The sequence below is a fragment of the Marinomonas pollencensis genome, from assembly GCF_003387375.1.
GTDB classification, from domain to species: Bacteria; Pseudomonadota; Gammaproteobacteria; order Pseudomonadales; family Marinomonadaceae; genus Marinomonas; species Marinomonas pollencensis.
The window spans coordinates 115,344-171,242 of sequence record NZ_QUNG01000007.1; the positions used below are offsets into that span (position 1 = coordinate 115,344).

The window sequence follows — 55,899 nt, forward strand, 5'->3', positions numbered from 1 at the left end:
TGATGCAGAGGGAGATGTAAAATGGTTAAGTCACGGTTTTAGTGAGCTTTGGCAGCAGAATGCGAGTTTACTTGAGCCGCTTTTCGAGATCGATCCAGGCCTTGATGGGCCGTTAGGTGAGCGTTTGCCTGAGACTATTTTAAATGATGAACATGATATCAAGTTAAGTTTGCACGATGGGCGCTACTCATTAGTCGTAGAAAGGTTAATGGTGGATGCGGACAGTGACGCGTATCTCGTATTATTGCCCCCACTTTCCCAGCTTGCTGAAATCGAAGTGTTGCGAAAGAGCTTAGAGCTGATGGTTCAAGGGGCTTGGCAATACCCTATTCGCCTCTTGAGGGATGATTCTCCATTTCAAGACTTTGCCGTGTTATTGGAGAAAATTCGTCATTCTGTGGTTGATCTTTTTGACGCCGTTTCGAGCTCAGATTGTGACAAAATGGTTGATTTTGAAATTACTAAACTACAACAAATAAAAACGCTATTAACGGAAAAAATAAACGACAATTGTGAGCATAGTAAGTCAATGATTCCGGTAGATAATTCACTTCCAGAGTCGCTTGTCAGTGAGTTAGATGAAGTGTCTTATTTGACCGCTCAGTTTGATGACGTTGTGTTGGTGGGATATGAACTGCTCTTACAGCGTTTAATGCTGGTAGAGAAAGATGTGGCTGGGCAGGCTCAATTACTGAGTGATGTAGATCGTTGCCTGAATGAAGTTCGGGCTGGTGTGTTGGCTAGCTTGTCTGCCTCTGAAGGCGATTCAGATCAAATTCGTCGGCGTTTTTCGATTGATTTGGATCACGATATTAGTAGTGTTCAGAAACAAATATACAGTATGCAAGATGCGGTCGCTTTAACGCTTTCGCTGTTGGAGTCTGATCATAGTGTTGGTTCCGCCCGTTTAAAAAGGGCGCAACAATCAGCCAATGAAATGAAAGTTAGAATAGACAATTTGTTAGTGGAAATGACTCGATTGAATGATGGCGGACATAAAGAAATAGTCGCTTTGACAGAAAATACAGATGGGTTGGAGGGGGCTTAACTAAACTCTCCTTCTTGTATTTGGAGGGGATTGTGATAGAGAACCGTTATGATGAAAATTCAGCACACCTAATGATCAAGGTGAACGGCCGTTTTGATTTTAATTGCCATGGGCTTTTTCGAAAGGCCTTTGTTGCTAAGCCTCAAGCTAAAACCTACACAGTAGATTTGTCCGGTGTCAGTTATTTGGACAGTTCCGCCTTGGGTATGTTGTTACTGCTAAGAAATTACGCGGATGTGAGAGGGGCTAAAGTGTTTTTGAGCCATTGTTCTATGGTTGTCAGTCAGATTCTAAAAATGGCTAATTTTAATCGCCTTTTCACCATATCCGAGTAGTTTATGACAGCAAATATTACCATTCTTATTGCCGATGAAATGACGGCAGACCGTTTGCGTTTGAAAACCATTTTTGAACAGCTTGGTCATACCGTTATTGAGGCGAAGAGTGGCCCAGAAGCGATTAAACTATTTGATCCTAAAGCAATTCAATTGGTGTGTTTAGGGTTAGCAGAGGCGTCTCAGAATAGCCGTTCAGTTGCTCTTCAGCTTCAGAGATTAGCCCCTGATATGTATATCCCTATTGTTTTTCTTACTCGCGAGTTGGACTCTGATGCATTATCGCAGTGTTTAGAAATTAAGGGAGCGGACTATATTTCTAAGCCATACAATAGTGCGTTAATTAGTGCAAAATTAGCCGTAATTACGCGTGTTTTGATGATGCAAAAAACACTCGCCGAGCAAAATGAAGCCCTCTCGAAATATAATGAAATGCTGCTCTATGGACAAGACGTGGCCAAAGTAGTGTATGAAAATATTACCTATTCAAATTGCTTAAACGATCCAGCGCTAAAGACTTTTCATCATAGTAGCCATACTTTCAATGGGGATGTGATACTGGCGGCATATAAGCCAAATGGCGGTATGCATTTGCTATTAGGTGATTTCACAGGGCAAGGGTTATCGGCAGCAATTGGTGCATTACCCTTGGCTGATATCTTTTTTGATTGGACTAAAAAAGGTTTCTTGATGAGGCAGATATTGCCGGAAATCAATGCTCGTCTAAAGCGGATTTTACCAGATGATATGTTTTGCAGTGCGGCTTTTATTGACATAAAGGCGAACGATAAAAGCATAGATGTTTGGAATGGTGGTTTACCTGATTTATTGTTGTTTACCCCGCAAAAAAAACAAGCCAGAAAATTAATATCAAAGAACTTACCGTTAGGGGTCTTGTCTCCTAGAGAGTTTGAGTTTGCCATTGATTCGCTCTCTTTTCAGAATGGCGATGTGTTGCTGGCCTACTCTGATGGATTGTATGAAGCGAAAACTCGACAGGGGGAAGGCTTTCTTGAGCCAAAATTGGCCGCTTTATATCACTCAGAGAACGGTTTCACAGGCGGTTTAGATTGCTTGGTGGCAGGCATGAAGCAAGAGGGGGTGTTGGAGCGCTCGCTAGATGATATCTCTTGTCTAGAGGTGTCTCTTAATTCTCACATCGGTGTCCATTCGGCGGATTCTCATGAGCCTTCCGGCACGCGTGGGGCGCCAGCAAACTTTTCGTTCGAATATAGATTAAACGCAGAATCACTGCGTTCAGTGGATCCACTGCCATACATTCTGCAAATAATCACAACCGTGCCCGGCTTAAGCCAATATGCGAGTCATGTTTTCATGATTTTATCTGAGCTCTATTCAAATGCGTTAGAGCATGGAGTTTTGCAGTTAACGTCAGCCAAAAAAGAGACGTTAGAAGGATTTTCTTCTTATTATGAAGAAAGAGAAGCTGCGCTGTTAGCATTGCAAGAAGGGTTTGTGAATATTCAAGTCAGTGTTGTGTCAAACTCAACTTCAGGCCAGTTAGTATTACGTGTGACGGACAGTGGCTCAGGTTTTGATTTTGAAAGTGTGGAATGCGATCTTAGTCGTAACGATGTGCCATACAATAGAGGTTTGGCGCTGTTGAAACAGTTGTGTGAAAAACTGGAGTTCGCTGATGGCGGGCGCTCTGTGAGTGCCTATTTTGGCTGGCAACAAGAATAATAAGTTAGGTTGGCCTTTGTCTTGCATATTGCTTTCCATTGTCGGAGGAAATTATGCAAACAGTTATGAATTCGGTGTTGTCACCTTCTCAGTCGCCATCTAAGTCTACTAAGGGTGTTGCGTCTCAAGAGTCTGAGTCTCGTCATCACCTTTTTGCAGAAAACCTTCAAAAAGCAAAGCAGGGCTTGGCGTCAGATAACAAAGCGGCGGCTAGCGACCGTTCATCAGAAAACCTTCAAAAAGCAAAGCAGGGCTTGGCGTCAGATAACAAAGCGGCGGCTAGCGACCGTTCATCAGAAAATGTTCAAACCTCAGGAAACAAGTCCCCGATAGGTGTAGATAAAGCCTCCACTGGTTTGCTTGAAAAGGCAGCGACAAGTGTGGCTGACGCGAAATCTAATCAGCAAGCGACAGATGACAAAACGTCACAGGAAAGTGTAAGGAGAGGCTCGGAAGTGACTCTTCCTGAAGCTCGCAGTGGCGATCATATTTCTTCTACTGCGAACCTCGAAGTGCACACCGATAGCGAAGGCAATAGCTCACAGAGTATGCTGCCTGACAGCGGCAATACTTTGCACCATGTGGGGCAAAATACGCCAAAAAGCGCGACTATAGAAAAAAGTAATACGGCTGCGTTAGATGATTTATCGGCGGCTACAAAGCTTACTCAAGAGAACGGCGCCCCCACACTGTCGCAAACATCGGCGGCAGCGGTAATAACACCTGCAGAGTCGACAAAAACGGCAAATCGCTCGACAGTACCTTCTGCTGTAAGCACTAATCAGCTTGGTATCCAATCAAATACACAACAGCCAGCCGTTAACTCGGATGTGCTACCCCTAACCAGTGACGCGAATAAAGAGTCGCTCACTGTAGCGCCATCGACTACCCGTGAAGTAAAGGGGCCTATTAATGGTGTGTTGACGAGTGTGAGTGGTGATGCTCAGCAGTCAGCAATAGGGGAAGGCGAGTCAGTTGAATTAGTTAATTCGGTGAACGCTACCGGGGCAGAGAATGCGCTGCAACTTGCGCCTGCGACAGGCGTATCTGCTTTAGCCTCCGACGTTGACGGGGGACATAGCTCCCTGGTGAATAATGGCGAAAACTTAGCGCAACCTACTCAACAAACGCTGCCGTTAGGGGACGAAATAAAGCCGCAAGATGGCACCTTGAAGGAGAATAAAATTCCTCCAGAGGTAAGAGCATTGCTAGCTTCTGAGGGCGGTGTGAAAGGTGTAGATGCGGGATTAGCAAGCCTTGGCTTAGCGGCGAAGGTAAGCGCTGAAAGTCGCCATAAAACGGCAGCGAACAATGCGGGGGAGTCCTTGTCCATGGCGGGAGGCACGACGACGTTAACCTCTACAGAGCCAGCGGATACAGGTGAATTATCTTGGGTGCTTTCGCAAATGGGGGGTGGGCCCTCAGCAGAGCAAGCGAGCCCACTGAAAGACCAATCTGTTGTGGCTTCCACTGGGACCACCAAGATTGCAGAACAAGTAGCACTCGCTAATGAAGCAAAAAGTGCACAATCTCTTGTTGCTGCTCCTGTAACACTCGCTGGGTTGGCGGCTAGTAAAACGGATCAGTCGAGTACAACGGATGGTCTTGATAGTGCTGTTGGAGCGGATACTCTATTGTCTAATGAGCCCCTTGAACTACGTAAAAAAGAGCAGGATGCCTTGCTTGGCAAAATGGCCAGCCAGTTCGATGGTGTAGCGAAAGAGGCGGATACTGGAGGGTTGAACAGTTCGATCTCTTCAGCGGCTAATATAACAAGTCGAACAGCGCCAGCCGCTCCGCACTTGCAAACCATGAATACAGCGCAAAATCTGGCGATGTCAGTTCCGCCAAACCACCCAGGCTGGGCTGGTGAAATGAGCCAAAAAGTGGCATTTGTTGCTCAATCTGGAGGGCATACTGCACACATCAAATTGGACCCGCCAGAGCTTGGCAGTTTAACGGTTAAAGTCTCAGTCGACAGTGACAATAATAATGCACAAGTGAGTTTTGTTGCTGCCACGCCACAGGCGAGGGACTTATTAGAAAGCCAAATAGGCAGGCTACGGGACATGTTAGCTCAGCAAGGTATGGATCTTGGTAATGTGGATGTTGGCGTCTCTCAACAAGATGCCAGCGGTGGACAATATCAGGATTCTGGAGAAGCGGCAGGTAGGTCTCACCTTGGCGGCTTTTTAGCCGACGAAGAGGTGGATGATGAGCTGCCAGCACAAAATATTTCTTATATATCCCCGTCCGGAGTTGATTACTATGCTTAAATTAAAGGAAAGGCATGGTGCTATTTTTTATTCTTTGTAGAATAGGGCGTTATTAGCGCAAAGTATAATGCTGCGCTTTCTTTTATCGAGTAATCAATAACAAAGGTTTTATCATGGCTGAAGAAGATGGTTTAGATGTTGGGGCAGAAGTTGAAAAAAAAGGCGGTAAGAAAAAGCTCATTATCATCTTAGCTATTGTCTTAGTTCTGTTAGGTGGCGGTGGTGCCGCGGCGTATTTCTTTTTGTTTAGTGGTTCAGATGACGCCGCAGCGCAAGAGGTATCCGGGAGTGATGCAGAAGACGCAGCAGCACTTGCTGGACCGTCGATTTACCTTGAGTTAGATGCTCCCTTTGTTGTGGATTTTATGGTCAATTCAAAGCAGCGTTATTTGCAGTTAGACATGACCATTAAATCTAAAGATCAGGCGCAAATTGATGCTGTTAAAGTGCATATGCCCTTGATTAGAAACAGTTTAGTATTATTGCTATCCAGTCAGTCGTTTGATGCTTTGCAAACCATGGATGGCAAAGCGGCGCTTAAACAGGCCGCCTTGGATTCCATTAATGGTATTTTGCAGCAAGAAACAGGCAAAGGTGGCATTGATGGTGTGTTATTTACTAACTTTGTGATGCAGTAGCGATTATGTCAGCGCAAGACTTATTATCTCAGGATGAAATCGATGCTCTATTACATGGAGCAGACGAGAAGCCAGAAGAGGAAGAGGTAAGAGACGCCAATGGTGTCGCCTCTTACGACATTACGAGCCAAGAGCGTATTGTTCGTGGGCGCATGCCTACCTTGGAGATGATTAACGAACGCTTTGCTCGTTATACTCGAATTAGCTTATTCAATCTATTAAGACGCACTGCCGATGTCTCCTCAGGGGGACTTCAAATCATGAAGTTTGGTGAGTACGTTCATACCTTGTATGTGCCTACCAGTTTGAACCTAGTGAAATTTCGCCCCTTAAGAAGTACCGCGCTGTTTATTTTAGACGCCAAATTAGTGTTTAAGTTGGTGGATAATTTTTTTGGTGGTGATGGCCGCCATGCGAAAATCGAAGGTCGAGAATTTACCCCGACTGAAATTCGTATTGTCCAACTGATGTTAGAACAGGTATTTGTCGATTTAACAGAAGCTTGGGCGCCAGTCTTAAAGCTTGAGTTGGAATACATAAGCTCGGAAGTAAACCCAGCCATGGCGAATATTGTTAGCCCTAGTGAAGTGGTGGTGGTGTCTACTTTTCATATTGAATTGGATGGCGGCGGAGGCGAGCTGCATATTACCCTACCCTATTCTATGATTGAGCCGGTTCGAGAGTTGCTCGATGCTGGGGTGCAAAGTGATGTGGATGAGAAGGATGATCGTTGGGGAAGGTCGCTTGAGCAGGATGTTAAAGATATTGATGTTAACCTGAAGGTGAGCGTAGCGAATCGTAAAATATCATTAGGTGAGGTGTTGAAGTTTAAAGCAGGTGATATCATCCCTATAGAAATGCCGGAGTTTGTTACGGTGCGGGCAAATAGTGTCCCGACCTTCAAAGGAAAGCTGGGCGTTAGTAATGAGCGCTATTCTGTACAAATGGTTGAAGACTTTAAAATTAACAAGGTAACAAAATAACATGGCAGAAGAACAAAACCCTGATGCAGCAGGAATGGATGACGATTTAGCCGATGAATGGGCTGCAGCCATGTCTGAAGCTGGTGATGCTGGTGGTGAAGAAAACCTGGATGATGAATGGGCGGCTGCGATGTCTGAACAAGACGTGAAGCCGGTCAAACTAGAAGAGTTAGCGACGCCTTCAAGTAGTGGCACTGACGTCGGCTCTGATCTTGATCTCATTATGGACATCCCAGTGACTTTATCGATGGAGCTTGGCAATACTGAAATTGCGATACGCAATCTTATGCAGCTCACACAAGGTTCAGTGGTAGAGTTGGATCGTTTTGCTGGTGAGCCACTTGATGTATTGGTAAATGGCACCCTGATTGCCCATGGGGAAGTGGTGGTGGTTAATGATAAATATGGTATCCGCCTAACCGATGTTGTTAGTCCTAATGAGCGTATTAGACGATTGAAGTAAGCCTAGTGAAATTCAGTATAAAGATCAGAACAATACTTATAACAGCCATGCTTAGCATGGCTGTTTCCTATGTGCAGGCTGCAGTTCCTGAACCTATATCCACCACTTATTCTATTTGGAAAGTCGTATTGTCACTGGCTTTTATTGTGGTTTTTATTCCTGCATGTTTATGGCTGGTAAAAAAAATGCAAGTGACGCAAATGCGTTTTGGTCAGTCTGATATCAAAGTGGTGAGCAGTCAGTCTTTAGGAACGAAAGAAAAAATTGTCTTGGTTGAGGTAGAAGGGGAAAAAATTCTTCTTGGCGTGACGTCTCAGTCTATCCATCATTTAAAAAGCTTTTCATCAAACAGTAAGGCGTTTGCTCAGGCAATGAGTGAAGCGGAAACAGAGACGGATAAAGTGGCAGCGACGAGCCATAGGCATGATGCTGATAAAGGAGCTGCTTCATGATGCGGCTAGTGTTATTGGTGCTGGCGTTGTTGCCAACTATGTCGTGGGCAGAAACTGGATTGCCTGCGGTTACCGTAGTCACGAATGCGGACGGCAGTCAGGATTATTCTGTGTCTTTGCAGATCCTATTTATCATGACTGCGCTGACGTTATTGCCAGCGGCATTAATGATGATGACAGCCTTCACTCGTATTATTGTGGTGCTGGCTATTTTGCGTCAAGCCATTGGCTTGCAGCAGACGCCTTCCAATCAGATTATGGTCGGTATGGCTCTTTTCCTGACGCTGTTTATTATGACGCCAACGTTAGACAAGGTGAATGAAGTTGCATTACAGCCTTATTTGAATGAGCAGATGACGTCTATTCAAGCGGTTGAGGCAGCAGCCACTCCAATGCGAGACTTTATGCTCGCCCAAACTCGAGAAGATGATATCGCCTTATTTGTGAAATTAGCGGGAAAGGAAGGGCAAATACAATCTCTAGAGACTTTACCGTTTACCATTCTAATGCCTGCGTTTGTCACCAGTGAGCTTAAAACCGCGTTTCAGATAGGTTTTATGATTTTCATCCCATTTCTGATTGTCGACATGGTGGTAGCGAGTGTGTTGATGGCAATGGGTATGATGATGTTGTCTCCTGTCATTATTTCCTTACCGTTTAAAATTATGCTTTTTGTCATGGTGGATGGTTGGTCTATGATTATGGGAACTTTAGCCGCCAGTTTTGGGATGTAGCGATGGATCCTCAAGTTGTTTTAGATCTTTATGGCCAAGGCTTCTATTTGATTGTTGTGATTGTAGCAGCCGTGATGGCGCCGAGTTTGTTGGTCGGGTTATTGGTGAGTATCTTCCAGGCGGCAACTCAGATCAACGAACAAACCTTGTCTTTTTTGCCGCGTTTAATTGTCACTATCTTGGTGATTATGCAGCTGGGACCTTGGATTCTGACCAAATTGATGGATTTCACCACCTCTTTGTTTATTAATATTCCTATGATAATTGGCTGATGCTTGAGCTTAATCCTGATCAGCTGCTGAATCTAACGATCAGCTTCTTATTGCCTTTTTTCCGTATTGGCGCCTTTTTCATGGCGTTACCCCTTTTCGGTAGCCGGTTGGTAAATGCCAAAGTAAGGGTCGCCTTTTCCTTTTTGGTGGCGATTATAGTCACTCCGGTGATTCAGGTGCCTGCCTATGACCCTATTTCTCCCGCTTTTATCGTGTTGATTGCTGAGCAGCTAGTGATAGGGTTTGCTTTAGGGTTTGTGATTACCATCTTGTTTCAGGTGTTTTCGTTAGCGGGGCAGTTGGCTGCGATGAAAGCGGGTCTGGGTTTTGCAATGTCGAATGACCCCGCTAATGGGGTTTCTGTGGCGAGTATGGGGCAGTATTATGTATCTATGGTGTCTTTAGCCTTTCTTGGCACGGATGGGCACCTTGTTATGATTGAGTATCTGGCGGAGAGCTTTACTTATTGGCCTATTGGTGGGGGCTTTGATAGCCAGCACTATTGGCAGCTTGTATTGCTTGGTGGGTGGATGTTTGAAAAAGCATTGTTGGTTGTTATGCCGTTAGCGATTGCTGTTCTGGTTATGAACTTTGCCTTTGGTGTGGTAGCGAAGGCGTCTCCTCAGTTGAATATTTTTGCTTTAGGCTTTCCCATCATAATGCTGTTTTCTTTGTTCTTTTTCTGGATAATGCTGAAAGACTTTTTGGATATTTATCGCTTGTTCTTCTATGAAATAACAAGTTGGATGAAAGACGTGTGGGGGATTCGTTTGCATGGCTGAGAACGAAGATGGCAGTGAAAAGACGGAAAATGCCAGTAGTAAGAAATTAGAAGATGCCCGAAAAAAAGGCAACCTCCCTCGTTCAAAAGACCTAAGCGCTGCTTTGCTGTTGATCGTCGCGGCGATGACTATTTATGGCACTGGCGCCTTGTTGGCCAAGGATCTTGAGGCAATTTTTAGCTTCAATTTTGTGATGGAAAGAGAAGATGTTTTCCATTATGGAAGAATGATATTTCATCTTTATAGCTCCATTGTTTCTGTGATGGACTCGATGTTTGTGATGATGGCGATCTTAGCCGCAGCTGGCATTATAGGGAGTATTGCTCTGGGCGGGCTTAATTTTGCTTGGGAGCCTGTATTGCCTAAGTTAAGTAAGTTAAACCCCATTACCGGGCTCAAGCGCATGTTCTCGGTACAATCGCTGGTGGAGTTGCTGAAGTCGATTGCCAAAGTGACATTGGTCGGTGGTGTTGCTGCGATAGTTATTAATCACTTTCTTGAAGAGGCATTGGGGCTGACGTTCCAGTCTATGCCGCTGGCGATTTCCCATGGGGTAAGCATGGTGATTTGGTCGTTTGTGTTTATTGCTTTGGCCTTGGTGTTTATTGCTGCGATTGATGTGCCGTTCCAAGTTTGGTCCCATAAGCAAAAACTTAAAATGACCAAGCAAGAAGTGAAAGATGAGTTTAAGCAACAAGAAGGTGATCCTCAAGTCAGAGGACGAATTCGTCAGTTGCAGCGCCAAGCGGCGATGAATCGAATGATGTCGGATGTGCCTCAGGCGGATGTCATCATTACTAACCCAACTCATTTCTCTGTCGCACTAAAGTACGATCAAGATAGTGGTAAAGCACCTGTGATGCTGGCGAAAGGCAGTGATTTCATTGCCTTGAAAATACGAGAAGTAGGCAATCACTATGATATCCCTGTGATACAATCACCGACTTTGACTCGAGCTGTTTTTCATCATACTGAGATAGGTGAAGAGATACCTCAAGGGCTGTTTAAGGCGGTTGCTCAGTTATTGGCTTATGTTTATCAGTTGCGTAATGCAAGGCACGGAGCGCCTCGCCCTGAAGTGATGCCGAGTTTAGAAGTGCCAGATGAATTTCAATGGGATGGCAAATAGCCATTTCAAATGCGTGTTTAATTTTAGTGGGATGTATGTGTGATTTTTGACCGTCAAAAAGTGACAGGGCAGTTTAAAGGCGCGGTCGCTGGGAACTTAGGGATCCCGATTTTACTGCTATCTCTTTTGGCAATGATGATTTTGCCAGTGCCCGCTTTTTTGTTGGACGTGCTGTTTACCTTTAATATTGCGTTAGCCATCGTGGTTTTATTGGTGGCTATCTATTCTTTACGGCCTCTCGATTTTGCCGTTTTTCCTACCGTATTGCTGGTTTCAACCCTGATGAGATTGGCGTTGAATGTGGCTTCTACCCGCGTGGTTTTACTCAACGGTCATGAAGGGCCAGATGCTGCCGGTAAAGTTATCCAAGCATTTGGTGAAGTGGTTATCGGTGGCAACTATGTTGTCGGTTTTGTGGTGTTTGCGATCTTAATGATTATCAACTTTGCAGTGGTAACCAAAGGGGCAGGGCGAATTTCTGAGGTGAGTGCGCGTTTTACCTTGGATGCTATGCCTGGTAAGCAAATGGCCATTGATGCAGATTTAAACGCAGGAATGATCGATGCCGACCAAGCCAAAATACGCCGTTCTGAAATTGCCTCTGAAGCTGAATTTTATGGTTCTATGGACGGTGCGTCTAAATTCGTTAAAGGGGATGCGGTTGCTGGTCTGTTGATATTGGGGATCAATATTATTGGCGGCTTGGCAATTGGTATGGCACAACATGACCTGTCATTTGTAGAAGCGATTCAGCGTTATTCCTTATTGACTATTGGTGATGGTTTGGTCGCGCAGCTGCCTTCTTTAATGCTTTCGACCGCCGCCGCTATTATGGTGACGAGAGTCAATGAATCGGGCGATATGGGAACACAAGTGTTCGCCCAAATGTTCGGTTCAGCAAAAGCGTTGTATGTGGCGGCAGCGGTGTTAACCATAATAGGTATTGTGCCAGGAATGCCGCACTTTTCATTTATATCTTTGGCTGTTGCGCTGGGCGGATTTGCTTATTTTCTTGAATACCGTAAAAAACAAAAAGCAGAAAAAGGGCTTAAAGGGCCAAGTAAAGCCAGTTCTGCTGATGCACCTCCTACATCAGAAACGAAAGATTTAAGTTGGGAGGATGTCGCGCCTGTCGATATGCTTGGTCTGGAAGTGGGTTATCGTCTGATTCCTTTGGTTGATAAATCACAAGGGGGAGAATTATTGGCGCGGATCAAAGGGGTGCGTCGTAAACTATCTCAAGACCTGGGTTTTCTTGTGCCTAGCGTCCATATTCGCGATAACTTAGATCTTATGCCTAACGCTTACCGGGTCACTTTAATGGGAGTGAGTTTGGCTGAGGCTGAAGTACACCCAGATAAAGACTTGGCGATTGATCCAGGCCAAGTCTTTGGTTCGATCGATGGTATTGCGGGAAAAGACCCTTCTTTTGGCTTAGATGCCGTGTGGATTGATCCGAAAAAGCGTGATCAGGCGCAGACCTATGGTTATACGGTGGTTGATGTCAGCACTGTGGTGGCGACTCACCTTAACCAGATTATGCACAAGCATGCTTATGAGTTGATTGGCCACGATGAAGTTCAGCAGTTACTGAGCTTGCTAAAACAATATAACCCTAAGTTAGCAGAAGAATTGGTTCCGAATACTATTCCGCTGAGTGTGCTGTTGAAAGTGTTGCAGAATTTGCTAATAGAAGGGGTGCCGTTGCGCGATATGAGGACCATTGCCGAGGCCATTATGGGGGTTCAGCCTAAGAGCCAGGATCCTATGGTATTAACGGCAGCAGTACGAACCGCCTTGTCTCGTATGATTATTCAAACACTTGCTGATGGTGTAGAAGAGATCCCTGTGCTGACATTAGATCCCCAGCTAGAAAAAATGCTAATGCAAACAGTTCAGCAGAGTCAGCAGTCTGGAATTAAGAACGAAGAAGCCTTGATATTAGAGCCAAAGATGGCAGAACAATTGCAAAGCTCGTTAAAAGAATCAGCCGAACAGCAAGAGGCAATGGGCAATACACCTATTTTGATCGTGTCGGCACCAATACGCCCGATGTTGGCGCGTTTCATGCGTTATGGGATGGTCAATATGTCTGTCTTGTCGTACCAAGAAGTACCTGATCATAAAAGAATCACTGTCGTTGGTGTGATAGGTCAATAGACTGTATCAAATGTGATGATTTACTATCTATATTTATCAAAACCTTTCGGGTAAGCTATGGATTTGTAAGAAAAATAAACTAGAAGGATTGTAGTATTCATGCAAATTAGGCGGTTTCGAGCACCCGACATGCGCCAAGCAATACGGAAAGTCCGTGATGCTGTGGGCCCTGACGCGGTCATTTTGTCGAATCAGCGCCTAGCAACAGGAGAAATTGAGATTGTTGCAGCATTGGATTATGACGGCTCTTTGCCTTCTAGTATGGCAGAAAAAAAGGCTCCTAAGCCTTCAGCTGCCGCTCCTGTTCAGCGTCCTGAGCCACATCAAGATCCAAGTGCTGATTATCTTGAGCGTATTGAACGGGCGAAGCAGCATTCTTCTGCGCCGCCGTTTTCACCTCAGCCTGGGTCTTTTGACTTGCCGCCATTGCAGGAAGATAAAGAAGACCCAGCGGTTGAAGAAGCATTATCTGTAAAGAATGCAGACAGCGCTCGTCAGATTCAGGAAATGGAGCTTGAACTGCAGCGTGTGCGAGAAATGCTAGAGCAACAAACGGCAGCGAACTCAAAAACGAATCCGATTGAGGCTCAGGCCAGAGAAAAGTTAAAACGCTTGGGTTTGTCTGAGACAGTAGTGTCGCGACTATTAGATGATATCGATTTAAAAGGGCGCGAAGATGACTGGAACCGCTTGTTAGCGCATTTAGCTGATTATATTCCCATTCGATCAAGTAATACTGAGTTACATGGTTGCATTGCTTTTATGGGACCAACGGGTGTAGGAAAAACGACGTCGATTGGTAAGATTGCAGCGCAACATGTACTAAAACATGGCCCTGGTAGTGTGGTTTTAGTGACCACGGATACCTATCGTATTGCCGCTCACGAGCAGCTTCGTACATTTGGTCGTATACTCAATGTGCCTGTTGAAGTCGTGAATGAGTATTCCGACCTCAATGAAGTCTTGGCAAAATACTCAGAGTATTCATTGGTACTGGTTGATACCGCGGGGATGAATCCGCGCGACTCTAATTTAGAGCGCCAATTATTGATGATGAAGCGCGCACGCGTTGGACTGAAAAAACTACTTGTACTACCTTGTACCAGTCAACGCCAAGTACTAAAAACCGTGATAGATGTCTATTCTCAAGTACAATTAGATGGTTGTGTGTTGAGTAAACTTGATGAGTCTGCCTCATTAGGTGAAGCCATTAGCGTCGTGGTAGAGGAAGGTTTGCCGGTTGTGTTCATTGCGGACGGTCAACGCATCCCCGACGATATTGAGCCAGCAAGGGCGCATAATTTAATTAGCCGAGCTGTCTATACGGCGGAACATTATGGCCAGCTCTACGGTGCACTAAAATACGGCAGTTAGAAATAGGGCACGGAATAAGATAAGTGCCATTCATAAGTATGTAGTACAGTTATTATGTGCATTAGATTCAAATAGTTAAAGGTTGCTTACGCTATAATTTATGCAAACCAAAAACGGATATAACACATACGCTAAAAAAGCGACCTTGTCAGTTGATGCTATTGTTGACCAATACGGCTACCTGGTGAAAAAAATTGCCTATCATTTATTGGCTCGCTTGCCTAATAGTGTGGATGTAAATGATTTAACGCAAGCGGGTATGATGGGGTTGATTGAAGCCTATAAACGGTTTGAATCAAACAAGGGCGCGAGTTTTGAGACTTATGCGGGTATTCGTATCCGTGGCTCTATTATGGATGAAATCCGTAAGGCTGATTGGGCACCTCGCTCAGTTAGGCGTAACGGTCGAGCGGCATCAGCGGCTATTCATGAGCTGGAAGCTAAAGTCGGTCGTGATGTGACCGATATGGAAGTGGCTGCCCATATGGGAATTAGCATTGATGAGTACCATGAGATTATTCATGCCTCCATGACTACTCAGCTATTCAGCTACGAAGAAATTATAGAAAATGAAAACGGTGTTTTGGATAGTGTGTCAGGGGATAACAACAGCACGCCCTATGCCATGACGGAAGAAAGCGGTTTTCAGGGGCAATTGGCAAAAGAAATAGATCAGCTGCCGGAAAGAGAGAAACTTGTGTTATCTCTTTATTATAATGAAGAGTTAAATTTAAAAGAAATTGGCGCAGTATTGGGTGTCAGTGAATCTAGGGTCAGTCAAATACACAGCCAAGCTGCTATGCGGCTTAAGGCTCGGTTGAGCGATTGGCAGGACTGAATTATGAGTATTAAAAGACTAACGTTAGAGTGTGGAGGATGCATTGGATAAAAACATGAAGATCCTGATTGTTGATGATTTCTCGACAATGAGACGTATCATCAAAAACTTACTGCGGGATTTGGGGTTTACCAATACAGTTGAAGCGGACGATGGAACAACAGCGTTACCGATTCTACAAGGCGGTACAATCGACTTTCTTGTAACCGATTGGAATATGCCTGGGATGACAGGAATCGAGTTGCTTCGTGCAGTTCGAGCCGATGAAAAACTAAAAAGTATTCCAGTGTTAATGGTAACAGCTGAAGCTAAGCGTGATCAGATTATTGCTGCGGCGCAAGCCGGAGTAAACGGTTATGTTGTTAAGCCATTTACTGCGGTTGCTCTCAAGGAAAAAATTGAGAAAATATTCGAACGAATCGATGCAGCTAAATAAGGACGGTTAATGTCAAAGAAATCTGGGTCTGCGCTAGGAGAGTTTGAAAACTTAGTTAAAGATGGTGCTGTAGATTTACTAAATCACTTAGAAACGGGTGATTTTAGTGGCGCCATTAAGATCATTCAAGAATTGAGTGATGCTCGACATAATAGCTTTTATAAGGAGGTTGGTACGCTAACCCGTAGCCTTCATGATGCTATTCGAGACTTTCAAATAGATTCAATGGATTTAGTCGTTAATGATGAAGACAGTGATTCTGGAACCAAAATCACTGACGCTTCTGATCGCCTAAATTATGTCATCGAGCTAACGAGTTCTGCTGCGAATAAAACCATGGATATGGTCGACAGCAGCATGCCTGTTGCTAGTGAGCTGCAGGCTCAAGCTAAAGAATTGCGAAAAGATTGGGGGCGCTTAATTCAACGAGATTTAACGCCACAAGAGTTTCGTGATCTATATAAGCGTATTGATGCATTCTTACAATACGCTGATAACAGCGCCACCGCTTTACACTCCAACCTCAACACCATTCTCTTAGAGCAAGGCTATCAAGACCTAACCGGTCAAGTTATTGCGCGGGTGAATGATTTAATTCGAGATGTAGAAGAACGCCTTGTTCATCTTGTTGCTGTTGCAGGACGCGTTGATAGTATCTCTGGGATCAAATACGAAGAGAAAGAGTCAGAACACGATGACACTCGTGGGCATGGCCCGGCTATTAATAAACAAAACAACCCTGAAGTACTAAATAGTCAAGACGAAGTAGACGACTTGCTATCAAGTCTTGGTTTCTAAAAGGAGCTGAGGATGAGTTTCGAGGTCGATGAAGAAATTCTGCAGGATTTTTTGGTAGAAGCTGGTGAATTACTTGAACAGCTTTCCGAACAATTAGTAGATCTAGAGCAAAACCCAGATGATAAGCAGCTTCTTAATGCTATTTTTCGCGGTTTTCACACGGTTAAAGGTGGTGCTGGTTTTCTCCAGTTAACCGCTCTAGTGGATTGCTGTCATTACGCTGAAAGTGTGTTTGATATCTTGCGTAACGGTCAGCGTACAATCGATTCAGAGTTAATGGATGTTGTGTTACAAGCTCTCGATGCAGTAAACGAGATGTTTGAAACGGTGCGTTCAGGTGGTGAACCAGAACCTGCTGCTGCGGATTTAATCAATGCATTAAAGGCGTACTCTATACCGCCAAGTGACGATGACATTGACGCTGTGGATACGAATGTTAGTGAAGTCCCTGAGGAAGCGGTGGTGGTGCCAAGTCATGCTGCAGACGAGGATGAGGCTGCGGAACATGAGGATATTTCGGATGATGAGTTTGAATCTTTACTTGATGCGCTAGGTAGCAACACGGATGCAGAAACAGTTGCAGAACCGTCTGCCGACTCTGATGAAATTACCGAAGACGAATTTGATGCCTTACTCGATCAACTTCATGGTTCAAGTGCGCCAGGTATTGCGGCAGAAACGCCGGCTACAGAGGCGCCTGTAGATGAAGCATCAGGCTCTGATGAGATCACTGAAGATGAGTTTGAAAAGCTGCTTGATCAACTGCATGGCGGTAAAGCGCCTGGACAAGCTGAAGGTGCTGAAGATAGCGTTTCTGCTGAGCCAGAAAAAGCCAACCTTGAGCAGCCAAATGAATCTCCAAGTGAGCCTGAAGGGGATTTAATCACAGAGGATGAATTTGAGTCTTTGTTAGATTCTTTGCATGGTAAAGGTCAGGCTCCTAAAGCGAAAGTCGACACCAGTAAACCGGAAGCGGCTGAGAAAAAAACGGAAAAAGTGACGGCTCCCAAAGCGCCGCCAGAGCAAAAGCAAAACCCTAAACCAAGTGCGGATAAAAAACGTGCTGAGCCGACGAAAGAGAAAGCGGCCAATGCGCCGGTAACTCAAGAGGCGACAGTGCGTGTTGATACTAAGCGCCTTGATGACATCATGAATATGGTGGGGGAACTGGTTTTAGTTCGTAACCGTTTAGTGCGTTTAGGCTTGCAAAGCGAAGACGAATCCATGGGTAAAGCCGTTGCTAACTTAGATGTAGTAACGGGCGATCTGCAAAATGCGGTTATGAAAACGCGTATGCAGCCGATCAAAAAAGTATTTGGTAAGTTCCCTAGGGTGGTTCGAGACCTTGCCAGAAACTTGAAAAAAGAAGTAAATCTTGAGCTTCGCGGTGAAGATACGGATTTGGATAAAAACCTAGTGGAAGCGCTTGCTGACCCACTAGTGCATTTGGTTCGAAACTCTGTTGATCATGGCGTTGAAATGCCGGATGTGCGTGAGGCAAATGGTAAGCCAAGAGTCGGTCATGTTGTGCTTTCTGCCGAGCAAGAAGGGGATCATATACTCTTGTCCATCGACGATGATGGCGCAGGAATGGACCCTGATGTGCTGCGTAGGAAAGCGGTCGAGAAAGGCCTGATGGATATGGATGCAGCGGAGCGTTTGTCGGATGATGAAGCGTTTAACTTGATCTTTGCACCTGGTTTCTCGACAAAAACAGAAATTACTGATGTATCAGGCCGTGGTGTAGGAATGGACGTTGTTAAAACGAAAATTTCTCAGCTAAACGGAACCTTGCATATTCAGTCTGTATTAGGCCAAGGCTCGCGTTTTATTATTAAAGTGCCTTTGACTTTGGCGATTATGCCAACCTTGATGGTGACCTTATCTGATCAGGCGTTTGCTTTCCCATTAGTGAGTGTTAATGAGATTTTCCATTTAGACTTACAGAAAACCAATGTGGTTGATGGTCAGAAAGTCGTCGTGATACGAGGCAAGACATTGCCTATATTCCACCTAAAAAGCTGGCTGATCAAAGGCGAAAGTGATCAAACTGAGCCGAAAGAAGCCCATGTAGTTGTGGTGCAAGTGGGCACCAGTGAAGTGGGGTTTGTGGTCGATCAGCTAGTCGGTCAAGAAGAAGTGGTTATCAAGCCATTAGGCAAAATGCTACAGGGAACAGTAGGCATGGCTGGGGCAACCATTACGGGTGATGGTCGTATCGCATTAATTCTCGATGTGCCGAGCATGATCAAGAGCTATGCATCAAGGTAGATAAGATATTTATTTAGGGGTAGCGTTATATGCCGGTTAAGGTTCTGGTCGTAGATGACTCAGGTTTTTTTAGACGTCGTCTTGTAGAGATTTTTGAGGCCGACCCTAGGCTGACGGTTGTGGGCACAGCAAACAATGGTCGCGAAGCGGTAGATAAAGTGCAGTCTTTATCGCCAGATGTTGTCACTATGGATTATGAAATGCCGATTTTAGATGGCATTTCAGCAGTGACGAATATCATGAAGTTAAAACCCACGCCGGTTTTGATGTTTTCGTCACTGACCCACGAAGGGGCGAAAGTGACATTAGATGCATTAGAAGCTGGTGCGGTAGATTTCATGCCGAAAAACTTCGAGGATATTTCTCGGGATTCAGCTGTGGTAAAGCGTACTTTAGTGGAGCGAGTGCTTGCGGTTGCACGCACTCGACTTACTGGAAGTCGTGCACCTCTGCAAAGTTTGGCGCCCAAAGTTGCACCCAAGCCGATTGTGACGGAGCGTGGCGTTATTATTCCACGCTCAAGAAAGCGGGTTAGTTTAGTGGCGATAGGTACCTCAACAGGGGGGCCTATGGCATTGCAAATGGTACTCAGTAAGTTGCCTAAAGGGTTTAATGCGCCCTTGGTCATAGTGCAGCATATGCCTGCGGCTTTTACCGGGGCGTTTGCCGAGCGATTGAATAACATTTGCCAAATCACAGTGAAAGAGGCGCAAGACGGTGATCGCCTATTGCCCGGTGTCGCTTTGTTAGCCCCAGGTGGCAAGCAAATGATGGTAGACCCTCGCAACGGTGGTTGCGTGCGTATACTAGAAGGAGATGAGCGTCTTAATTACAAGCCATCAGTGGATGTGACATTTGGTTCTGCCTCAAAATGTTATCCAGGCAAAGTGCTTTCTGTGATTATGACTGGAATGGGGGTGGATGGCCGTGAAGGAGCTCGAATGTTGAAAAACTCAGGTTCAACTGTGTGGGTTCAAAGTGAAGCCTCTTGTGTTATTTATGGCATGCCAATGGCGGTTGAAAAAGCCAACCTCGCCGATGATGTAATCGATCTTAATCATATTGGTGAACGCATTGCTCGTGAGGTTTCTTAGTGGATTTTGTTACCTTAGCAGGGTTGTTGCTCGCTTTTAGTTCGGTCTTTTTAGCGAACTGGCTTGGCGGAGGAGAAATCATTCTCCTCCTTAACTTGCCGTCGGCTATTATTGTTATCGTCGGAAGTGTTGGCGCCACCTTAATGCAAAGTAGCATACAGGATGCTTTACGAGCCTTTTATTTGGCGAAATGGAGTTTATTTCCACCCACTTATGATTTTTCTTTTGCTCGAACCTTTCTTATCGATTTAGCGCAAAAAGCCCGCCGAACTTCCCTGTTTTCATTAGAGTCTGATATTGCTAACTTTTCTAATCCATTTGCTGCGCGTGCTTTGCAAATGGCGATAGACGGCACAGATCCAGAGTTATTAGCGGATCGTTTGCACGATGAAGCCAACCGTATTCATGATAAACGTATGGCCAGTGTGCGTTTTTTAGAATCTATAGGTGGTTACGCTCCAACCCTAGGGATTATGGGTTCTGTGCTTGGCTTAATACAGGCTATGGCTAACCTAGACAGCCCTTCAGCCTTGGGTCATGGTATTGCCGTGGCGTTTGTATCAACCTTGTATGGCCAAGGTTTTGCAAACCTGGTGATGTTTCCGATCGCTAAAAAATTGTCTTCTTATGTTGATCAAGAGTTGCTTTACCACCAATTAATTATTGATGGCGTGCATGGCATTGCAACGGGCAAACATCCACAACGTTTAGACATAGAGTTAAACAGTTATGAGTGATGACGGCGCTCATTCCTCTCGTCGTCGCCGCGTGCGTAAAAAGCAAGCGGGGGATAGTGCGCAAGGAAAAGACCGCTGGATTCTGTCGTACGCAGATTTTATCACGCTGTTGTTTGCCTTTTTTGTGGCTTTATATTCGATTTCTTTAAAAACTCAAGGTAATGATCGGCGCTTGACCGAAACCTTGACGGGTGTGTTTGATGCTGTCCAAAAATCGGTAAAACCAATTAATGTCGGACAACCTATTATTGGTGAGCCAAAAGACCAGGATGCAGTAGACGCACAAACGATACCTTCAAATCCACCTAATATGGAAACGAAAACCCCCGATCCTATTCCTGAGAGCGGACTTCCACAGCCTACTATATATGATGTATTGGATCGTGTGATAAGCAGTGAGTTTCAATCACTGCAGCGCTCAGGTCAAATCTCCATTACCGACTCACCTCAATGGGTGAACTTAGAGTTAAAGTCGGCGTTGTTATTTGGTGAGGGTGAATACCAACTGACCAACGAGGCGGTCGCGTTATTAATCGTGATCAGTAATATTTTAAAAAGCTATCCAGCTCCGATTCTGGTTGATGGCAATACCGATGACCTAGCAGTTACTTCAGCGCGCCTCATCTCAAATTGGCATTTATCGAGTTTAAGGGCTTCCTCCGTCGTTGAAGAACTGGTTTATCGAGGGGTAGACCCGAAACTCATTGCGCCGATCGGCTTTTCCAGTGAGCACCCCAAGGTGCGCAACACTAATGCTGACGCGCGCCAGCAAAATCGACGAGTGGTGCTTAGAATTAGTAAAACGCAAGCGGCAAATCTATATGATTACTTGTTTAAGTAGTCATTTACTGTATATGATTGCAATGAAATGGTAAGCAAAATAACAGCATAGGATCTCAGGGGACTCAGAGTGCACATTTGGGCAGTGGCAAATCAAAAAGGAGGAGTGGGAAAAACAACGACGGTGGTTTCCTTAGCTGGTTTATTGGCAGATGCTGGAAATAGAGTATTAATGATTGATTTGGACCCACATGGTTCACTTACCAGTTATTTTCGCTTTGATCCAGACTCCATAGAACACAGTGCCTACGACCTTTTTCAGGTGAATGGAAAAATACCGGAGAGCCTACCAGGTCAGCTTATATTAGAAACTGGCCACCCCAATTTATCCTTGTTACCAGCATCGACAGCTCTAGCAACACTTGAGCGTCATGCACAAGCACAGGGTGGTATGGGGCTTGTTGTGTCGAAGACCTTGGCTATTTTATGGGATGACTATGATTATGTTTTAATTGATAGTCCACCGGTGCTAGGGGTATTGATGATTAATGCGCTGGCGGCTTGTCAGAAGCTGGTGATACCGGTACAAACCGAGTTCTTAGCGATTAAAGGTTTGGAGCGGATGGTGCGCACTTTAACAATGATCAATCGTGCACGTAAGCGACCAGTGCCTTATATAATAGTACCGACTTTGTTTGATCGAAGAACTCAAGCGTCGAATAAGAGCCTACGCAGTTTAAAAGACAGCTATGATGAATTAGTCTGGCACTCTGTTATTCCAGTGGACACCAAATTGAGAGACGCAAGCACGGCTGGTGTGGCACCATCGGCATTAGATGCTAATGCTCGAGGTGTTAAAGCATACGAGAGTCTAATGAGCTCTTTACTGAATCCAGCGGATTAGATCAGGGTTATGAAAGAGACTAAAACGAAAGACAGCAACATGGTTAGACCGCAAATCGCGGTACAGAGATATTTGGATGATTTGCTGCAAGAAGCAACCGTTGAAGAATCCTTGCCTGACACAAATGATCAGTCAGATGAGAAATCACCACCACTCGATGATGAAGAGGCGGTAGATGAGGATGCTTTAGGGGAGGTGGGAAGTAAGCTTGATGCGTCCTTTGCGGATTTTGATGCAGCCATAGCGAACCTATCCGACCAAGGCTTGCTTGAAGACGAGCAAAGCGGCGACTCTGTTAAAGAGCCAGAGCCAGAGCCAGAGCCAGAGCCAGAGCCAGAGCCAGAGCCAGAGCCAGAGCCAGAGCCAGAGCCAGAGCCAGAGCCAGAGCCAGAACCAGAGCGTCGACATCGAGTGGCTAAAACAGAGCCATTACCTTGGGCAACGGGACGTTTTGAGTGTTTGTTGTTTTATGTTGGTGGCCTAAAAATGGCCGTCCCTTTAATCGAGTTAGGGGGGATTTTTCAGAGCAGTGATGAAAAATTAACGTCTATTTTCGGCCAGCCTGATTGGTTTATGGGGATTGCGAATGTGGGTGAATTTAATCTACGCTGTGTAGATACCGCCCGCTGGGTGATGCCGAACCATTATAAAGGCGAACTTAAAGAACATTTTAAATTTGTTATTCAGCTGGATCGATCTGATTGGTCGTTAGGTTGTGAACAGGTTGCAGAAGCCATTTCGTTACAGCCATCACAAGTGAAATGGCGTAGCGATAGAAGTAAGAGGCCTTGGTTGGCTGGCACAGTGATTGACCACATGTGCGCGATATTGGATGTGCAGGGATTTATAGAGTTGTTGGATGACCCAGAGAACGGTTTCAAACATCATCTTAAATAACCCTGTATAAGTCGTTTGATGATCTTGAGGAATGAGTGTGACAACAGCAGGCAGAGCACTAAAAGAGTCTAAACAAGCCGAAGACCCAATGCTTCAGTGGGTAACCTTTCGTTTGGAAAACGAGACCTACGGCATCAATGTAATGCAAGTTAAAGAGGTATTGCGTTATACCGAGATTGCTCCGGTTCCAGGTGCGCCGAGTTTTGTACTCGGGATAATCCACCTGCGAGGAACTGTCGTCACCGTGATGGACACGTGCCAGCGCTTCGGTTTGCCATCTGGTGAGATTACCGATACGACTCGTATTATGATTTTAGAGGTGGACGGCCATATTATTGGGATTTTAGTGGATGCTGTATCCGAAGTGGTTTACCTACGCCAATCGGAAATAGAAGTCACCCCGAATGTCGGCAACGACGACGCCTCAAAATTTATTCAAGGTGTATGCCATAAAAATGATACCCTGCTTATCTTAGTGGACCTGGATAAACTTCTCTCTGAAGATGAATGGTCTGAAATAGGCACAATGTAAGGTCGAAGGCAGCAGTATACAATGGAATCTCAATGGTTATTTAACCTTCTACTCATTCTGCAGTTTGTGATGCTGATCGCATTGGCTGTATGGGCTATGCGCTTATCAAAACGCATAAAACAGATGAAAGCTCAGCATCAGGATGAAAGTGTGAACCAAAAAAAGCAGGTGCAAGTGTTGGCGTCTGGTTCGATTGGTATGGGACGACGTTTGGTCGCCATTGAGAAGAAATTGAATATGGCAGTAGAGCGTCAATCTGAGCTACTGTCGAAGGAAGGCAGTGTGTCTTATAACCGAGCAATGGAACTGCTAGAAATGGGGGCAACGGTAGATGATCTTGTCTCTAAGTGCGGTTTAATACGTGCTGAAGCAGAATTAATTAGCCTGCTGAAAAAAGAGTCTCGCCATAACTCTGACTATCATTAAATGTTGCGCATAACGGTGAATCATGGCTCTTGGGGCCAGTGATTTTTGATGTTATGAGCAAAAGCAATAATCTCAGCCACGGCTAAATAAAGTGCTTCTGGGATTTCTTCACCAAGTTCGAGTGTGCTCAACATCTCTACTAATTCTGGGCTTTGATGGAGCATAACATCATGCTCTTTAGCGACTTCCATAATGCGCTCAGCTAAGTAGCCAGACCCTTTGGCAGCCACCGTTGGGGCTAATGTGTAATCGTATTTTAGTGCCACGGCCTTTTTCATCAGGTTCTCACATCGATTAATGAAGTATTTGTTGGGCTTTGAGGTTTGTCTTCTTGCAGCTTACTTTGGAATGCTTCCAACCTTTGTACTTCAATGTCCTTATCGATCAATTGCTGTTTTAAAACGCCCATTTGTTGTTTGATCGCCGCGGTGGTGGCGGCGTCTTCAGCGGCAAATATAATACCGACTTTATTTTCTTGAATCCCCGCTCTGGCTTCAAAACGCCCAGTTTCTTCAAAATCAAAGTTAAGCTTTACCAACCAACGCCGTGCGTGGTCTTGGCTGCTATTATCGGCAGCGTCTTGATCTATTTGCAGCTGTACTAAACTCGTTTGCTGATTGTCTTTAATTGGCAGTTCTATGTGCAGAGGGAAATTCTGTGCGACATTTTGGCTTAAGTCAGAAAAATGACGCAATTGGTTACTGGTGACTCTTTCAATGGCGCTTGCTACCTGCTCAGTGGGAAAATTTAAGGATCGTTGGGCTGGGTTATCCTTTGTGGCGTTGTCTAATCGCGTTAGATTCAATTTGAGGTCTGCACTTGGGTCTATGGTATTTTTTAACGAGGACTCGGCAAACTGCCCACTGTTTTGAATGGCATGTTTCATCGCATCCGAAGATTGGGTCAATTTCTCCAGCGCAGGTAAGCCTTGAATCAATTGAGCAAGGGCGCGTTTGCTTTGGGGGGACAAAGAAGCCGGCATGGCGCTGTTAAGTATTTCAAGTCGTTTGATTAATTGGCTCATTTCGCTACTGGACAATTGTTGTGGCAAACTTTGCTTTAACGCTTCAACAGGTAATGTTGAGGGGGACGCTAATTTGTTTGGAATCACTTGAAGTTGGTTCTGATTATCGAGCAGTACTCTAATGGTTTCGCCTTTTTTTAATGGGCTTTGGCTGGAGATCTGGAACTGTTGCTGGCCATCTGAAACCGTCGTTTGATAATGGCCATTGGCACCATGAGATGGGGTTAAAGCTGTGAGTGGAATAATCCGTGATGCGAGCCCCAAATGGGAGGTTACGGGAGGATTGTTAGCAAAGCTAAGGCTGGCTTGATGCTGTGCCGAAACGGATAATTTTGCCGTTTGCTGCCCATCTAATGGCACACTTGGGCCTGTGTTTATTAAGGTAAACGCGTGTTGATTGCTTGTTGCGCTAATTAGTTGTGCAGGTTTGCCTTGGAAGCTAAGGCTTTCGCTGCCTTGTATTTTGATCAAGCTAAGGTCTTTTATTAGCCGTATTTCGCTTTGTAATTGGCTGATCGTACCGGCTTGTGCCGGCACTGTAGTTGGTGCCTTGCTCGTTGTGACTGCTTGATTGCTGCTTTTAATGTCTGAAATCATACAGGCATTCCACTGGTTCGTTATTTTAAAACGTTTCACATATAATGAGTGCGCTCTAGTGTTGCTTTAAGGCAATCAAACAGCGCGTCTTTATTTTATCGGCTCACATGGACATATCTTTTGTATTCAGTTGCCTCATTAACCATATCAGATTTCTTGGTGGAGCGAGGAGAAAGCGATCTGTTAAATGGGTTGTCTTTTTCTGCTCGATCAGGTGAGATAGTTCATATAAGTGGCGCAAATGGCGCCGGTAAGAGTACTTTCTTTAAAGCGCTTCTTGGTTTATTACCCTTACTTAATGGCACTATTTCATTAAATGGAGAAGTGCTTGTGCGGCCTGCTCAGAGCCTGCTAAGTAAGTCCCTATACATTGGCCATGGGGTAGGTTTAAACGCTGCGCTTACTGTTATGGAGAACCTAAGTTGGTATTTTCCAGAGTGCCATATCAGTCGTTTTCAATTGGTGTTAAAAGAACTCTCCATGTCTGCTTTCGCAGAGGCTCAGTTGCAACAACTTTCCGCAGGCCAATTACGCCGTGTGGCACTTGCCAGACTTTGGTTATCAGATAAGCCCATTTGGTTGCTAGATGAACCTTTTACCGCGCTGGATCAGACGCTCATTAGTCAATTAGAGGCGAAAATGGCAGACCATATTAGTGCGGGAGGGATCATTATCTTGGCCTCTCATTTGCCACTGAAAAGCCTTCCTTTTCAGCGGGTGGAGTTGTAATACGTGACCTATTTATCCTATTTTAAAGCAGAGTGTTTAGCGCTTTTTCGCACTAAGCAGCGGGTGGTTAATGCCTTACTTTTTTTTGTTATGGTGGTGGTTCTGTTCCCGTTAGGAATAGACCCATCGGCTGACTTTTTGTCCCCAGCAGCTGGCGGTATTATTTGGTGTGCTGTTGCATTGTCTGTGATTGTATCTCTTGAAAGTATGTTTAAAGAAAATTACGTCGACGGGGTGTTAACCCAGCTGATTTTAAGTGGGCTCTCTTTACCTTGGCTAATGTTAATCAAGGTCGGAGTCTATTGGGGGGCAATGGTGCTACCGCTGTTGATACTAACGCCAATTTTTTCTGAAATGCTTTTTTTACCATCCGACAGTCTGTGGGTTTTGATCAGCACTTTACTGCTGGGCAGTCCTGGCTTGTTTTTGATTGGCAGCATTGGGGCGGCATTAACGGTGTCGCTAAAACAAGGAGCGATGCTGATGGTGTTGCTGATTTTGCCTTTCTATTTCCCTATTATTATCTTCTCTAGCGCAGCAATTAAAGCGGTACAATTAGGGATGCCCTATGGTGGATTGTTAGCTCTAATAGCGGCCATTTCATTGTTAGCTCTGGTGGTTTCACCAGTTATGACTTCTCTGTGTATCAAAGCGAGTGTGCGTTAATGAATTGGGTTTGGTTTCATAAATTAGGGTCGCCTAAATGGTTTTTCCAGTGGGCTAGTAAATGGTCAACCCCTGTTTTTTATCTAGGGCTTTTGTGCTTGTTAGTTGGTGTGATATGGGGGCTGGTTTTTGCCCCAACTGACTATCAACAAGGGGAGACCTATCGAATTATCTATGTCCATGTGCCGGCCGCGGTATTAGCAGAATCTTGCTACCTCTCTTTGGGGGTAGCTGGCTTAGTGTATCTGGTTTGGCAAATGAAGATGGCCCCAATTTTCATTAAGTCCATGGCGCCAGTGGGCGCAGCTATGGCTGCTATTGCGTTAATTTCTGGTGCTATTTGGGGGAAACCAACATGGGGAACTTGGTGGGTCTGGGATGCACGTTTAACCTCAGTGTTAGTGTTATTTATTTTGTATATGGGAATTATTGCCCTGCAAAATACGTTAGAAGATGTCGCGTTAGCAAATCAGGCCGCGGCCATTGTGAGTGTGCTTGGGTTGATTAATTTGCCCATTATTAAGTACTCGGTGAATTGGTGGAATACCTTGCATCAACCTGCATCCTTTGGGCTAACAAAAAAGCCTGCGATGCCAATGGAGATGTGGTTGCCTTTATTGATCAGCCTAGTGGGCTTTTATTTTTTGGTGGCGGGTCTTGCTATGTGGCGGATGCAATCGGAAATTTTGCTGCGCGAGCGTCGTAGTCAGTGGGTAAAAGAGAAGGTGATGAATGATGGCGTTTGATAGCTTGGCAGATTTCATTCAAATGGGAACGCATGGGGCCTTTGTCTGGTCAACTTACGGATTGGTTTTGTTGATCTTAGCGGGTTTGATTGCTAATACGATTCAGGGGCGTCGTAAGACGCTTCGTCAATTAAAAAAACGTTACTCAAGAGAGACCCATTCCTAGTGCACCCGATCCGTAAAAAACGTCTTATTACGATTGCGATTATTTTATTTGTGTTGAGCTCAGCACTGGGCTTAGTGCTTTATGCATTGCAGCAAAATATAAACTTATTTTATTCCCCAACTCAGATAGCCCTTGGCGAGGCGCCGCAAAATACCACCATTCGCGCGGGCGGAATGGTGGTGAAAGGCAGTGTTAAGCGTGACGCTAATACCCTAGATGTGGTGTTTTCAGTGACGGACTTTAAACACTCGCTACAGATTCAATATCAAGGTATTTTGCCAGACTTATTCCGTGAGGGGCAGGGGATAGTCGCCCAAGGAAAAATGCTCAGTAACGGTGTTTTTTCGGCCTCTCAAGTGTTGGCAAAACACGATGAAAAATACATGCCTCCGGAAGTGTCGGAGGCGTTAGAAAAAGCCCAAAATGACAGTACTCCTACCTCATCCTCTGTTAATGATTACTAGGTTTTTATGATTCCCGAAATTGGACACTTTGCATTAATACTGGCGTTGTTTTTCTCTTTTTGTTTGTCGCTTGTGCCGTTAGTTGGCTATTGGCAGAAAAACACCGTGCTGCTTCATACCGCTCGACCCTTAACTTATCTAATGTCTTTTTTTGTGTTGGTGAGTTTTTTGCTATTGGCCTTGTCCTTTATGACGGATGATTTCTCTGTTTTGTATGTGAGTCAGAACTCCAATAGCCAGCTGCCTATTTGGTATAAATTTAGTGCGATATGGGGCGGTCACGAAGGCTCTTTACTGCTTTGGGTATTGATTTTATCCGGTTGGAGTTCTGCGGTGGCAATAAAAAGCCGCTCGTTACCGTCAGAAGTAGGGCCTGTTGTATTGGCTGTGTTGGGCATGGTGTCTTTAGGTTTTTTGTCTTTTATGCTTTTTACCTCATCGCCTTTTGTGAGGGTGCTACCGGAAGTCGCCTTAGATGGACGAGATCTCAATCCATTATTACAAGACATTGGGCTCATTATTCATCCTCCCATGCTGTATATGGGATATGTCGGCTTTTCTGTTGCCTTTGCATTCGCGATAGCGGCGTTAATAACAGGCAACCTCAGTGCTTCGTGGGCCCGTTGGACAAGACCGTGGACTTCTTTGTCATGGGCGTTTTTAACCTTAGGAATCACCCTAGGCAGTTGGTGGGCATATTATGAGCTAGGCTGGGGAGGCTGGTGGTTTTGGGACCCAGTGGAAAACGCCTCTTTTATGCCGTGGTTGGCAGGGACTGCATTGGTTCACTCTTTGGCCGTGACAGAGAAGCGAGGAGTATTTAAAAGCTGGACAGTATTGTTGGCGATTTTTACTTTTAGCTTATCTTTGTTAGGTACTTTCTTGGTACGTTCAGGGGTTCTGACCTCTGTGCACGCGTTTGCCGCAGACCCAACTCGTGGCATTTATATACTGGCGCTACTGGTAGTGCTTATCGGAGGCAGCTTGCTGCTTTATGGCGTTCGTGCCGGTCAAGTTCGCGCCCGTGCTACTTTTGGCGTTAGCGGTCGAGAGGCTTGGCTGTTGCTCAATAATATTTTATTAACAGTGTTAACGCTGACTGTATTATTGGGCACTTTATACCCATTGATTTTTGATGTGTTTGGCTTAGGTCGCATTTCAGTGGGAGCACCGTATTTTAATACGGTCTTTTCTCCCATTGCCTTGTTGCTGATTGTGTTTATGGCCATTGGGCCTTTTTCTAAATGGCAGCAAACCTCCACATCCATCTTGCTTAAGGCGGTTTTATGGCCGGCAGTTTTTGCCGTTGTAGTGGCCGCTTGGCTTGCGTATTCCAATGCCTTAGGGTGGATAGCTTGGCTTACCTTGAGTATTGCTCTGTGGGCAGCATTGCTAACCTTAAAAGATTGGTTTGCAAAAGTATCAGCAGGAAGCAAAGGTATTATACCAAGAGCACGTCAGTTACCGCGTAACTATTATGGAATGATGATCGCTCACCTTGGCATGGTGGTAACACTAGTTGGTATCTTGTTGGTGAGTACCAGCAGTCATGAGACCACGGTTAAGTTATCGCCAGGAGAGTCAGTCTCATTTGCCGGCTACGAATTTCATTTTGATGGCATTTCACACCTGAAAGGCCCTAATTATATTGCGGATCGCGGTGCCATATCGGTTTCTAAAGAGGGGACGTTTGTGAGCTTGTTAAGCCCTGAGAAGCGGTTTTACTCAACCAGTCGACAAATTATGACAGAGGCAGGTTTAGACGCTGGTTTTACTCGGGATCTTTATGTTTCTTTAGGGGAAAAGCTGGCCGATGACGCCTGGGGAATTCGCATCTACGTGAAAGCGTTTGTACGCTGGATCTGGTTAGGAGGCTTGATGATGATGTGCGGCGGTTTGCTGTCTGCGTTAGATAAGCGCTACCGTAATAAAGTGCGAGGTGCTAATGCGTAAGTTATTGTGGTTTTTGCCGTTTTTTGTCTTTTTGGGGATGGGAGTTGTGCTTTATAAGCAACTAGGGACTAACCCAGAATATATGCCATCCGCCTTGATTGGCAAACCGGTGCCCGACTTTACTTTGGTGTCCTTACAAACCAATAGGGTAGAAGACCAATCCAGCTTACCAAAGCAAGCTTATTTAATTAATTTTTGGGCGACCTGGTGTCCAACTTGTGAAATGGAGCATGCTTATTTAAGAGAGCTTGCCCAGCAAGGGGTGCCTATTGTTGGCATCGATTACAAAGATGATAGCAACAAGGCTCAGCAATGGTTGGCCACTAAGGGAAACCCTTATCAACTGGTGGTGACCGACGAGTTAGGCAAGTTTGGTCTGGATATGGGGGTCACTGGCGCGCCAGAGACTTTTGTGGTGAACAGCAAAGGCATTATCGTTTATCGCCATCAAGGTGATTTGAACAGTACGGTATGGCAAGAAATGAAAGGCTACCTAAAATGAAACTGATGAAATCCTTTTGTATCATGGTGACCTTGTTGCTGTCTTCTTATGCGTTTGCCGACACCTTGATGACCTTCAGTTCTGAGCTGAATCAAACGCGCTTTCAGTCATTGGCAAAAGAGTTGCGTTGCCCGAAATGCCAAAATCAAGATTTGGCGGACTCGCAAGCCGACATTGCCAAAGACTTACGCATACAAATACACGATATGATTGAACAGGGTAAGACCGACCAAGAAATTGTTGATTACATGGTCGCGCGTTACGGCGATTTTGTTCTGTATCGCCCTCGATATTCTGCCGCGACGGCATTTTTATGGGGAGGGCCGATCGCTTTATTATTGATCGGTTTCGTTGCCTTTGGTTGGGTGTTATTGCGCAATAAAAAACGTAGAGCAGGGAAAGTATTATGATGCTGCTGTGGTTAGTAATGGCATTAATGATAGCCGCGAGTTTATTATTTTTCTTTGTCTATTTGCAGAAAAGTCTCCAGCAAAATAGCGATGAGAATCCACTGAACTTTATTGCTGCGCGGACTTCCGAAATAGCTCAAGAGCAAGAAATTGGGCGTTTGACAGGGCAAGAAGCGGGCGTATTGCTTCATGATTTAGAAGAAGAAAAAACATTTTCCTCGGCAAAGGCGCAAGGCGACTCAGGGCATGGCGCTGGCGCTAAAAAATCGCCCTTAACAAGGTATTTTCTACTCGGGGTTTTTGCTTGTGTCGCTTTAGGCAGTGTGAGTTTATATCAATCGTTAGGCTATTCCAAAGAGGTGTTGTTTTCTCAAGCGTTGGCGGCAAAAACGAATACTCCTAAAATGACGCTGGATTTTCTTAAGTATCGCAGCGAACGATATGATAGAGCGGAAGATTGGTATTATCTAGCAAACGACTTAATGTCTTTAGAACAATACCCGCAAGCCATGGCTGCGTTTAAAAAAGCCTTGGTGAAACTCCCCGTAGGCAGTGCTGATCAGGCAGAAGTCATGGTGAGGTACGCCCAAGCTATATTTTATAATAATGGCAATGTGAGCAGCCCAGCGATGATCGCGTTAGTCGATAAAGTATTGGCACTCGAGCCTAAAAATGCCACCGCATTGGGCTTGAAAGGCGTGGCTGCTTTTGACCAGCAGGCCTATTTAGAAGCGGTGCTGAACTGGCAGGCGGCAGCGCGCTACAATGAGAATGCCAGTGAGCGTCAGACTTTATTGGCGGCTATCCAGAACGCTCGCCAAGCCGGCGGCATTAGCTATCAACAGGTCCCAGCTTTAGTCACTCAGCAAATCGCCCTACGAGTGGTTTGGGATAAAAGTAAAATACAGTGGCAAGCCGACGATGTTTTATTGGTTTATGCGTTAGCCTCTGGTGATAGAATGCCGATCGCCATTCGTCGGGTCTACCCTGAAGAGTTGAATCGTCCTATTATCCTCACCAATCTTGATAATCTCATGTCAAAGCAATCGTTAGCGGATGCCAAGAATGTCACTCTGGTGGTAAAACTGTCGAAAATTACCGCAAAAGACCTGACAAAAGGTCAGGTAATCGGTATAAAAAAAGACGTACCTTTAAACACTAGAGCGATTTATCCAATCAATGTGACCTTATAATTGAATCCTAAGGCACTTCGTTTGATAATAGCGTTAACTTTATTGATCTAATTCGGAAATATGCAATGGAATTTAGCTTGCGTGAGTGGCTAATCTTGATTGGGGTGGTCATTATAGTGGCCATCCTAATAGACGGATTTCGTCGCTATAAAAAAGGCCAGCAATTCAGCCAGGATGACGATGACGATTTCGTAGATCCTGATGAGTTAGCCCGTGAGGCCATGGTAAGGCGAGAGTTGCCAAATGGTGGTGCACGTCCTGTAACTGAGACAAAGCGTCAAGCTTCTGACCCTATCACGAATGCATTTGAAAATGCTCGTCAAACGGTCAATGCTCCGCTAGCAGACCTGCCACATAAAGTGGATTCAGGTCCGACGTTAGAGCGTGATGAAAACTTGCATCTTGATGAACTTGCTTCTTTGGTACCGGAGCGTGAAGAAGATTCAGGACGCTATACAGAGCAGAATTACTCGGATGAACATTTCGACGAGTACGACCTTGCTTCGCGCCATGATGACTACGACGATGATCTTGATATTGGCAAAGAAGCAGAGTCCCAGAACGAGCTTGATGAAACCGACTATGAACGGGATTACTCAAGTGTGGATGTGGATCAGATAACACCGCACGGTAACACCTATGAGCTGGACGATAGCGACTCTGAAAGCGACGATGCAGCAGAAATAGAAGAAGTCATTGTGATTAATATTTTTGCTCCTGAGGGCAAAACTTTTTCAGGGATTGAGCTGCTACAGTTAGTGTTAAATTGCGGTATGCGTTTTGGCGAAATGGATATTTTTCATCGTCACGAAGAAGGTTTCGACCGTGGCCGTGTGCAGTTCAGTATGGCGAATGCCATTGAACCTGGCACTTTTGATTTGGACACCATGGGCGAAGGGGATTGCCCTGGGGTGAGTTTCTTTATGGGCTTACCTGGTCCGAAGAACAGTATGAAGGCGTTTGATTTTATGCTGGAAACGGCGCAAGCCTTAGTACGTAACCTCGGTGGTGAACTGCGTGATGAGCGCCGCAGCCCGATGAGTGAGCAAACCATTGCACATTGTCGTCAACGAATACGTGATTTTGAGCGTCGGCGTTTGATGAAGAACAAACCTTAAATTTTACCAAGGCCCTGAGGGGCCTTGATTGTTTCTACCTTCCTTACGGTTTTATTTCGAGTTTTCTTTATGAGTCAACACAACGACATTACTCACGAACATATGCTGGAACTGATCCAGCAGCTGAATGATTACAGCTACGCTTATCATGTTAAAGATAATCCTTTGGTTCCTGATGCCGAATACGACCGCTGTTATCAACAATTACAAGCCATTGAAGCTGAGCATGAAGATTGGATACAAGCAGATTCACCCACCCAGCGAGTAGGTGAAAAGCCAGACAGTGGCTTTGAAAATGTTGCCCATACGGTGCCAATGCTGTCCCTTGATAATGCTTTTGATGATGTTTCTTTAGAGGACTTCGATCAACGCATTTGCAAGTTACTTGAAGTCGAGAATGTCACCTATTGTTGTGAGCCAAAGCTTGATGGATTGGCGATTAGCCTGCGTTATGAAAACGGTCGTTTAGTGCGTGGCGTGACGCGAGGAGATGGCTTATCTGGGGAAGACATTACCTCGAATATTAAAACGATTTACTCTGTGCCCTTGTCTTTGCGTACCGATAACCCGCCGCCAGTTTTGGAAGTGCGGGGTGAGATTTATATGCCCAAAGACGGCTTTGAAAAGCTTAATGCGCTTGCCGCCAAACGAGGCGATAAACTGTTTGTTAATCCTCGCAATGCCGCAGCTGGCTCGCTGCGCCAGCTTGATCCTAAAATTACCGCGGCGCGCCCTTTAGTGATGTGTGCTTACTCTATCGGTTATGTAGAAGGTTGGTCACAGCCAGCGAGTCATTACGAGGGGCTCGTGCAACTAGGTGAGTGGGGCTTTCGGATTAATGATCTGATGCAAACCGTTTCAGGCGCCGAAGGTTGTATTCAATATTATCAAATGCTCAATGAAAAACGCCCGAATCTGTCTTATGACATTGACGGTATTGTGTATAAAGTGGACCAAATAGAGCAACAAGAAGAACTTGGCTTTATCGCCCGTGCGCCACGTTGGGCTATTGCCCGTAAGTTCCCTGCGCAAGAAGAAGTGACCCGTATTTTAGGGGTAGATTTTCAAGTCGGTCGTACTGGGGCGATTACGCCGGTAGCGCGTCTTGCTCCTGTGTTTGTGGGTGGTGTGACTGTGTCTAATGCGACCTTACATAACAAGGATGAAATTGCCCGTCTAGGTGTTCAAGTGAATGACTATGTGGTGATTCGTCGTGCGGGTGATGTTATTCCTCAGGTTGTGCAAGTGCTTGAAGAGCGTCGTGTTGAAGGTGAAACCTCCCAAGTGAGTTTCCCTGATGCTTGTCCTGTGTGTGGTTCAGATCTAGAGCAAGTCGAGGGCGAAGCCGTGATTCGCTGTACCGGTGGCTTAGTTTGTGGAGCACAATTAAAAGAATCTTTGAAGCACTTTGTTTCCCGTAAAGCGATGGACATTGATGGTTTAGGGGATAAGCTCATCGAGCAATTAGTCGATCAAGAGCTGCTAAAAACGCCGGTGGATATTTTTACCCTAGTAGAGAAAAAAGACGCCTTGTTAGCGATGGAGAGAATGGGGCAAAAGTCGGTTGAGAAGCTATTAAATGCGATTGAGGTGGCGAAGAAAACACAATTTAACCGCTTTATTTATGCCTTAGGGATACGCGAAGTTGGCGAAGCGACGGCGCGTTCATTAACTCAGCACTTTGTGACACTGGATGCTTTGATGCAGGCTGATCAAGAGGCCTTAGTGGCGGTGGATGATGTGGGGCCTATTGTCGCGCAACATGTCAGAATGTTTTTCGAGCAAGAGCAAAATGTGTTGACGGTGCAAGGTTTGCTGGCAGCGGGGGTTGAATGGGAAACGAAAGTGATTGCCGACGCTGGTGAATTACCGTTAGCGGGAAAAACCTATGTCGTAACCGGATCGTTAAGTCAGTTTTCTCGAGACCAAGTGAAAGAGAAGTTGCAAACCTTAGGAGCCAAAGTGAGCGGTTCTGTGTCGGCGAAAACAGATTGTTTAGTGGCGGGCGAAAAAGCCGGTTCGAAACTCACCAAAGCGCAAAACTTAAACATTCCTATCTTAGATGAAGCGGGTGTTATTGCTTTACTTGAAAATCATGGGGCCGTTTAATGGATACATTAATTCCTTATGACTCGTTAGCAAGCGACACCTTGATGACCATTCTGGATGACATTGTGTCTCGTGAAGGTACGGATTATGGCGACTATGATTTGTCTGCAGAACAGAAACGTCAGCAAGCGATGAATGCACTCAAAGGGGGTCAAGCGGTGCTATTGTTTGATACTGAGAGTGAGACTATTAAAATGGTGCCGAAAGATACGCTAACGCATTACGACCTCATCTGAGGTCGTAATTTTCAACAAAGCAGTAGATTAAGACTGAGCGTCGCTGCAATCGCGAACGCAGTGGTTGATATTGTGGTCCATGGCGCGCGATGGCTCTTCGCCAGTGTTGCGCCCAACTATTTTTGCTGGCACGCCTGCAACCGTCGTGTGTGCTCCTACGGCTTCTAAAACAACGCTACCCGCGCCAATTTTAGCGCCTTCTCCGACCTCGATATTACCTAAGATCTTAGCGCCAGCACCAATCAATACGCCGGAGCGGATTTTCGGATGTCGATCACCATGCTCTTTCCCTGTGCCACCTAAAGTGACGGACTGAAGGATAGAAACATTGTCTTCGATCACGCAAGTTTCGCCGACCACCAAGCCTGTTGCGTGGTCTAACATGATGCCACTGCCTATCGTTGCAGCTGGATGTATATCGACACTGAAAACCATCGACATTTGCCCTTGCAGATAAAGAGCTAGACTTTGTCGGTTGTTTTTCCAAAGCCAGTTGGCAACACGATAAGTTTGTAAGGCATGGAAACCTTTAAAGAACAACAGTGGTGTCGTTAAGCTGTTGCAAGCTGCATCCCTTTCTTTTATCGATAAAATATCTTGCTCAATGCACTCAACAATGCCAGATTTAGGGTCCGATATCGCTTCTTCAAAGACTTCTCTTAGTACAATAGAAGGGATGGTGATGCTGTCTAGTTTGCAGGCTAGCAAAAAGCTAAGCGCAGAGCTTAACGATTCGTGCCTAAGGATAGTAGTATTGAAATAGCTGGCGAGAATGGGTTCATCTAAAGCCAGTTTTTTTGCTTCAGCTTGTAAAGATGACCATAAGTTGCCAGAAGTCACGGCATTATACATTGTGTTACTCAAGGGGCTATTTACCTATTTTAATTCGCAGCTAGAATGTAATTAATAGTGTTAGCATGAAACAAAACAAGGCTTAAGGCAAAGATTGCCACAGATTATGGAGACAGTATGACTAAAAAAACCGTTGCCGATGCATTACATGTATTTTACGAGCTAAATTCTACATTCGCGGATGCTTACTGGGAAACCAACGATATTAATCAAAAAGATCGTTTTTTTGCAATGAAGAGCATGTTACAAGATGAGCTGGATGAACTCCATAAGCTGAGTGTGCAAGATCATATTTATCCTTACGAATCGATTGACCCAGGTGTCTTGCAATTGCGTGATGAATTACGAGCTTTGCTGCCCGATATGAATCGAGTGGTGCTACGGCCACAGACCATCAAACGCTTTCTTGAACTGGTACCAAGTGCTTGTGAGTTATTCGAGCTATAAAAACAATGCCACCAATAATCCTGCTCATTGGGCAAGAAAATTGGTGGCAAACGAGCGTCTCATCCATCACACCAAGTATTAAAGCTGCTCATTGCGCTTGATAGCACGGATAGCAAAACGATTAGGGTGTAGTTTATCCATGATACTTTGCTCCAGTGGCGATGGTGTATTAGTAATTAAGTTAGCCAGGTAATGACCCGTTAGTGGCGTGGAAACAAGCCCACGAGAGCCATGGCCAATATTAATAAATAAGCCTTCTTGGTCGACATGCGTTTGATGGCTTTGCCATTTTGCATTTTTACTCAGCCGAGCATAATGGCTTTGTAATTCGCTTGGCGAAGCAATGGGGCCAACCATAGGGGCATAGTCAGGTATCGCACAGCGAAATGACACCCTGCCACCACATTGCTCCTCCGGGAGTGTCTCCTTCGGTAAGTGCAACAGCTCTTCTAAGATTCGAAGGTTGCGTTGTTGGCTTTCTGCTCTAACGCTTTCATCAGAATCTCTAATGTCATAGGTTGCGCCAAAATGTAGCGTGTCTTTAAGTGGCGGGGAGACATAACCTGCTTGGCAAAGTACATGTGTCGGACTGAGTTTGGCCAGTGGTTGATTTTTTGATGTGCAAGCTTGCTGAGCAGCATCGAGAGGTAAATAAGATACTTGACCGCGAATTGGATACGCCGGGGTAGACGGAAGGAAGTCGAGGTCATGGGTATCATTAGCGGTACAAATCACCACATGAGAAAAGTGTTGCTGCTGGCTTTGATGGCTAGCAAGCCACCGATGAGGTCCTTGCTTTACTTTTTCTAATGCACTTAATCGCGTTCTTAAAGACACCTTTATTTGCGGATGGTTGAGCAGTTTTTGGCACAGTTCGGTGAGCACTACCCAACCAGATAACGGCAAAAATAGGCTGCCGCTGTCGTCGTATTGACGCACGATTGATTCAGGGTAGAGTTTATTGTTTAGCAGCTGAGTAAAACGCTGTTGTTCTTTTGCGTTGGTAGGGCGCTGCTCTAAGCCGCATTGCTGCCAAAACACTGCTTGGTCATCGAGCTGAGAATACAGTCTGCTGGCATATAAATAAGCGCTTAAATAGAAGCGGTTGATGGGCGTGTCTTGACTTGCTAGTTTAGGGTAAAGCATACCCTGAGGGTTACCAGAGGCCTTACACGCAATGCTATCTCCTTGCTCCCATACGGTGACCTTAACACCCTGTTGTGCAAGGGCGAATGCCGTTGTAGCACCTGCTAAGCCGGCTCCTACCACTAAAACCTCTGGGGTGGTTGAGGGAGATTCCGCGGTTTTGTTGGGGCGGACATTAAACCAGGCTTTACCTTGTGACATTCGTTCACTAAAAGATTGGCTTTGCTGTGTTAGCTCGCCGATGGCCATTTCGCGTTTGTGGCCAAAACCTTTCACTTTACGTACCTCAAACCCCACTTCTTGCAACCCTCTACGGACAATACCCGCTGCGGTAAAGGTCGCGAAACTGGTGCCTTGATGGCTCAGTCGGTGAATGTGTTGAAACAAACTCGGGGACCACATTTCAGGGTTTTTGCTAGGAGCAAAACCATCAAGAAACCATGCGTCAACATCGGCATTGAGCGCGGCAAAGCCTTCTTCTGCTTCACCAAACCATAGGGTTAATTGAATGCGACCTTGTGCCAGTTCTAGCCGGTGCAAGCCATGACTTAACTCAGGGTAGTGGGCAATAAGGGCTTGGCTATATGGCTGTAAAGAAGGCCACATTTTCAAGGCATTTTCTAACGCCGCTTTATCGAGTGGAAACTTCTCCACCGAAATGAAGTGTAAGCTGGCGTTGGTTGGAGCGTCTTCTATAAACGCTTGCCAAGCACAAAGAAAGTTGAGTCCTGTGCCAAATCCTGTTTCCGCAATGGTAAAGTGAGCATTGCTGGCGGGGTCAGTCGTTAGTTTTTTCCAACGCTCGCTAAGATTGTTGTGTTGAAGAAACACATAGCGAGTTTCTTCAAGGCCTGCATTTTTATCAAAATAAACGTCGTCAAATTGAGTGGAATGCGGTGCACCATCTTCTCCCCAGTTAAGCTGGGGAGAAGCTAAACAATAACTAGTTAACACGCTTGATGCTCTCGATTACAACAGAAGTAGAAGGGACATTTTGGTAAGGGCCAACAGAGTGAGTTGGTTGTGTGGAAATGGCGTCGACCACCTCCATCCCAGAGACAACATGGCCAAACACGGTATAGCCTGCAGCACCGCGAGCGCCGTCATTTAGGAAGGCATTGTCTTTTTCATTGATAAAAAACTGCGAGGTGGCGCTGTTTGGGTTTTGAGTGCGCGCCATAGCTATGGTGCCGCGCTTATTGTCTAGGCCATTGTTACCTTCATAAGGGACAGGGGCGTGGGTAGTTTTTTGCGTCATGTCAGCGGTAAAGCCACCACCCTGGATCATAAAGCCAGGTATAACACGGTGAAAAATTGTGCCGTTATAAAAGCCCTCGTCAACATAGGTGAGGAAGTTTTTTACTGTTTTCGGGGCTGCGTTGTCATTTAAGTCGAGGCGAATGTTACCGTGATTAGTGGTGATATCGACTTCTGTTGCATTGGCTTGGCTGCATAGGGCAGTAAAGATAAGGCTAACGATGAGGGTTTTACGCATAATAGGCTTTCCTTAAGTCATAAGTGCCCCAATAATATTGGCAGCATGACGGCGCGCCAAGTCATTTTGGCTTTTTTAGTGATTATTGTGGAGAGAAGGATGCGGACAGCGGTTATTGAGATTGAATATTGCACCTTATGTCGTTGGATGTTGCGAGCAGCATGGCTGTCTCAAGAATTGTTGACGACGTTTGATGACGATGTGAAAAGTGTCACCTTGATTCCAACGCAAGGGGGGATTTTCAAAGTTAGGGTGAATGGACAGGAGGTTTGGTGCCGTAAAGCGGAAAATGGTTTTCCCGAAGCGAAAGTATTGAAGCAAAGAGTGCGTGATGTGATCGACCCTGAGCGAGATCTGGGGCATTCGGATGTGAAATCAGCAGATTAAAAAAGCCGTTCTGCTAATAACAAGCAGAACGGCTTGGGATTAATCCACAGTGACTGAGATTAGTTTGGAAAAACCTGTTTAAAAGGTTTGACTGTGACACTGCTGTAAACCCCTACTTCAAGATAAGGGTCAGCATCAGCCCATGCTTGAGCCTCTTCTAGAGAAGCAAACTCAGCGATAACAACACTGCCAGTAAAGCCCGCATCGCCAGGGTTATCTGAATCAATTGCAGGGTTTGGGCCGGCAACAACAAGACGCCCCTCATCCAGTAGTTGTTGTAAACGCGCTAGGTGTGCTGGGCGCGCTTGTTTACGACCAGGAAGGCTGTTTTCTACATCGTGACCAATGATGGAGTAGAGCATGTTTATTCCTTGTTTTGTATGTGTGAAGAAAGGTAGATGCCCTGCAAAATAATAAAGGCAAGGGTCATCCCCAATAAACCAAACAATTTGAAATCAACCCAAATGTCTTCACTGAAGGTGAAAGCAACATAAAGGTTGACGGCACCTGATAAGAGAAAAAAGGCAACCCAGGCTAGATTAAGCGTACGCCAAACCTTAAAAGGGAGCTGAATTTTATCGCCCATCATGCGTTCTATAATATTGCGCTCGCCAATGAATTGGCTGCCTAAAAAGGCAATGGCAAATAAGCCATTGACGATTGTTGGCTTCCACTTAATAAATTCACCGTCACCGAGTAATACCGTGGCGCCACCTAAAAGTACCACTAAAGCCAAAGAGACGAGATGCATCTTTTCTACTTTTCTATGGCGCACCCAGTTATAGCCCACTTGTAACACGCTAGCGGGAATAAGTATGGCGGTGGCAAGTATGATGTTGCCGGTTGCCTTGTAAACAACGAAGAAGACCAAGATGGGGAGAAAGTCGAATAATATTTTCATATAAAAACCAATTTATGTATGCTGAACCCATGATAACTACCATTCCTTTTAAAGAACAGCCTCTCTATGCCTGAATCCGCGAGTTACCGTAAAGTTGATCTACATACCCATTCCACATTTTCGGATGGCCGATTGACGCCAACCCAGCTGGTGGATCTGGCGGTTGAGCAAAAGGTTAGTCTGTTCGCATTAACCGATCATGACACCTTAGATGGCTTGGCTGAGGCGCGAGCTCAGGCCGCCGCACACCAGTTGCCTTTTTTAAATGGGGTTGAACTTTCTACCCAATGGAAAGGCATTCCTCTGCACATGGTGGCACTGAATTTTGACCCTAACAATGCGGCACTTAATGCGCTGGTAGAGAAAAATCAAGGGATTCGATTGGACAGAGCGCGCCGCATTGCAGACCTATTGGTGAAGCAGGGTTTGCCTGATTTGTTTGATGAGGCCGTCGCTTTGGCTGGCAATAGTCAATTGGGACGCCCCCATTTTGCCAGTTTAATGGTGGAAAAGGGGTTGGTGAAAGACGCCAATAAAGCCTTTGATCGATACTTAGGCAACAAGCGCTTGGGAAGTCTTAGGGACGTGTGGCCAGAGCTTGAAGAGGTATTGGGAGTGTTGAGAGAGCAGGGAATGGCGCTGATTTTAGCTCACCCTAAACGTTACCCATTAACGGTGACTAAGCTGAAAAGGTTATTGGCGGATTTTACCGCGTGGGGAGGAACTGGCATGGAAATCGCTTCTGGTAACGAGCGGCCTGACCATGTTCGCCTGTTAGAGCGCTTGTCACAAGAGTTTGGTTTGGATGCTTCTGTGGGGAGTGATTTTCATGGCCCGTTTGGTCCTTGGACTCAAGTTGGCCATTTTACTCAGATTCATGAGACGAGTGTGGATTTAGTGTGGCGCGATTGGGTTTAGCTTTGAGTTGAGTGTTAAGGCTTTTATGGTCTAGTATGTGATTGATATGACGAATTTTTAGTCGTCTTCATAGAATCAACGGAGTGCACTTTGAGTCAGTTTTTTCAAATTCATCCAGAAAATCCGCAAGTGCGCTTGATTAAGCAAGCCGCTCAGGTGGTTCGAGCTGGTGGAGTGATCGCCTATCCAACAGATTGCGGTTATTCGCTAGGCTGCCATCTAGGTGATAAAGCGGCGATGGACCGAATTAAATCGATTCGTCGCCTGGACGATAAGCATAACTTTACTCTGGTGTGTCGAGATTTGTCTGAAATATCGACCTATGCTCGGTTTGATAATCACCTATATCGTTTGCTGAAGAATAATACGCCAGGGCCGTATACCTTTATTTTTCATGCGACATCCGTGGTGCCTAGGCGCCTCATGCACCCTAAGCGTAAGACAATAGGCATTCGTATACCTGATAATCGGATAGTCTCCGCTTTACTCGACGAGTTAGCTGAGCCTTTAATGAGTGTGTCGCTTATTTTGCCCAATGAAACCGAGCCTATGACCGACCCTTATGATATTCGAGATACTTTAGAACATGCCCTAGATTTAGTGATTGATGGTGGTTTTTGCGGTCTAGAGCCAACCACGGTAGTGATGATGGATTCTGATAAGGTTGACGTTGTTCGAGTCGGCGCTGGTGATCCGGCGCCTTTTATGTAAAAAGTTAGCCATGTCGCTGTCAAGCGTCGCTGTGTATGACTATAATGCCCAAAATTCTATGTTTAAAAAAATGGGTTGCTGAGAAGCATTCCCTCTAAGAGGTTCGTAATGGACGAAAAGTTACAGAAAGTATTAGCGAGAGCCGGTCAAGGCTCACGTCGTGAAATGGAAAACCGCATTCGTGAAGGCCGTGTCTTGGTGAATGGTGAGGTCGCGACGTTAGGTGATCGAGTGAGTGTCAGTGATGCTATCGAACTGGATGGTTACACAGTAAAAGTGACAGAAGCTGGCGAAGGCCGTCGAGTCATTATTTACAACAAACCAGAAGGTGAAGTATGTACTCGTAAAGACCCTGAAGGTCGACCAACCGTGTTTGATAAGTTGCCAAAATTACGCGGTGAGCGTTGGATCGCGGTGGGACGCTTAGACATAAACACGTCTGGCCTTTTATTGTTTACCACAGATGGTGAGCTAGCAAACCGCTTGATGCACCCATCCACTGAAATCGATCGTGAGTATCTGGTTCGGGTGATGGGAGAAGTGACCGAAGAAAATATTGCGACTTTGAAAAAAGGCGTAAATTTAGAAGATGGACAAGCAAAATTTACCGACATAGTAGATGGTGGTGGTGAAGGGATCAACCGTTGGTTCTATGTTTGTTTGATGGAAGGCCGTAACCGTGAAGTGCGTCGTTTATGGGAATCTCAAGGGGTGAAGGTTAACCGTTTGAAACGGGTTCGCTTTGGTCCTATCTTCTTGCCATCGAAGGCAAAAGTCGGTCGTTGGGTAGAAATGGAAGACGCTGATGTGAATTCATTGTGTACCATGGTAGATTTAAAAGTATCGGCAATTGCACAGAAAACACAGCAACAAAAATTGGACGTAAAACGTTCGAAAAACAAACAGCCTGGCGGTGCGCGTCGCCCTAAAGGGTTTGATTGGCAGAGTACGGATAAGCCTGAATTCAAACCTAAAAAGCCGGGTAAGCGTACCTTTAGGTAGTAAAAACAGTTGTAAGGAGTCGTAAAAGCATGGTTCGCTGGATAAGCCTTTTTGTTGTAGTTTTAGTCATAGGTTTTTTTGTCTATATCAAGATTAATAATCGGCCTCCAGAGGATTTGGGGGTGACAGCTGGCGTATTTAACCCCTGCCCAACGACTCCTAATTGTGTTTCTAGTCAAGCCGATAAGGCGGATGCGGAACACTACATTGCGCCGCTTATTTATCGTGGTAGTCGCAAAGACACTCAGCTTGATATTGAGTCCTATTTTCTTGATCAAGGTAATGCCAAGATCGTAAACAGCCAATTAGGGTATGTTCATATCGAGGTGGCAAGCGCTTGGTTTGGCTATATCGATGATGTTGAGTTTTACTTGCCAGAGGCGGATAGCGTGGTACATGTAAGGTCTGCGTCTCGAGTTGGTTACTCAGACTTAGATGTGAATCGACAGCGTATTGAAAAGCTTAAAGATCATCTAAAAGACTAACTTTTAGTGTGCAGCAATCGACTTATTAGAAAAATATTTATCAGGATGAGGGTTAACCATGAATACGGACGAGAGCCAAACTATTTTAATTGTGGAAGATGACGAACGTTTAGCGTCACTTACCCAAGAATACTTAATCAAAAATGGCTTTTCAGTGAACATTGAATCAGATGGTCGGGCTGCCATTACCCGTATTGTCGAAGAGCAGCCTTCTCTTGTTATTCTGGATCTCATGTTGCCAGGTGCAGACGGTTTCACTATTTGCCGTACTGTACGCAATGACTATAAGGGGCCTATCCTTATGTTGACGGCGCGCAGTGATGATGTAGACCAGATTCTTGGTTTGGAGATTGGTGCAGATGACTATGTATCAAAGCCAGCTAAACCGCGTGTTTTATTAGCTCGAGTGCAGTCATTATTGCGCCGTAGCACACAGGATGTTGACCCGTCAGCAGCCGGTCAAAATAAAACCGAGCAAACCTTAACGTTTGGTCCCTTGGTCATTGATAATTCACGTCGCGAAGCATGGCTAGCCAGTGATGAAATTGAGCTAACCAGCGCTGAATTTGATTTGCTTTGGTTGCTCGCTAGCAATGCCGGTCGAATTCTCAGTCGAGAAGAAATTTTTGGTGAGTTGCGTGGTATTGAATACGACGGCCAAGACCGTTCTGTTGATGTACGTATTTCTCGGATCCGCTCTAAAATTGGTGATGACCCTATTCACCCGCGTCGTATTAAAACAATACGCAGTAAAGGCTATCTCTTTGTAAAAGAGGTGTAACCACCACATGCAAAAAGAAATGTGGCGGCTGTATCGACACCTTATTATAGGTTGTCTGATTATTTTAGTGGGGTGTTATGCCGCCATAGAATTTGCCATGTTTCGTGTTGCCGAAGCGAAACATGAGCAAGTGCTGTGTGTTGATGCTGAGTTGAGTGTTGCTTTGCTGTCGATGGCAGGAAAAAATGCCGTGCCCGAATCCCAATTTCGTTGGCAAGTGCTGGATAGACCAAAGGGCCTTGCTCAGACTCAAGCATTATTAGCACAAAAGAAATGGCAGCGTTTATCAAACGGTGATTATCAACTGGCTTTTGGTACTGACGCTGGTGCGAGTTTTGTTGGGGTAGCTGCTGCAGACAGTAAGCGCTTTCATCTCGAGGCTTTGTTAAAAGGCTTGCTGCTTTCTCCTCTTTCCTATGCCGATAAACTTTCTCTACTGCAATCTATATCTTGCTTAAGTGTTGACCCCGTCTCTTCTGAAATGACCAGTTCAGTAGAGGGTGTGACGTTAACCTATGGTGTCCATAATAAACATGGTTTTTTATGGACTGGGCATGCAGACAGCGATGAATACTATATTTCTATTGATCATATTGGTCCGCTTTCACTGACTTTTACTGTCGTTGCGATTGTCGCTATTGCCATTATTGCTATGCTGGCTTTAATTTGGCGGGAATTGTTTTATTTGGATTTGAAGCGCAAGAACTTCGAAAATTTGACGCGACAAATTGCACGCGGACGCAGTGGTCTGCCAAAAGAAATTCCGGACAGTAATGGTACCCTTAAGGAACTGGCATATTCGTTTGATTCTATGTCGTCGCATATTCAGCGCTTGCTAAAAGTGCAGCGAGAAATGATCAATGCAATCTCCCATGAATTGCGTACGCCCATTGCTCGACTTCGCTTCGGTTTAGAAGTAATAAAAGACGACGCGGATCAATCTATGTTTGATACCGTGACGGCATTGGAAGGGGATGTTGAAGAGCTGAATACCCTGGTCGATGAGGTTCTTACATACGGTAAATTGGAAGAGGGTTCCTTGGCACTTAATTTCCAAGAAACCAGTGTTAAGCAATTATTAGGGTCTATTTTAGAAAACAATGAGCCTTTGCTGAAACATTTGGAGGTGGTCATAGATGTCCCTGATAATGATGAAGTGGTGGCTGATGAGCATCATCTGCATCGAGCCTTACAAAACCTAATTTTGAACGCTTCAAAGTATGCGAACAGTAAAATCGCGATTGTTTTTTCATCCGACGATGAGCGCTGGCAATTAGACATTGAGGATGATGGACCAGGAATTGCGATTGAAGACCGAGATAAAGTGTTTATTCCGTTTCAACGCTTAGATAATAGCCGTACCCGTGCCTCTGGTGGTTATGGCTTAGGTCTGGCGATTGTTCAGCGAATTGCCTTTTGGCATGGTGGCGCGGTATTGGTGGATGCGAGTGAGCTCGGAGGGGCAAAATTCAGTCTTATTTGGTCTCGAAATCAGCATCAGAAAAGTGTCTCCTGATGCTAAATTCGAGCCTCGCCAGGTTGCTATAAATCTGGCGATAAAATGCCCTTTAGGTTTTTAAAGCAGGTTTTAGAGGCGGTATTAATTAAATCCTCCATATAGGCGTTTTGTCGTTGGTCTTTTCTGATAGCTAAGTAGAGCTTACACCAAACGCCTTCCTCTCCTAGTGATTTTGTCAGTACATACTGACGGTTTGAATATTCCGTCAGTGCCCAATTCGGGATGCAGCAAACGCCGCGTCCACTGGCGACCAATTGCATCATCATCAAAGTGAGTTCGCTGTGACGGATTTTGCTGGGCGCGATACCGGCGGGGTTCAAAAAGTGTTTAAAAATGTCTAAACGCTCCGGCTCTACTGGATAAGTAATCAAGGTTTCCTGTTCGAAATCCTCAGGAGTTAAATACTCTTTTTTGGCGAGCCTGTGGTGTCTTGATAGCGCGACTTGTGCCTCATATTGAAACAAAGGAATGTATTCTATATTTGGTAAATCTTGAGGGTCTGAGGTCACCACCAGGTCAAGATCTCCCCGAGCTAGAGCGGGCAAAGGCATAAAGCTAAAAGCGGTGGAAAGGTCTAATTCGACATCCGGCCAGTGCTCCCTAAAATGATCAATGGTTGGCATTAACCACTCATAACAGCTGTGGCATTCGATGGCGATATGCAAGCGACCGCTTTCGCCTTCAGCAAAGCGTTGTATGTCTCTTTGCGCTGAACGAAATGACAGCAATACGTCATCGGCCAGTTGTAATAATCGAAGTCCTGCACTGGTGAAACGAACGGGTTTAGTTTTGCGAATAAACAATGCGCAATCGAGTTTTTCTTCTAAGTCCTTTAGCTGGTGAGACAGTGCTGATTGGGTCAAATGCACCCGTTCAGCGGCTTCGACTAAGCTGCCCGTTTCCCGTAACGCTGTCAGCGTTTTTAAATGCCTAACTTCAATAATACTCATAATAATGTACAGTAAGTGAGTTTGATTCAGTGAATGGAAGCGAAAAAAGCCCATGAGTACCAAAAAGGGTATCATGGGCTATTAGATTTTTATTTATGACACAATAAAAATTCGAGTAGGGCTTTTTGTGCGTGAAGGCGGTTTTCTGCTTCATCCCAAACAACAGAGTCTGGGTGGTCTAGTACTTCAGCTGAGACTTCTTCACCACGGTGAGCAGGGAGGCAATGCATAAACAAGGCATCTTGGTGTGCCAATGACATTAACTCTGTATTGACTTGAAAGCCGTCAAAGTCTTTTAGTCTCTGTTCTTGCTCATCTTCTTGACCCATAGAGGCAAACACGTCTGTGGCGATCAAATCCGCGTCTTTTGCGGCGTCTTTTGCATTGTGTAATACCGTGACGCGATCTTTATGTTCAGCGACCAATTCAGGGTTTGGTTCATAACCTTTTGGACAGGCGATGACGAGTTGGAAGTCCAACAATGCGGCGGCATTTATGTAGGAGTTACACATGTTGTTGCCGTCGCCAACCCAAACCACTTTTTTGCCTTCGATTGAGCCGCGGTGTTCTTGGTAAGTTTGCATATCCGCAAGCAACTGGCATGGGTGATAATCGTCTGTTAGGGCATTGATGACAGGCACAGAGGAGTATTTAGCAAAGGTTTCAACCAAGCTGTGTTCGAAGGTTCGGATCATCACTGCATCCACCATGCTAGAGATCACGCGAGCACTGTCTTCTACCGGTTCACCACGACCTAGCTGTGTGTCTCGAGATGATAGGAATAAAGCATGTCCACCAAATTGGGCCATACCGGATTCGAATGAAACGCGTGTGCGAGTGGAAGACTTTTCAAAAATCATCCCTAGGACACGATTTTTAAGCGGTTCGTAGAGTGCGCCTTCACGATGAATTTTCTTAAGCTCTGAAGCTCGAGATAGTAGCTGTTTTAACTCTGCGGACGAAAGGTCTTTGAGAGTAAGAAAATGCCTTGGCGACACGCTAAACTCCTTAATTGTCTTTTTAAAAGGGGAATCGCCCAATTTAATACACTCAGCTAAGTGAGTAAAGGGCAATTGGCTTTAGAAAGAACAAAGGAAACCTTTCTTTTGGGGTTGTAAACACTAGGTAAGTCCCAATAAACTTGGTCAAGTTGATGAATTTAGCGTGATGCTAGGTTTGATGGCATTGCGAACAGACAAGGTGAATGAGGTTTTATAATGAGCAATACAATCGATACGATTAAAGAACAGATAGAAAATAACGACATCCTTCTTTATATGAAGGGTAATCCTCGTGCGCCGCAATGTGGTTTTTCATCACAAGCAGTGCAAGCATTGATGGGATGTGGCGAACGTTTCGCTTTCGTTAATATCTTGGAAAATCCAGACATCCGTGCTGAATTACCTAAGTTTGCTAATTGGCCAACCTTTCCACAACTTTGGGTGAAAGGCGAGTTGGTAGGTGGTTGCGACATTATTGTAGAAATGGCTACCAGCGGTGAGCTGCAAACTTTGATCAAAGAAGCGGTAGGTTCCACTGAAGAGTAAAAAGTAGCGTTAATCGCCTGTTAAAAAGCACACATTGATTTCCAATGTGTGCTTTTTTTATCGGTGTGATGGGCGCCCGTTTAGACGATTTCGTAAAGCTCTAGCGGTAATTCATCTGGATCGGCAAAGAAGGTAAATCTTTTACCGGTAAGCTGGTCGACACGAATCTCTTCAACGGCAATCTGGTGCGCTTTAAGATGCTTAATGCAGGCTTCTAAATCTGTCACTGCAAATGCTAAATGCCTCAGCCCTTGAGCTTCTGGATGTGAAGGGCGTGCAGGTGGTGTTGGAAAAGAGAAAAGCTCAATCTGTTCATGATCGCTGACTTTTAAATCCAGTTTAAAAGAGTGGCGCTCTTCTCGATAGGTTTCACGAATAATCTCAAAGCCCAATATCTTATGATAAAAATGTTTTGAGGTTGAGTAGTCAGAGCAAATAATGGCTACATGATGAAGGTGCGAAACCTGAAACATAGTGGGCTCCTTACTAGATTTTCTTCTTTAGTTCATTGGCCAGTTCAATGACTTGTCGGCGAAACCAAATATGGCTGGCATCATGATGGAGCAATGAGCTCCAGATCATTTTCAGTTCGATTTTGGGTATTTTAAAGGGAGGCTCCATGATGGCTAGGTCTGGATTGTTCCGATTAATCATCGCGACTTTTCTAGGCAAGGTGGCAATAAGGTCTTGCTCAAGGGCGAGGTGCATTGCAGTATGGTAGCTTCGAGTAAACACACGAATGCTGCGTGTTTTATTGATGCTTTGCAGCGCTTCATCTACCCAACCCAGTTTTTGTACATCGTTCGGGTCCATGCCGACTCCCACGCCAAAGCCTGTCTTACTCACCCAAATATGTTGTGATTGTAAGTAGCTTTCTAGATTGAAATGGCTCTTAAGAGGGTTGGCAGAACTCATCATGCAGACAAAATCATCGAGCCATATGCTTTTTTGGTGAAATGACTGAGGCAACTCTTCGAAGCGGTTGATTGCCATATCAATTTTACCTGCCTCAACATCATGAAAAGTGACATCGCTGGGGGTCATTATATCGAGGGTAATGCCAGGGGCCTTTTCTCGCAGTCTGTTTAATAGTCGAGGTATCACTGTTGAGGCCGCGTAGTCACTGGCCATAATGCGAAAAACTCGAGTGCTGGTGCGTTCGTTAAAGTCGGCTTCTGGTTGCAGCGCTTCTTCTAGCTCCAATAATACTTTTCTGACCACTGGCTGTAGCCGCAATGCCTTCTCAGTAGGCTTCATTCCTTCACTAGTGCGAACCAGTAATGGGTCGTTGAGTAAGTCTCTGAGCCTTTTCAATCCATTACTCATCGCAGGCTGAGTGATGTTTAATTTACTTGCTGAACGGGTAACATTGCATTCTCGTAGCAAGACATCCAAGTAAATAAGTAGATTCAGATCGATTTTGTTTATATTCATCTTTTTTATGCTAACCAGCTGTTTGATCGCTTTAGTGAATTGATTGTATTGACCTCGCTATAAAGTACAACCAGAGGAAGGCTATTTCGGTGAACTTTCTTTATGGAGAAGAAAAAGTCTGTGTCTCTTGGTCGCTTTGTTGGCTTCTGGCATAATACGGCCCCTTGATGGGGTTGTGTGTTCGTTGGCTATTTGGCCATTGTGCTTTTTTCTCTTTCCCTATTCTGGTTTCTGGCCCGCCTGTATGGTTCTTAATGAGGTAACAATGAAGGCTTCCTGCTTATGTGGTTCTGTTGAGTTCAGAATTACATCCCCTTTTATAAGTGCGAGTATTTGCCATTGTACCCAGTGTCGAAAAACACATGCAGGTACCGGTGCGGCTTACGGCACTTGTTTAAAAGAAGATATTGAGTGGATCTCGACAAAAAAAAGAGTACGTCGATTTGCTTCTTCTGAGCGTGTGCGAAGAGGGTTTTGTAAGGACTGTGGTAGTCCAATTTATTACTATAATAAGGACTTCCCTAACCATATTGAGATTTCGTTAGGGGTGTTGGATGAAGAGCCCAATTTGGCTCCCGATCATCATCTGTTTGTCGACAGTAAGCCTGCTTGGTATGCAATAGAAGATGATTTGACGCAATACCCAGAACTAAAATAAACGTAACCGTACAGCAAGCTGGGCGCCGCTGTGCTTATGGTGTTGTCTATTATAGTGAGGGCAGGGCATAACACTGATCAAAAAAGCCTTGGGCATTTTTGGTGAGAGTGGTGTTTTTAGGTGTCACAATTAATAGGTTACGAGTCAGTTCAAGGGGCGTTTCATAGAGCCTGATTAATCCTGAACTCAACTCTTGAGAGAGGGCCATGCGTGATAAGCAGCCAAGCCCCATTTTATGAATCACAGCTTGTTTAACGGCTTCCATATGGGCCAAGGAAAGTACCACATTGAGTTGAGTGATGTTTTTCCCCATCGCCTGCTCAAGTATGTTTCTGGTGCCAGACCCGACTTCACGCATTACCCAGTCCGCATTTTGTAGATCATCCCAAGATAAACTCTCAGCTCGATTTTCTTGAGTAGAGCCAAAGACAACCAGCTCGTCTTTCAACCATACTTTCGTCATTAACTCAGCATGTTGGCAATAACCCTCAATGAAACCCACTTCTGCTTTCCCTGTTAGCAGCTGCTGAATAACGTGTTGGGTATTTCCAATATCAAGATTAAAGCGGATATTGGGGTGCTTTTGTTTAAAGATCGACATCTGCTCCGGCAGCAAATAGTTTCCCACACTGACGCTGGCGGCAATGTGCAGTGATCCACTTAGCTCATCATCACTGCCCATGCTTTCAATTTGCTCGATCTGGCTGAGCACAGCACGCGCTTGAGGCAATAAATGTCGAGCTTGTGGAGTGATTTGCAAGCGTTTGCCGTGCCGGCGAAACAGTGGTTGGCCTAACAAAGCTTCTAGTTCTCGCAATGCCTGACTGGCAGCGGGCTGGCTAATGGCCACCATATCCGCTGCCGCAGTGACCGAGCCTGTGTGCACTACGGCTTCAAATATTTGTAATTGTCTTAAGGTGATTCTCATGCACTTATTGTATCCGCATTTGGAATTCAATGAGTAGCCATTTAAGGATTTAATAGTCGTGGACTTGGCTTATCTTCCTCAAAATGGGTTAAATTTTCTAAAGTGGTCGCCGCAATGTGATCCAGCGCTTCTTGAGTAAAGTAACCTTGATGCCCCGTGACGACGACATTAGGGAAAGTAAGCATGAGTTGAAAAACACTGTCGTGGATGATGTTGGAAGACATGTCCTCGAAAAAAATAGCGTTTTCTTGCTCATAAACGTCCAACCCCAAATAACCGATCTTGCCACTATATAAGGCGTCGATCGCCTGTTGCGCGTTGACTAATGCGCCACGGCTGGTATTGATAATCATCACACCATCTTTCATTTTAGCTAGGCTCTGGCTATTTATAAGATGATGGGTAGAAGCGTTAAGTGGGCAGTGTAAGCTAATAATGTCGCTTTCAGCGTATAAGGTTTCAAGGTCGGTGTATTCGCATCCTTGGCTAATAAGCGCGTCATTCGGGGCGATGTCATAGCAAAGGACACGACAGCCAAAGCCTCTCATGATCGAACAAAAGGCTTGGCCTATGCGGCCGGTGCCAATACAGCCAATGGTGCGGCTTTGTAAGTTAAAGCCTAATAGCCCTTCCAGAGCGAAATTTCCCTCTTTCACTCTGTGATAGGCGCGATGAGTCTTTCTATTAAGTGTCATAATGAGGGCAACGGCATGTTCAGCAACGGATGTGGGGCTGTAATCCGGTACATGATAAACCTTAATGTTGGCCGCTTTTGCTGCATATAGGTCAACGTTATTGAATCCAGCACAGCGTAATGCAATCGCTCTGACACCATGGCGTGCAAGATACTCTATGACGTGCCTGTCTATATTGTCATTGACAAAGCAGGCTATCGCATCAAAACCATTTGCAAGACTCATGGTTTCAGGGCTAAGACGGCTTTCAAAATAAGTTAAGGCAAGTGACGGGGTGTGAACTGCCGCCTCAGAAAGGGTTCTTTGATCGTAGGGTTTGCATGAGAACACAGCCACTTTCATCATATTCTGCTCCAAAAGAGTATTTGACCAGGTTAAAAAGAATACTATGAGCCTAGATAAAAAAACTATTTTGCTAGAGCTTTTTGTATAGAGTGTTGATTTGACTCAATATAAATTTTCTTCCTGTCTTTATTGATGAATTTTTATGAAAACTTGATTGACCCGATGCTAAGAAGCAGTCTACAATCAATTTCGTTTAAAAGAGTTGGCAATATTTATGTCCAGAGTTGCGAATACTACGTCAAGTATGTTCGGTCCTGTTAAGTCATAAGTAATACCGAGTTTTTTTAGCACAACAACGCATGATGATGACATCTGCGTGTAAATTAACTTACCTACAGGAAAAACAGACATGTCTGACGTAGTAACTGGTACAGTAAAGTTCTTCAACGAAACTAAAGGTTTCGGTTTCATCACTCAGGATTCAGGTCCTGATGTTTTTGTTCACTTCTCTGCAATCAACACTTCTGGTTTCAAAACTTTGGCTGAAGGCCAAAAAGTTGAATTCCAAGTAGCTCAAGGCAAAAAAGGCCCTGAAGCTCAAAACGTTACTCCTTTATAAGGAAACGTTGCTGAGACTATCTCAGCAGTGCGAATGCTAAAAAGCGACTTTTAAGTCGCTTTTTTTGTTTTTATACAAAGTGAGAAATCATAACGCGTCTGTTGAGTAGTAATGTGTCGCTCGTGTTTCACCAGGCGCCCAGCAGAGTGAGTAAGAAAAAACGGAGGATGATCAGGATGGCAGCCAAATCATTGCAAGAGCAGCTTCTAGGAGCTGGCCTTGTAGATAAAAAGAAAGTTAAAAAGCTGAAGGCAGAAAAGCTTCAGCATAAGCAAAAAGTAAAAAAGGGCAAAGCGGTTGCAGAAGATGACGCCGCCCGTCAAGCTGAGCTGAAAGCGCAGCGGGAAGAAAAAGCGGCAAAAGATCGTCAGCTCAACTTAGAGAAACAAAAAGAGCTTGAGTTGAAAGCAGTGCAAGGTCAGATTCGTCAGATGATTATTCAGAATCGAGTGCGCAAACAAGATGGCGATATCGCTTACCATTTTACCGACGAGAAAAAAGTTAAGCAGCTTTATGTGAGTTCAGACATGCATGAAGACTTAACCAAAGGTCGTTTGGCGATCGCTAAACTAGAAATGGCTTACGAGCTGATACCTGAGCCGGTTGCGCTAAAGATTATTGAAAGGGACGAGAGTTTTATTTTAGTCTGCAATAGTCGAACGGAAAGAGTGGAGGATGAAGACGATCCTTACGCGGACTTCCAGATCCCTGATGACCTTATGTGGTAAGCAGTAGTTCCCCCCGCTAGGCGCTGTTGGTGACAAAATACCGTGGCGTCTATCATTTAGATAATGTTTTTCATGGCCTTTTTTCTTTACCTGCCTTTGTTCTACACAAGGCGAGCTTGGTCATACTACTTTCTTATTATTTGCTAATTTTGAGTCGGTTGACTAAGACGACTCCCTATTATTGTGCAAAAAATAACGATTAATAGCCGATTTTTATGTCAGTCGTATTAAATCAAGAAAAAAGTTTTGTTTTTTTGTTTAATGTGCATATAATGTTCATGAAGTAGGGATAAATTATGCAAGTGATTGCCTTCTTGTTGCCTATTTCGTGAGAATGTTTAGATTGTTTGATTGTTGCTTGCACATATCAAGCGCTCATAAAAAGAACGCAATACATCATCTATAAGGGAAACGAGAATGAAAAAATCAATTGTCGCTCTTGCAGTATCTAGCGCTGCTCTTGCCTCTGTCTCTGCTTATGCTGCAGAAGACACGTCTTTAGACTTCTACGGTAACATTCAATACGCCTATGCTAACTCTGAAGCGAATGGTGCAGGTTCTGAATTTGTAGATAACGGCTCTACTGTTGGTGTTAAAGGTGACTCAAAAGTTACTGATGACCTAACTGCTTTTTTCAAATACGAACTAGAATTTAAAGCTGATAATCAGGCAGATCGTGATAATGAGTATAGCGGATCAAAACTTGATCAGGCTTTCGTTGGTTTGAAAGGTAATTTTGGTTCAGTAACTGTTGGTACCCACGATACTATCTATAACAACGCCATCCAAGATGCGGTAGATCAGTTTGAGTATTTTGGTATTGATAGTGCTAAAGGCTCTTCTCAAGGTGATACTATCACTTACTTCTCACCTTCCATGAGTGGTTTTGAAGTGCAACTAGCTGTTCAGACTAAAGGCAGTGCAATTGATGGTGAGGACAATGATGGATCGTATAGCGGTAATGCGCCAATGGCTGTATTGAAATACTCCAACGATCTAGTGTCTGTTGCTTTGGGTTACGATTCTCGTGAAAATACTGTTGCATCAGATGCAGATGCAAGCACAGGTCTTGCAGTAACAGTGACACCTATGGATAACTTGTCTATCACTGCAAAATACGAGACAACAGAAGATTATGCTGATTACATTGGTCTAGCGGCTCGTTACGGCTATGGAATGGGTGATGTATACGGTTCATACACAAATGTAGATATGGACGACTCTGATCTAAATGATTATAACCAATATGCAGTGGGTGTTACTTACAGCATCAACTCTAGTATGTACGTTTACGCAGAAGTAGGTACTTTCGGTCGCGATGGTGCTCCTGATGATGGTGAACCAACTAGTGACGAAGATTACAGCGCACAAGTTGTTGGTGTAACTTACATCTTCTAAGATCTATTCTACCTAGTTAGGTGATGTGATATCTTAT

Annotated in this window: 63 protein-coding genes (1 of these 63 cut by a window edge); 50 read left to right on the forward strand and 13 right to left on the reverse strand. The window is 45.0% G+C overall.

Annotated features, from left to right (window positions below; translation table 11 throughout):
* The 25 genes from DFP81_RS11515 to DFP81_RS11635 all read left to right on the forward strand — a co-directional run.
* Positions 1-1,048 carry the 3' portion of a hypothetical protein gene (locus DFP81_RS11515; RefSeq protein WP_115897940.1) on the forward strand. It extends 863 nt beyond the left edge of the window, so 1,048 of the gene's 1,911 nt are visible here — the last part of the coding sequence; its start codon lies off the left edge, out of view; the stop codon is at positions 1,046-1,048.
* 32 nt (positions 1,049-1,080) lie between these two features.
* Entirely contained in the window at positions 1,081-1,383 is a 303-nt protein-coding gene (locus DFP81_RS11520) for an STAS domain-containing protein (RefSeq protein ID WP_220342939.1), read from the forward strand.
* Positions 1,384-1,386: 3 nt separating this feature from the next.
* Positions 1,387-3,087, forward strand: a complete 1,701-nt coding sequence (locus DFP81_RS11525; protein WP_115897941.1) for a fused response regulator/phosphatase — start codon at positions 1,387-1,389, stop codon at positions 3,085-3,087.
* Between the two features lie 53 nt (positions 3,088-3,140).
* Complete coding sequence (locus DFP81_RS11530) at positions 3,141-5,363, forward strand: flagellar hook-length control protein FliK (RefSeq protein ID WP_115897942.1); 2,223 nt, start codon at positions 3,141-3,143, stop codon at positions 5,361-5,363.
* Positions 5,364-5,476: 113 nt separating this feature from the next.
* On the forward strand, positions 5,477-6,001 hold the full coding sequence (locus DFP81_RS11535) for a flagellar basal body-associated FliL family protein (RefSeq protein WP_115897943.1): 525 nt from the start codon (positions 5,477-5,479) through the stop codon (positions 5,999-6,001).
* Positions 6,002-6,006: 5 nt separating this feature from the next.
* The gene (fliM, locus tag DFP81_RS11540; protein ID WP_115897944.1) at positions 6,007-6,984 is read left to right on the forward strand and encodes a flagellar motor switch protein FliM; all 978 of its coding nucleotides are present in this window, start codon (positions 6,007-6,009) and stop codon (positions 6,982-6,984) included.
* Between the two features lies 1 nt (position 6,985).
* Positions 6,986-7,447 (forward strand): flagellar motor switch protein FliN, encoded by a 462-nt coding sequence (gene fliN / locus DFP81_RS11545; RefSeq protein WP_115897945.1) that lies wholly within the window; start codon positions 6,986-6,988, stop codon positions 7,445-7,447.
* 56 nt (positions 7,448-7,503) lie between these two features.
* The gene (gene fliO, locus DFP81_RS11550; RefSeq protein WP_245959144.1) at positions 7,504-7,899 is read left to right on the forward strand and encodes a flagellar biosynthetic protein FliO; all 396 of its coding nucleotides are present in this window, start codon (positions 7,504-7,506) and stop codon (positions 7,897-7,899) included.
* The gene (fliP, locus tag DFP81_RS11555; protein ID WP_115897947.1) at positions 7,896-8,633 is read left to right on the forward strand and encodes a flagellar type III secretion system pore protein FliP; all 738 of its coding nucleotides are present in this window, start codon (positions 7,896-7,898) and stop codon (positions 8,631-8,633) included. Before fliO ends, fliP begins: the two co-directional genes overlap by 4 nt.
* Positions 8,634-8,635: 2 nt before the next feature.
* On the forward strand, positions 8,636-8,905 hold the full coding sequence (fliQ, locus tag DFP81_RS11560) for a flagellar biosynthesis protein FliQ (RefSeq protein WP_115897948.1): 270 nt from the start codon (positions 8,636-8,638) through the stop codon (positions 8,903-8,905).
* Complete coding sequence (fliR, locus tag DFP81_RS11565; RefSeq protein WP_115897949.1) at positions 8,905-9,687, forward strand: flagellar biosynthetic protein FliR; 783 nt, start codon at positions 8,905-8,907, stop codon at positions 9,685-9,687. Before fliQ ends, fliR begins: the two co-directional genes overlap by 1 nt.
* Positions 9,680-10,816: a flagellar biosynthesis protein FlhB gene (flhB, locus tag DFP81_RS11570; protein WP_115897950.1), complete on the forward strand. Its 1,137-nt coding sequence runs from the start codon at positions 9,680-9,682 to the stop codon at positions 10,814-10,816. The genes fliR and flhB overlap by 8 nt, the downstream gene beginning before the upstream one ends.
* Before the next feature lie 39 nt (positions 10,817-10,855).
* Positions 10,856-12,976, forward strand: a complete 2,121-nt coding sequence (gene flhA, locus DFP81_RS11575; protein ID WP_115897951.1) for a flagellar biosynthesis protein FlhA — start codon at positions 10,856-10,858, stop codon at positions 12,974-12,976.
* Between the two features lie 99 nt (positions 12,977-13,075).
* Positions 13,076-14,350: a flagellar biosynthesis GTPase FlhF gene (gene flhF, locus DFP81_RS11580; RefSeq protein ID WP_115897952.1), complete on the forward strand. Its 1,275-nt coding sequence runs from the start codon at positions 13,076-13,078 to the stop codon at positions 14,348-14,350.
* 100 nt (positions 14,351-14,450) lie between these two features.
* Positions 14,451-15,188, forward strand: coding sequence for an RNA polymerase sigma factor FliA (locus DFP81_RS11585; protein ID WP_115897953.1), 738 nt, complete (start codon positions 14,451-14,453; stop codon positions 15,186-15,188).
* Positions 15,189-15,243: 55 nt separating this feature from the next.
* A complete protein-coding gene (locus DFP81_RS11590; RefSeq protein ID WP_204355562.1) occupies positions 15,244-15,624 on the forward strand; it encodes a chemotaxis response regulator CheY in 381 nt (126 codons plus the stop codon).
* A 9-nt stretch (positions 15,625-15,633) separates the two neighbouring features.
* Positions 15,634-16,422, forward strand: a complete 789-nt coding sequence (locus DFP81_RS11595; protein WP_115897954.1) for a protein phosphatase CheZ — start codon at positions 15,634-15,636, stop codon at positions 16,420-16,422.
* Between the two features lie 12 nt (positions 16,423-16,434).
* The gene (locus DFP81_RS11600; protein ID WP_115897955.1) at positions 16,435-18,693 is read left to right on the forward strand and encodes a chemotaxis protein CheA; all 2,259 of its coding nucleotides are present in this window, start codon (positions 16,435-16,437) and stop codon (positions 18,691-18,693) included.
* Between the two features lie 29 nt (positions 18,694-18,722).
* Positions 18,723-19,787 carry a protein-glutamate methylesterase/protein-glutamine glutaminase gene (locus DFP81_RS11605; protein WP_115897956.1) on the forward strand — a complete coding sequence of 355 codons (1,065 nt, stop codon included), beginning with the start codon at positions 18,723-18,725 and terminating at the stop codon, positions 19,785-19,787.
* Positions 19,787-20,524, forward strand: coding sequence for a flagellar motor protein (locus DFP81_RS11610; RefSeq protein ID WP_115897957.1), 738 nt, complete (start codon positions 19,787-19,789; stop codon positions 20,522-20,524). The genes DFP81_RS11605 and DFP81_RS11610 overlap by 1 nt, the downstream gene beginning before the upstream one ends.
* The gene (locus tag DFP81_RS11615; protein WP_115897958.1) at positions 20,517-21,365 is read left to right on the forward strand and encodes a flagellar motor protein MotB; all 849 of its coding nucleotides are present in this window, start codon (positions 20,517-20,519) and stop codon (positions 21,363-21,365) included. Before DFP81_RS11610 ends, DFP81_RS11615 begins: the two co-directional genes overlap by 8 nt.
* 69 nt (positions 21,366-21,434) lie before the next feature.
* Positions 21,435-22,208, forward strand: a complete 774-nt coding sequence (locus tag DFP81_RS11620) for a ParA family protein (protein WP_115897959.1) — start codon at positions 21,435-21,437, stop codon at positions 22,206-22,208.
* 9 nt (positions 22,209-22,217) lie between these two features.
* On the forward strand, positions 22,218-23,105 hold the full coding sequence (locus tag DFP81_RS11625) for a chemotaxis protein CheW (protein WP_115897960.1): 888 nt from the start codon (positions 22,218-22,220) through the stop codon (positions 23,103-23,105).
* A gap of 31 nt (positions 23,106-23,136) precedes the next feature.
* Entirely contained in the window at positions 23,137-23,637 is a 501-nt protein-coding gene (locus tag DFP81_RS11630; RefSeq protein WP_115897961.1) for a chemotaxis protein CheW, read from the forward strand.
* Positions 23,638-23,658: 21 nt separating this feature from the next.
* A complete protein-coding gene (locus DFP81_RS11635; RefSeq protein ID WP_115897962.1) occupies positions 23,659-24,063 on the forward strand; it encodes a DUF2802 domain-containing protein in 405 nt (134 codons plus the stop codon).
* A 20-nt stretch (positions 24,064-24,083) separates the two neighbouring features.
* Here DFP81_RS11635 and DFP81_RS11640 read toward each other — a convergent pair whose 3' ends face one another.
* On the reverse strand, positions 24,084-24,341 hold the full coding sequence (locus DFP81_RS11640; protein ID WP_115897963.1) for an EscU/YscU/HrcU family type III secretion system export apparatus switch protein: 258 nt from the start codon (positions 24,339-24,341) through the stop codon (positions 24,084-24,086).
* Complete coding sequence (locus DFP81_RS11645) at positions 24,341-25,684, reverse strand: flagellar hook-length control protein FliK (RefSeq protein WP_115897964.1); 1,344 nt, start codon at positions 25,682-25,684, stop codon at positions 24,341-24,343. Before DFP81_RS11645 ends, DFP81_RS11640 begins: the two co-directional genes overlap by 1 nt.
* A 120-nt stretch (positions 25,685-25,804) precedes the next feature.
* Here DFP81_RS11645 and ccmA point away from each other — a divergent pair, with 120 nt between their 5' ends.
* From ccmA to DFP81_RS11705, 12 genes are all read left to right on the forward strand, one after another.
* Positions 25,805-26,413, forward strand: a complete 609-nt coding sequence (gene ccmA, locus DFP81_RS11650) for a heme ABC exporter ATP-binding protein CcmA (protein WP_181903085.1) — start codon at positions 25,805-25,807, stop codon at positions 26,411-26,413.
* Between the two features lie 3 nt (positions 26,414-26,416).
* A complete protein-coding gene (gene ccmB, locus DFP81_RS11655) occupies positions 26,417-27,079 on the forward strand; it encodes a heme exporter protein CcmB (RefSeq protein ID WP_115897966.1) in 663 nt (220 codons plus the stop codon).
* A complete protein-coding gene (locus DFP81_RS11660; RefSeq protein WP_115897967.1) occupies positions 27,079-27,825 on the forward strand; it encodes a heme ABC transporter permease in 747 nt (248 codons plus the stop codon). Before ccmB ends, DFP81_RS11660 begins: the two co-directional genes overlap by 1 nt.
* Positions 27,812-27,991 (forward strand): heme exporter protein CcmD, encoded by a 180-nt coding sequence (ccmD, locus tag DFP81_RS11665; RefSeq protein WP_245959146.1) that lies wholly within the window; start codon positions 27,812-27,814, stop codon positions 27,989-27,991. Before DFP81_RS11660 ends, ccmD begins: the two co-directional genes overlap by 14 nt.
* Positions 27,991-28,455 (forward strand): cytochrome c maturation protein CcmE, encoded by a 465-nt coding sequence (gene ccmE, locus DFP81_RS11670; protein ID WP_115897969.1) that lies wholly within the window; start codon positions 27,991-27,993, stop codon positions 28,453-28,455. Before ccmD ends, ccmE begins: the two co-directional genes overlap by 1 nt.
* A 6-nt stretch (positions 28,456-28,461) precedes the next feature.
* The gene (locus DFP81_RS11675) at positions 28,462-30,408 is read left to right on the forward strand and encodes a heme lyase CcmF/NrfE family subunit (protein ID WP_115897970.1); all 1,947 of its coding nucleotides are present in this window, start codon (positions 28,462-28,464) and stop codon (positions 30,406-30,408) included.
* Positions 30,401-30,910 (forward strand): DsbE family thiol:disulfide interchange protein, encoded by a 510-nt coding sequence (locus DFP81_RS11680; protein WP_115897971.1) that lies wholly within the window; start codon positions 30,401-30,403, stop codon positions 30,908-30,910. The genes DFP81_RS11675 and DFP81_RS11680 overlap by 8 nt, the downstream gene beginning before the upstream one ends.
* Positions 30,907-31,320 (forward strand): cytochrome c-type biogenesis protein, encoded by a 414-nt coding sequence (locus tag DFP81_RS11685; RefSeq protein ID WP_115897972.1) that lies wholly within the window; start codon positions 30,907-30,909, stop codon positions 31,318-31,320. The genes DFP81_RS11680 and DFP81_RS11685 overlap by 4 nt, the downstream gene beginning before the upstream one ends.
* Complete coding sequence (locus DFP81_RS11690; RefSeq protein ID WP_115897973.1) at positions 31,317-32,513, forward strand: tetratricopeptide repeat protein; 1,197 nt, start codon at positions 31,317-31,319, stop codon at positions 32,511-32,513. The genes DFP81_RS11685 and DFP81_RS11690 overlap by 4 nt, the downstream gene beginning before the upstream one ends.
* A gap of 65 nt (positions 32,514-32,578) precedes the next feature.
* Complete coding sequence (zipA, locus tag DFP81_RS11695) at positions 32,579-33,631, forward strand: cell division protein ZipA (RefSeq protein WP_115897974.1); 1,053 nt, start codon at positions 32,579-32,581, stop codon at positions 33,629-33,631.
* 69 nt (positions 33,632-33,700) lie between these two features.
* Positions 33,701-35,740: an NAD-dependent DNA ligase LigA gene (ligA, locus tag DFP81_RS11700; RefSeq protein ID WP_115897975.1), complete on the forward strand. Its 2,040-nt coding sequence runs from the start codon at positions 33,701-33,703 to the stop codon at positions 35,738-35,740.
* Positions 35,740-35,976: a YheU family protein gene (locus DFP81_RS11705; protein ID WP_115897976.1), complete on the forward strand. Its 237-nt coding sequence runs from the start codon at positions 35,740-35,742 to the stop codon at positions 35,974-35,976. The genes ligA and DFP81_RS11705 overlap by 1 nt, the downstream gene beginning before the upstream one ends.
* Before the next feature lie 27 nt (positions 35,977-36,003).
* On the opposite strand, the gene cysE is transcribed toward DFP81_RS11705, so the two are convergent.
* Positions 36,004-36,828 (reverse strand): serine O-acetyltransferase, encoded by an 825-nt coding sequence (cysE, locus tag DFP81_RS11710; RefSeq protein ID WP_115897977.1) that lies wholly within the window; start codon positions 36,826-36,828, stop codon positions 36,004-36,006.
* Between the two features lie 117 nt (positions 36,829-36,945).
* Here cysE and DFP81_RS11715 point away from each other — a divergent pair, with 117 nt between their 5' ends.
* On the forward strand, positions 36,946-37,275 hold the full coding sequence (locus DFP81_RS11715) for a hypothetical protein (protein ID WP_115897978.1): 330 nt from the start codon (positions 36,946-36,948) through the stop codon (positions 37,273-37,275).
* Positions 37,276-37,353: 78 nt separating this feature from the next.
* On the opposite strand, the gene mnmC is transcribed toward DFP81_RS11715, so the two are convergent.
* Both mnmC and DFP81_RS11725 read right to left on the reverse strand, forming a co-directional pair.
* On the reverse strand, positions 37,354-39,375 hold the full coding sequence (mnmC, locus tag DFP81_RS11720; protein ID WP_115897979.1) for a bifunctional tRNA (5-methylaminomethyl-2-thiouridine)(34)-methyltransferase MnmC2/FAD-dependent 5-carboxymethylaminomethyl-2-thiouridine(34) oxidoreductase MnmC1: 2,022 nt from the start codon (positions 39,373-39,375) through the stop codon (positions 37,354-37,356).
* Positions 39,365-39,916: a peptidylprolyl isomerase gene (locus tag DFP81_RS11725; RefSeq protein ID WP_220342941.1), complete on the reverse strand. Its 552-nt coding sequence runs from the start codon at positions 39,914-39,916 to the stop codon at positions 39,365-39,367. Before DFP81_RS11725 ends, mnmC begins: the two co-directional genes overlap by 11 nt.
* A gap of 99 nt (positions 39,917-40,015) precedes the next feature.
* Here DFP81_RS11725 and DFP81_RS11730 point away from each other — a divergent pair, with 99 nt between their 5' ends.
* Positions 40,016-40,303, forward strand: coding sequence for an Rdx family protein (locus DFP81_RS11730; RefSeq protein WP_115897981.1), 288 nt, complete (start codon positions 40,016-40,018; stop codon positions 40,301-40,303).
* 59 nt (positions 40,304-40,362) lie between these two features.
* Here DFP81_RS11730 and DFP81_RS11735 read toward each other — a convergent pair whose 3' ends face one another.
* On the reverse strand, positions 40,363-40,665 hold the full coding sequence (locus tag DFP81_RS11735) for a YciI family protein (RefSeq protein ID WP_115897982.1): 303 nt from the start codon (positions 40,663-40,665) through the stop codon (positions 40,363-40,365).
* Between the two features lie 2 nt (positions 40,666-40,667).
* Positions 40,668-41,204: a septation protein A gene (locus DFP81_RS11740; protein WP_115897983.1), complete on the reverse strand. Its 537-nt coding sequence runs from the start codon at positions 41,202-41,204 to the stop codon at positions 40,668-40,670.
* A gap of 66 nt (positions 41,205-41,270) precedes the next feature.
* Between DFP81_RS11740 and DFP81_RS11745 the strand changes: the two genes are divergently transcribed.
* The 6 genes from DFP81_RS11745 to DFP81_RS11770 all read left to right on the forward strand — a co-directional run bounded on the left by DFP81_RS11745 (position 41,271) and on the right by DFP81_RS11770 (position 46,617).
* Positions 41,271-42,122 (forward strand): PHP domain-containing protein, encoded by an 852-nt coding sequence (locus tag DFP81_RS11745; protein ID WP_115897984.1) that lies wholly within the window; start codon positions 41,271-41,273, stop codon positions 42,120-42,122.
* A gap of 90 nt (positions 42,123-42,212) precedes the next feature.
* A complete protein-coding gene (locus DFP81_RS11750) occupies positions 42,213-42,833 on the forward strand; it encodes an L-threonylcarbamoyladenylate synthase (RefSeq protein WP_115897985.1) in 621 nt (206 codons plus the stop codon).
* Between the two features lie 108 nt (positions 42,834-42,941).
* Positions 42,942-43,835 (forward strand): 23S rRNA pseudouridine(2605) synthase RluB, encoded by an 894-nt coding sequence (gene rluB / locus DFP81_RS11755; RefSeq protein WP_115897986.1) that lies wholly within the window; start codon positions 42,942-42,944, stop codon positions 43,833-43,835.
* Positions 43,836-43,864: 29 nt separating this feature from the next.
* Positions 43,865-44,320, forward strand: a complete 456-nt coding sequence (locus DFP81_RS11760) for a DUF1499 domain-containing protein (RefSeq protein ID WP_115897987.1) — start codon at positions 43,865-43,867, stop codon at positions 44,318-44,320.
* 58 nt (positions 44,321-44,378) lie between these two features.
* Positions 44,379-45,101 (forward strand): response regulator, encoded by a 723-nt coding sequence (locus DFP81_RS11765; RefSeq protein ID WP_115897988.1) that lies wholly within the window; start codon positions 44,379-44,381, stop codon positions 45,099-45,101.
* Positions 45,102-45,108: 7 nt separating this feature from the next.
* Entirely contained in the window at positions 45,109-46,617 is a 1,509-nt protein-coding gene (locus tag DFP81_RS11770; RefSeq protein WP_115897989.1) for an ATP-binding protein, read from the forward strand.
* A 26-nt stretch (positions 46,618-46,643) separates the two neighbouring features.
* Here DFP81_RS11770 and DFP81_RS11775 read toward each other — a convergent pair whose 3' ends face one another.
* Together DFP81_RS11775 and argF are read right to left on the reverse strand one after the other, a co-directional pair.
* Positions 46,644-47,570 carry a LysR family transcriptional regulator gene (locus DFP81_RS11775; RefSeq protein WP_115898034.1) on the reverse strand — a complete coding sequence of 309 codons (927 nt, stop codon included), beginning with the start codon at positions 47,568-47,570 and terminating at the stop codon, positions 46,644-46,646.
* Positions 47,571-47,659: 89 nt separating this feature from the next.
* Entirely contained in the window at positions 47,660-48,568 is a 909-nt protein-coding gene (gene argF / locus DFP81_RS11780; RefSeq protein WP_115897990.1) for an ornithine carbamoyltransferase, read from the reverse strand.
* Between the two features lie 219 nt (positions 48,569-48,787).
* Between argF and grxD the strand changes: the two genes are divergently transcribed.
* Positions 48,788-49,117, forward strand: a complete 330-nt coding sequence (grxD, locus tag DFP81_RS11785) for a Grx4 family monothiol glutaredoxin (RefSeq protein ID WP_115897991.1) — start codon at positions 48,788-48,790, stop codon at positions 49,115-49,117.
* A gap of 80 nt (positions 49,118-49,197) precedes the next feature.
* On the opposite strand, the gene gloA2 is transcribed toward grxD, so the two are convergent.
* Together gloA2 and DFP81_RS11795 are read right to left on the reverse strand one after the other, a co-directional pair.
* Positions 49,198-49,590, reverse strand: a complete 393-nt coding sequence (gene gloA2 / locus DFP81_RS11790) for an SMU1112c/YaeR family gloxylase I-like metalloprotein (protein ID WP_115897992.1) — start codon at positions 49,588-49,590, stop codon at positions 49,198-49,200.
* Positions 49,591-49,603: 13 nt separating this feature from the next.
* On the reverse strand, positions 49,604-50,551 hold the full coding sequence (locus tag DFP81_RS11795) for a LysR family transcriptional regulator (RefSeq protein WP_115897993.1): 948 nt from the start codon (positions 50,549-50,551) through the stop codon (positions 49,604-49,606).
* 265 nt (positions 50,552-50,816) lie between these two features.
* Between DFP81_RS11795 and DFP81_RS11800 the strand changes: the two genes are divergently transcribed.
* Complete coding sequence (locus DFP81_RS11800) at positions 50,817-51,209, forward strand: GFA family protein (protein ID WP_181903086.1); 393 nt, start codon at positions 50,817-50,819, stop codon at positions 51,207-51,209.
* 49 nt (positions 51,210-51,258) lie between these two features.
* On the opposite strand, the gene DFP81_RS11805 is transcribed toward DFP81_RS11800, so the two are convergent.
* Entirely contained in the window at positions 51,259-52,137 is an 879-nt protein-coding gene (locus DFP81_RS11805) for a LysR substrate-binding domain-containing protein (protein ID WP_115897995.1), read from the reverse strand.
* A gap of 41 nt (positions 52,138-52,178) precedes the next feature.
* Positions 52,179-53,174, reverse strand: coding sequence for a 2-hydroxyacid dehydrogenase (locus DFP81_RS11810; protein ID WP_115898035.1), 996 nt, complete (start codon positions 53,172-53,174; stop codon positions 52,179-52,181).
* A gap of 352 nt (positions 53,175-53,526) precedes the next feature.
* Here DFP81_RS11810 and DFP81_RS11815 point away from each other — a divergent pair, with 352 nt between their 5' ends.
* From DFP81_RS11815 to DFP81_RS11825, 3 genes are all read left to right on the forward strand, one after another.
* A complete protein-coding gene (locus DFP81_RS11815; RefSeq protein WP_024024079.1) occupies positions 53,527-53,736 on the forward strand; it encodes a cold-shock protein in 210 nt (69 codons plus the stop codon).
* 176 nt (positions 53,737-53,912) lie between these two features.
* Positions 53,913-54,464 carry a DUF2058 domain-containing protein gene (locus DFP81_RS11820; protein WP_115897996.1) on the forward strand — a complete coding sequence of 184 codons (552 nt, stop codon included), beginning with the start codon at positions 53,913-53,915 and terminating at the stop codon, positions 54,462-54,464.
* Positions 54,465-54,881: 417 nt separating this feature from the next.
* The gene (locus DFP81_RS11825; protein WP_115897997.1) at positions 54,882-55,862 is read left to right on the forward strand and encodes a porin; all 981 of its coding nucleotides are present in this window, start codon (positions 54,882-54,884) and stop codon (positions 55,860-55,862) included.
* Positions 55,863-55,899: the final 37 nt, after the last annotated feature.

Bases quoted from the DNA above. Each gene is read 5' to 3' on its own strand.
- DFP81_RS11525 (WP_115897941.1), top strand. From the start codon at position 1,387: ATGACAGCAAATATTACCATTCTTATTGCCGATGAAATGACGGCAGAC.
- DFP81_RS11530 (WP_115897942.1), top strand. From the start codon at position 3,141: ATGCAAACAGTTATGAATTCGGTGTTGTCACCTTCTCAGTCGCCATCT.
- DFP81_RS11535 (WP_115897943.1), top strand. From the start codon at position 5,477: ATGGCTGAAGAAGATGGTTTAGATGTTGGGGCAGAAGTTGAAAAAAAA.
- fliM (WP_115897944.1), top strand. From the start codon at position 6,007: ATGTCAGCGCAAGACTTATTATCTCAGGATGAAATCGATGCTCTATTA.
- fliN (WP_115897945.1), top strand. From the start codon at position 6,986: ATGGCAGAAGAACAAAACCCTGATGCAGCAGGAATGGATGACGATTTA.
- fliO (WP_245959144.1), top strand. From the start codon at position 7,504: ATGGCTGTTTCCTATGTGCAGGCTGCAGTTCCTGAACCTATATCCACC.
- fliP (WP_115897947.1), top strand. From the start codon at position 7,896: ATGATGCGGCTAGTGTTATTGGTGCTGGCGTTGTTGCCAACTATGTCG.
- fliQ (WP_115897948.1), top strand. From the start codon at position 8,636: ATGGATCCTCAAGTTGTTTTAGATCTTTATGGCCAAGGCTTCTATTTG.
- fliR (WP_115897949.1), top strand. From the start codon at position 8,905: ATGCTTGAGCTTAATCCTGATCAGCTGCTGAATCTAACGATCAGCTTC.
- flhB (WP_115897950.1), top strand. From the start codon at position 9,680: ATGGCTGAGAACGAAGATGGCAGTGAAAAGACGGAAAATGCCAGTAGT.
- flhF (WP_115897952.1), top strand. From the start codon at position 13,076: ATGCAAATTAGGCGGTTTCGAGCACCCGACATGCGCCAAGCAATACGG.
- DFP81_RS11585 (WP_115897953.1), top strand. From the start codon at position 14,451: ATGCAAACCAAAAACGGATATAACACATACGCTAAAAAAGCGACCTTG.
- DFP81_RS11590 (WP_204355562.1), top strand. From the start codon at position 15,244: ATGAAGATCCTGATTGTTGATGATTTCTCGACAATGAGACGTATCATC.
- DFP81_RS11595 (WP_115897954.1), top strand. From the start codon at position 15,634: ATGTCAAAGAAATCTGGGTCTGCGCTAGGAGAGTTTGAAAACTTAGTT.
- DFP81_RS11600 (WP_115897955.1), top strand. From the start codon at position 16,435: ATGAGTTTCGAGGTCGATGAAGAAATTCTGCAGGATTTTTTGGTAGAA.
- DFP81_RS11605 (WP_115897956.1), top strand. From the start codon at position 18,723: ATGCCGGTTAAGGTTCTGGTCGTAGATGACTCAGGTTTTTTTAGACGT.
- DFP81_RS11615 (WP_115897958.1), top strand. From the start codon at position 20,517: ATGAGTGATGACGGCGCTCATTCCTCTCGTCGTCGCCGCGTGCGTAAA.
- DFP81_RS11625 (WP_115897960.1), top strand. From the start codon at position 22,218: ATGAAAGAGACTAAAACGAAAGACAGCAACATGGTTAGACCGCAAATC.
- DFP81_RS11630 (WP_115897961.1), top strand. From the start codon at position 23,137: ATGAGTGTGACAACAGCAGGCAGAGCACTAAAAGAGTCTAAACAAGCC.
- DFP81_RS11635 (WP_115897962.1), top strand. From the start codon at position 23,659: ATGGAATCTCAATGGTTATTTAACCTTCTACTCATTCTGCAGTTTGTG.
- DFP81_RS11640 (WP_115897963.1), bottom strand. From the start codon at position 24,341: ATGAAAAAGGCCGTGGCACTAAAATACGATTACACATTAGCCCCAACG.
- DFP81_RS11645 (WP_115897964.1), bottom strand. From the start codon at position 25,684: ATGATTTCAGACATTAAAAGCAGCAATCAAGCAGTCACAACGAGCAAG.
- DFP81_RS11660 (WP_115897967.1), top strand. From the start codon at position 27,079: ATGAATTGGGTTTGGTTTCATAAATTAGGGTCGCCTAAATGGTTTTTC.
- ccmD (WP_245959146.1), top strand. From the start codon at position 27,812: ATGATGGCGTTTGATAGCTTGGCAGATTTCATTCAAATGGGAACGCAT.
- DFP81_RS11675 (WP_115897970.1), top strand. From the start codon at position 28,462: ATGATTCCCGAAATTGGACACTTTGCATTAATACTGGCGTTGTTTTTC.
- DFP81_RS11680 (WP_115897971.1), top strand. From the start codon at position 30,401: ATGCGTAAGTTATTGTGGTTTTTGCCGTTTTTTGTCTTTTTGGGGATG.
- DFP81_RS11685 (WP_115897972.1), top strand. From the start codon at position 30,907: ATGAAACTGATGAAATCCTTTTGTATCATGGTGACCTTGTTGCTGTCT.
- DFP81_RS11690 (WP_115897973.1), top strand. From the start codon at position 31,317: ATGATGCTGCTGTGGTTAGTAATGGCATTAATGATAGCCGCGAGTTTA.
- zipA (WP_115897974.1), top strand. From the start codon at position 32,579: ATGGAATTTAGCTTGCGTGAGTGGCTAATCTTGATTGGGGTGGTCATT.
- ligA (WP_115897975.1), top strand. From the start codon at position 33,701: ATGAGTCAACACAACGACATTACTCACGAACATATGCTGGAACTGATC.
- DFP81_RS11705 (WP_115897976.1), top strand. From the start codon at position 35,740: ATGGATACATTAATTCCTTATGACTCGTTAGCAAGCGACACCTTGATG.
- cysE (WP_115897977.1), bottom strand. From the start codon at position 36,828: ATGTATAATGCCGTGACTTCTGGCAACTTATGGTCATCTTTACAAGCT.
- DFP81_RS11715 (WP_115897978.1), top strand. From the start codon at position 36,946: ATGACTAAAAAAACCGTTGCCGATGCATTACATGTATTTTACGAGCTA.
- DFP81_RS11725 (WP_220342941.1), bottom strand. From the start codon at position 39,916: ATGCGTAAAACCCTCATCGTTAGCCTTATCTTTACTGCCCTATGCAGC.
- DFP81_RS11730 (WP_115897981.1), top strand. From the start codon at position 40,016: ATGCGGACAGCGGTTATTGAGATTGAATATTGCACCTTATGTCGTTGG.
- DFP81_RS11735 (WP_115897982.1), bottom strand. From the start codon at position 40,665: ATGCTCTACTCCATCATTGGTCACGATGTAGAAAACAGCCTTCCTGGT.
- DFP81_RS11740 (WP_115897983.1), bottom strand. From the start codon at position 41,204: ATGAAAATATTATTCGACTTTCTCCCCATCTTGGTCTTCTTCGTTGTT.
- DFP81_RS11745 (WP_115897984.1), top strand. From the start codon at position 41,271: ATGCCTGAATCCGCGAGTTACCGTAAAGTTGATCTACATACCCATTCC.
- rluB (WP_115897986.1), top strand. From the start codon at position 42,942: ATGGACGAAAAGTTACAGAAAGTATTAGCGAGAGCCGGTCAAGGCTCA.
- DFP81_RS11760 (WP_115897987.1), top strand. From the start codon at position 43,865: ATGGTTCGCTGGATAAGCCTTTTTGTTGTAGTTTTAGTCATAGGTTTT.
- DFP81_RS11765 (WP_115897988.1), top strand. From the start codon at position 44,379: ATGAATACGGACGAGAGCCAAACTATTTTAATTGTGGAAGATGACGAA.
- DFP81_RS11770 (WP_115897989.1), top strand. From the start codon at position 45,109: ATGCAAAAAGAAATGTGGCGGCTGTATCGACACCTTATTATAGGTTGT.
- DFP81_RS11775 (WP_115898034.1), bottom strand. From the start codon at position 47,570: ATGAGTATTATTGAAGTTAGGCATTTAAAAACGCTGACAGCGTTACGG.
- grxD (WP_115897991.1), top strand. From the start codon at position 48,788: ATGAGCAATACAATCGATACGATTAAAGAACAGATAGAAAATAACGAC.
- gloA2 (WP_115897992.1), bottom strand. From the start codon at position 49,590: ATGTTTCAGGTTTCGCACCTTCATCATGTAGCCATTATTTGCTCTGAC.
- DFP81_RS11795 (WP_115897993.1), bottom strand. From the start codon at position 50,551: ATGAATATAAACAAAATCGATCTGAATCTACTTATTTACTTGGATGTC.
- DFP81_RS11800 (WP_181903086.1), top strand. From the start codon at position 50,817: ATGAAGGCTTCCTGCTTATGTGGTTCTGTTGAGTTCAGAATTACATCC.
- DFP81_RS11805 (WP_115897995.1), bottom strand. From the start codon at position 52,137: ATGAGAATCACCTTAAGACAATTACAAATATTTGAAGCCGTAGTGCAC.
- DFP81_RS11810 (WP_115898035.1), bottom strand. From the start codon at position 53,174: ATGAAAGTGGCTGTGTTCTCATGCAAACCCTACGATCAAAGAACCCTT.
- DFP81_RS11815 (WP_024024079.1), top strand. From the start codon at position 53,527: ATGTCTGACGTAGTAACTGGTACAGTAAAGTTCTTCAACGAAACTAAA.
- DFP81_RS11820 (WP_115897996.1), top strand. From the start codon at position 53,913: ATGGCAGCCAAATCATTGCAAGAGCAGCTTCTAGGAGCTGGCCTTGTA.
- DFP81_RS11825 (WP_115897997.1), top strand. From the start codon at position 54,882: ATGAAAAAATCAATTGTCGCTCTTGCAGTATCTAGCGCTGCTCTTGCC.